The 57671-nt window shown below is 67.6% G+C and carries 50 protein-coding genes (1 of these 50 running past the window's edge); 32 read left to right on the forward strand and 18 right to left on the reverse strand.

The annotated features are described in order from the left end of the window. Positions 1-424 precede the first annotated feature (424 nt). Complete coding sequence (locus tag WT53_RS27225; protein WP_034207694.1) at positions 425-889, forward strand: GNAT family N-acetyltransferase; 465 nt, start codon at positions 425-427, stop codon at positions 887-889. 25 nt (positions 890-914) lie between these two features. Here WT53_RS27225 and WT53_RS27230 read toward each other — a convergent pair whose 3' ends face one another. Then, positions 915-1796 (reverse strand): helix-turn-helix domain-containing protein, encoded by an 882-nt coding sequence (locus WT53_RS27230; RefSeq protein ID WP_034207693.1) that lies wholly within the window; start codon positions 1794-1796, stop codon positions 915-917. A gap of 269 nt (positions 1797-2065) precedes the next feature. On the opposite strand from WT53_RS27230, the gene WT53_RS27235 reads away from it, so the two are divergent. Next, positions 2066-2479, forward strand: a complete 414-nt coding sequence (locus tag WT53_RS27235; RefSeq protein WP_034207692.1) for a gamma-glutamylcyclotransferase — start codon at positions 2066-2068, stop codon at positions 2477-2479. 127 nt (positions 2480-2606) lie between these two features. Here the strand turns inward: WT53_RS27235 and aceB are convergent, their stop codons facing one another. Together aceB and WT53_RS27245 are read right to left on the reverse strand one after the other, a co-directional pair. Then, positions 2607-4199, reverse strand: a complete 1593-nt coding sequence (gene aceB, locus WT53_RS27240) for a malate synthase A (RefSeq protein WP_060262378.1) — start codon at positions 4197-4199, stop codon at positions 2607-2609. A gap of 65 nt (positions 4200-4264) precedes the next feature. Then, positions 4265-5026, reverse strand: a complete 762-nt coding sequence (locus WT53_RS27245; RefSeq protein WP_060262369.1) for a haloacid dehalogenase type II — start codon at positions 5024-5026, stop codon at positions 4265-4267. A 155-nt stretch (positions 5027-5181) separates the two neighbouring features. Here WT53_RS27245 and WT53_RS27250 point away from each other — a divergent pair, with 155 nt between their 5' ends. Beyond that, positions 5182-6087, forward strand: a complete 906-nt coding sequence (locus WT53_RS27250) for a LysR family transcriptional regulator (protein WP_034207689.1) — start codon at positions 5182-5184, stop codon at positions 6085-6087. Between the two features lie 156 nt (positions 6088-6243). Next, on the forward strand, positions 6244-6678 hold the full coding sequence (locus WT53_RS27255; protein ID WP_034207688.1) for a universal stress protein: 435 nt from the start codon (positions 6244-6246) through the stop codon (positions 6676-6678). A gap of 210 nt (positions 6679-6888) precedes the next feature. Here the strand turns inward: WT53_RS27255 and aceA are convergent, their stop codons facing one another. The 3 genes from aceA to WT53_RS27270 form a co-directional block, all read right to left on the reverse strand. Beyond that, positions 6889-8196, reverse strand: a complete 1308-nt coding sequence (gene aceA, locus WT53_RS27260; RefSeq protein WP_012328776.1) for an isocitrate lyase — start codon at positions 8194-8196, stop codon at positions 6889-6891. 400 nt (positions 8197-8596) lie between these two features. Continuing rightward, positions 8597-10138, reverse strand: coding sequence for a DEAD/DEAH box helicase (locus tag WT53_RS27265; protein ID WP_034207687.1), 1542 nt, complete (start codon positions 10136-10138; stop codon positions 8597-8599). A 357-nt stretch (positions 10139-10495) separates the two neighbouring features. Further along, the gene (locus WT53_RS27270; RefSeq protein WP_034207686.1) at positions 10496-10765 is read right to left on the reverse strand and encodes an acyl-CoA-binding protein; all 270 of its coding nucleotides are present in this window, start codon (positions 10763-10765) and stop codon (positions 10496-10498) included. Positions 10766-10912: 147 nt separating this feature from the next. Here WT53_RS27270 and tsaB point away from each other — a divergent pair, with 147 nt between their 5' ends. From tsaB to WT53_RS27290, 4 genes are read left to right on the forward strand one after another with little or no spacing between them, the layout of a single operon-like run. Continuing rightward, positions 10913-11680: a tRNA (adenosine(37)-N6)-threonylcarbamoyltransferase complex dimerization subunit type 1 TsaB gene (gene tsaB, locus WT53_RS27275; RefSeq protein WP_034207685.1), complete on the forward strand. Its 768-nt coding sequence runs from the start codon at positions 10913-10915 to the stop codon at positions 11678-11680. Beyond that, positions 11677-12177: a ribosomal protein S18-alanine N-acetyltransferase gene (gene rimI, locus WT53_RS27280; protein WP_034207684.1), complete on the forward strand. Its 501-nt coding sequence runs from the start codon at positions 11677-11679 to the stop codon at positions 12175-12177. Before tsaB ends, rimI begins: the two co-directional genes overlap by 4 nt. Then, positions 12164-13189: a uracil-DNA glycosylase gene (locus WT53_RS27285; RefSeq protein WP_060262380.1), complete on the forward strand. Its 1026-nt coding sequence runs from the start codon at positions 12164-12166 to the stop codon at positions 13187-13189. The genes rimI and WT53_RS27285 overlap by 14 nt, the downstream gene beginning before the upstream one ends. Next, the gene (locus WT53_RS27290; protein WP_034207683.1) at positions 13186-14151 is read left to right on the forward strand and encodes a DUF1853 family protein; all 966 of its coding nucleotides are present in this window, start codon (positions 13186-13188) and stop codon (positions 14149-14151) included. Before WT53_RS27285 ends, WT53_RS27290 begins: the two co-directional genes overlap by 4 nt. Positions 14152-14169: 18 nt before the next feature. Here the strand turns inward: WT53_RS27290 and thiD are convergent, their stop codons facing one another. Then, positions 14170-14979: a bifunctional hydroxymethylpyrimidine kinase/phosphomethylpyrimidine kinase gene (gene thiD / locus WT53_RS27295; protein WP_034207682.1), complete on the reverse strand. Its 810-nt coding sequence runs from the start codon at positions 14977-14979 to the stop codon at positions 14170-14172. A 58-nt stretch (positions 14980-15037) separates the two neighbouring features. Continuing rightward, positions 15038-16345: a lysophospholipid transporter LplT gene (gene lplT, locus WT53_RS27300; protein ID WP_034207681.1), complete on the reverse strand. Its 1308-nt coding sequence runs from the start codon at positions 16343-16345 to the stop codon at positions 15038-15040. Positions 16346-16563: 218 nt separating this feature from the next. Between lplT and alr the strand changes: the two genes are divergently transcribed. From alr to WT53_RS27315, 3 genes are all read left to right on the forward strand, one after another. Continuing rightward, positions 16564-17634, forward strand: coding sequence for an alanine racemase (gene alr, locus WT53_RS27305; RefSeq protein ID WP_059780838.1), 1071 nt, complete (start codon positions 16564-16566; stop codon positions 17632-17634). Positions 17635-17645: 11 nt separating this feature from the next. Then, positions 17646-19022, forward strand: coding sequence for a DNA repair protein RadA (gene radA, locus WT53_RS27310; RefSeq protein ID WP_059823752.1), 1377 nt, complete (start codon positions 17646-17648; stop codon positions 19020-19022). A 160-nt stretch (positions 19023-19182) separates the two neighbouring features. Beyond that, complete coding sequence (locus tag WT53_RS27315) at positions 19183-19449, forward strand: DUF2866 domain-containing protein (RefSeq protein WP_034207678.1); 267 nt, start codon at positions 19183-19185, stop codon at positions 19447-19449. Between the two features lie 173 nt (positions 19450-19622). Here WT53_RS27315 and WT53_RS27320 read toward each other — a convergent pair whose 3' ends face one another. Continuing rightward, a complete protein-coding gene (locus tag WT53_RS27320) occupies positions 19623-21554 on the reverse strand; it encodes an ATP-binding cassette domain-containing protein (RefSeq protein ID WP_060262372.1) in 1932 nt (643 codons plus the stop codon). A 136-nt stretch (positions 21555-21690) separates the two neighbouring features. Between WT53_RS27320 and WT53_RS27325 the strand changes: the two genes are divergently transcribed. Further along, complete coding sequence (locus WT53_RS27325) at positions 21691-22170, forward strand: glutathione peroxidase (protein ID WP_011549528.1); 480 nt, start codon at positions 21691-21693, stop codon at positions 22168-22170. Between the two features lie 57 nt (positions 22171-22227). Here WT53_RS27325 and cls read toward each other — a convergent pair whose 3' ends face one another. The 6 genes from cls to dapC form a co-directional block, all read right to left on the reverse strand. After that, positions 22228-23667, reverse strand: coding sequence for a cardiolipin synthase (gene cls, locus WT53_RS27330; protein ID WP_034207676.1), 1440 nt, complete (start codon positions 23665-23667; stop codon positions 22228-22230). Positions 23668-23799: 132 nt separating this feature from the next. Then, entirely contained in the window at positions 23800-24708 is a 909-nt protein-coding gene (prmB, locus tag WT53_RS27335) for a 50S ribosomal protein L3 N(5)-glutamine methyltransferase (RefSeq protein ID WP_034207675.1), read from the reverse strand. Positions 24709-24719: 11 nt separating this feature from the next. Then, entirely contained in the window at positions 24720-25859 is a 1140-nt protein-coding gene (gene dapE, locus WT53_RS27340; RefSeq protein ID WP_034207674.1) for a succinyl-diaminopimelate desuccinylase, read from the reverse strand. Between the two features lie 90 nt (positions 25860-25949). Continuing rightward, positions 25950-26318 (reverse strand): ArsC family reductase, encoded by a 369-nt coding sequence (locus tag WT53_RS27345; RefSeq protein ID WP_034207673.1) that lies wholly within the window; start codon positions 26316-26318, stop codon positions 25950-25952. Beyond that, a complete protein-coding gene (gene dapD, locus WT53_RS27350; protein WP_006478479.1) occupies positions 26318-27145 on the reverse strand; it encodes a 2,3,4,5-tetrahydropyridine-2,6-dicarboxylate N-succinyltransferase in 828 nt (275 codons plus the stop codon). Before dapD ends, WT53_RS27345 begins: the two co-directional genes overlap by 1 nt. A 44-nt stretch (positions 27146-27189) precedes the next feature. Next, on the reverse strand, positions 27190-28422 hold the full coding sequence (gene dapC, locus WT53_RS27355; protein ID WP_060262374.1) for a succinyldiaminopimelate transaminase: 1233 nt from the start codon (positions 28420-28422) through the stop codon (positions 27190-27192). 159 nt (positions 28423-28581) lie between these two features. Between dapC and WT53_RS27360 the strand changes: the two genes are divergently transcribed. The 5 genes from WT53_RS27360 to def all read left to right on the forward strand — a co-directional run bounded on the left by WT53_RS27360 (position 28582) and on the right by def (position 37314). Then, positions 28582-29523, forward strand: coding sequence for a DMT family transporter (locus WT53_RS27360; protein ID WP_060262376.1), 942 nt, complete (start codon positions 28582-28584; stop codon positions 29521-29523). Positions 29524-29662: 139 nt separating this feature from the next. After that, entirely contained in the window at positions 29663-33175 is a 3513-nt protein-coding gene (gene smc / locus WT53_RS27365) for a chromosome segregation protein SMC (RefSeq protein ID WP_059823762.1), read from the forward strand. A gap of 85 nt (positions 33176-33260) precedes the next feature. Then, positions 33261-34544: a cell division protein ZipA C-terminal FtsZ-binding domain-containing protein gene (locus WT53_RS27370; protein ID WP_034207670.1), complete on the forward strand. Its 1284-nt coding sequence runs from the start codon at positions 33261-33263 to the stop codon at positions 34542-34544. A gap of 164 nt (positions 34545-34708) precedes the next feature. Further along, a complete protein-coding gene (gene ligA, locus WT53_RS27375; protein ID WP_034207669.1) occupies positions 34709-36784 on the forward strand; it encodes an NAD-dependent DNA ligase LigA in 2076 nt (691 codons plus the stop codon). Then, entirely contained in the window at positions 36781-37314 is a 534-nt protein-coding gene (def, locus tag WT53_RS27380; RefSeq protein WP_034207668.1) for a peptide deformylase, read from the forward strand. Before ligA ends, def begins: the two co-directional genes overlap by 4 nt. A 78-nt stretch (positions 37315-37392) precedes the next feature. Here def and WT53_RS33045 read toward each other — a convergent pair whose 3' ends face one another. Genes WT53_RS33045 through map form a run of 3 tightly spaced genes read right to left on the reverse strand, consistent with a single transcriptional unit; the run spans position 37393 to position 42590 of the window. Further along, entirely contained in the window at positions 37393-39138 is a 1746-nt protein-coding gene (locus WT53_RS33045) for a pseudouridine synthase (protein WP_080747788.1), read from the reverse strand. A gap of 16 nt (positions 39139-39154) precedes the next feature. After that, positions 39155-41731 carry a [protein-PII] uridylyltransferase gene (locus WT53_RS27390; protein WP_034207667.1) on the reverse strand — a complete coding sequence of 859 codons (2577 nt, stop codon included), beginning with the start codon at positions 41729-41731 and terminating at the stop codon, positions 39155-39157. Between the two features lie 43 nt (positions 41732-41774). After that, positions 41775-42590: a type I methionyl aminopeptidase gene (map, locus tag WT53_RS27395; protein WP_034207666.1), complete on the reverse strand. Its 816-nt coding sequence runs from the start codon at positions 42588-42590 to the stop codon at positions 41775-41777. Between the two features lie 377 nt (positions 42591-42967). Between map and rpsB the strand changes: the two genes are divergently transcribed. The 15 genes from rpsB to rnhB all read left to right on the forward strand — a co-directional run. Continuing rightward, positions 42968-43708 (forward strand): 30S ribosomal protein S2, encoded by a 741-nt coding sequence (gene rpsB / locus WT53_RS27400; protein WP_034207665.1) that lies wholly within the window; start codon positions 42968-42970, stop codon positions 43706-43708. 162 nt (positions 43709-43870) lie between these two features. Further along, on the forward strand, positions 43871-44752 hold the full coding sequence (gene tsf / locus WT53_RS27405; RefSeq protein WP_034207664.1) for a translation elongation factor Ts: 882 nt from the start codon (positions 43871-43873) through the stop codon (positions 44750-44752). A gap of 156 nt (positions 44753-44908) precedes the next feature. Beyond that, positions 44909-45622: a UMP kinase gene (gene pyrH / locus WT53_RS27410; RefSeq protein WP_006402648.1), complete on the forward strand. Its 714-nt coding sequence runs from the start codon at positions 44909-44911 to the stop codon at positions 45620-45622. 105 nt (positions 45623-45727) lie between these two features. Next, entirely contained in the window at positions 45728-46288 is a 561-nt protein-coding gene (frr, locus tag WT53_RS27415) for a ribosome recycling factor (protein ID WP_006483822.1), read from the forward strand. 49 nt (positions 46289-46337) lie between these two features. Beyond that, positions 46338-47120, forward strand: a complete 783-nt coding sequence (uppS, locus tag WT53_RS27420; protein ID WP_034207662.1) for a polyprenyl diphosphate synthase — start codon at positions 46338-46340, stop codon at positions 47118-47120. Continuing rightward, positions 47114-47935, forward strand: a complete 822-nt coding sequence (locus tag WT53_RS27425) for a phosphatidate cytidylyltransferase (RefSeq protein ID WP_034207661.1) — start codon at positions 47114-47116, stop codon at positions 47933-47935. The genes uppS and WT53_RS27425 overlap by 7 nt, the downstream gene beginning before the upstream one ends. Before the next feature lie 15 nt (positions 47936-47950). Then, positions 47951-49147: a 1-deoxy-D-xylulose-5-phosphate reductoisomerase gene (locus WT53_RS27430; protein ID WP_034207660.1), complete on the forward strand. Its 1197-nt coding sequence runs from the start codon at positions 47951-47953 to the stop codon at positions 49145-49147. Between the two features lie 11 nt (positions 49148-49158). Then, positions 49159-50532: an RIP metalloprotease RseP gene (gene rseP, locus WT53_RS27435; protein WP_034207659.1), complete on the forward strand. Its 1374-nt coding sequence runs from the start codon at positions 49159-49161 to the stop codon at positions 50530-50532. A 61-nt stretch (positions 50533-50593) separates the two neighbouring features. Continuing rightward, positions 50594-52903 (forward strand): outer membrane protein assembly factor BamA, encoded by a 2310-nt coding sequence (gene bamA / locus WT53_RS27440; protein ID WP_006478499.1) that lies wholly within the window; start codon positions 50594-50596, stop codon positions 52901-52903. Between the two features lie 64 nt (positions 52904-52967). Then, positions 52968-53465 carry an OmpH family outer membrane protein gene (locus WT53_RS27445; protein ID WP_034207658.1) on the forward strand — a complete coding sequence of 166 codons (498 nt, stop codon included), beginning with the start codon at positions 52968-52970 and terminating at the stop codon, positions 53463-53465. Between the two features lie 16 nt (positions 53466-53481). Continuing rightward, positions 53482-54561 (forward strand): UDP-3-O-(3-hydroxymyristoyl)glucosamine N-acyltransferase, encoded by a 1080-nt coding sequence (gene lpxD, locus WT53_RS27450; RefSeq protein WP_034207657.1) that lies wholly within the window; start codon positions 53482-53484, stop codon positions 54559-54561. A gap of 129 nt (positions 54562-54690) precedes the next feature. After that, a complete protein-coding gene (gene fabZ, locus WT53_RS27455; protein WP_006495559.1) occupies positions 54691-55158 on the forward strand; it encodes a 3-hydroxyacyl-ACP dehydratase FabZ in 468 nt (155 codons plus the stop codon). 67 nt (positions 55159-55225) lie between these two features. After that, complete coding sequence (lpxA, locus tag WT53_RS27460) at positions 55226-56014, forward strand: acyl-ACP--UDP-N-acetylglucosamine O-acyltransferase (RefSeq protein ID WP_034207656.1); 789 nt, start codon at positions 55226-55228, stop codon at positions 56012-56014. Between the two features lie 3 nt (positions 56015-56017). Beyond that, on the forward strand, positions 56018-57187 hold the full coding sequence (gene lpxB / locus WT53_RS27465) for a lipid-A-disaccharide synthase (RefSeq protein ID WP_034207655.1): 1170 nt from the start codon (positions 56018-56020) through the stop codon (positions 57185-57187). Beyond that, positions 57184-57671, forward strand: the 5' portion of a protein-coding gene (gene rnhB / locus WT53_RS27470; RefSeq protein WP_034207654.1) for a ribonuclease HII. Its footprint extends 157 nt past the window's final position; 488 of the gene's 645 nt are visible here — the first part of the coding sequence; its start codon is at positions 57184-57186; its stop codon lies beyond the right edge, outside the window. The genes lpxB and rnhB overlap by 4 nt, the downstream gene beginning before the upstream one ends.

Genomic DNA, 57671 nt, shown 5'->3' on the forward strand with positions numbered 1-57671 from the left:
GCGGTAGTTCAGTCGGTTAGAATACCGGCCTGTCACGCCGGGGGTCGCGGGTTCGAGTCCCGTCCGCTCCGCCAGAAAATGAAAAAGCCCGCCTTGTGCGGGCTTTTTCATTGGTATCGCTCGTCGTGCCCGCAAGCGGGCACGTGACTGCGGGGCGGAGGAAGCCGCCTGCGCGGCTTCCGGCGGGACTCGAAGGGCTGCGCTTGCAAGCGCAGCCGCGGCCTGCGGCAGGTAGGCGAGTCCCGTCCGCTCCGCCAGAAAATGAAAAAGCCCGCCTCGTGCGGGCTTTTTCGCTTGCACCTCCGAGCGCGCGTGCCGCCATGCCGCGTGCTGCATCGGATGTCGCGACCCTACGAGAAATTCGCGATTGCATCCGCATGCGACTGCGCTATCGTGGCGGGGATGTGTTTCCGACTCCTGCGCGATGCTCGATCCGACCGACCTGCGACTCCTGTATCAGCTCCGGCCCGCGGAGCCCGGCGATTTTCCGTATGCCGAAGCGTTGACGCACGGCAACATGGGCGGCTACTACAAGCGCCATGGGCTCGTGTGGCGCAGCGATCTGTTCTATGCGAGCTGGCGCGAATCCGAGAACTTCATCCTCGAGGCCGACGGCGAGCGCATCGGCGTGCTGCGCGTGACCGAGGAGGGCGATTCGCTGCATATCCGCGACGTGCAGATCGCGGCCGGCCATCGCGGGCAGGGCGCCGGCACCTACCTGCTCGAGATGTCGCATCGCTGGGCGCGTGCGCGCGGGCTGCACGAACTGCAGTTGCGCGTGTTCGTCGACAATCCCGCCGCGCATTTGTACCTGCGCATGGGCTACCGGGTCACCGGGCCGCGGCTCGCGCAACTCGGCTCGATCCGCCACATGGTGCGGCCGGTCTGACGGTCCGACGCGCCGGAGCGGGCGATCAGCGGGCCGTGTCGATCGCGCCGTCGTCGTCTGGCGTTTCGCTGTCCGCGGCGGCGCCGTCCGGGCCTCGATGCTCGTAGCCGCGCAGCATGAACGCGCGCGGGCTTTCGCCGAACGCACGACGGAACATGGCCGAGAACGCGCTCTGGCTCTGGTAGCCGAGCTCACGCGCGATATGCGACAGCGGGCGCCCTTGGTTCAGCAGCGGGATCGCCCGCGCGAGCAGCGCCTGCTGGCGCCACTGCGAAAAACTCACGCCCAGTTCCTGCTTGAAGAGCCGCGATATCGTGCGCGTGCTCGCGCCGACCTCGCTCGCCCAGTGCTCGAGCGACTCCGCGTGCGCGGGGTGCGCGAGTACCGATTCGCACAGCAGGCGCAGCCGTTTCTCGTCGGGCATCGGCACCGCGAGCGGCAACGGTTCGGCATGACTCAGCTCGTCGAGCACGAGCCCGCACAGCAGGCGCTCGCGCGCGGCGCTCAGGTCGCGCGCATCGAGTGCGACGATCAGCTCGCGCAGCAGCCCCGTCACCTCGACGACGCGGCATGCGTCGAGGCCGCCCGGCACGATCGACTCGTCGATATACAGCGTGCGCAAATAGGCTTCTTCGACGATCACGACCTCGTGCGTCACGTGCGGCGGCACCCAGATCGCACGGGACGGCGGCACCATCCAGGTCGTGCCGGTCGTCGCGACGCGCAGCACGCCGCGCGACGCGTACGCGAGCTGCGCCCATGCATGCGTGTGCAGCGGAATGCGGCGGCCGGCATCGACCTGCCGTGCGCGTACCCGCATCGGATGGACGGCCGTCGGCGCGAATTCCGGCGGGATGTCGATGACGTCGTACGGGTTCGATACGTCGGCTTGGGCGGGCGGATTCATGAACGGTTCGGGCGGCGCGGCGGCGATGCCGTTATTTTAGAAGGCGCCGCATAAGCGCATGCGGCGGTTTTTCGGGCCATCATGCCGGGTTCAAATGAACTTTGTGTGGGCACCGGCGAATCCGGGGCGACCGCCCGCGGTCGCGCGCCCCCGGCGGTTCGAACCATCGGGGCGGTATCGCGGTCTATCGATGCGTGCGCAATGGCACGCCAATCGCACACCGATCGCATGCGAACACGGCAACACACGAATCGAAGAGGAGAACCACGATGCGCCACGTATTCGTCTATGGCACCTTGAGAGCTGGACAGGCCAACGACATCGGTCAGGCGGCCGCCCGCCACGGAATCGCCGCGCCGACGCTGCTGGGCGCGGCCGCGCTGCCGGGCGAGCTGTACGATTTCGGCACCTACCCGGGCATGCTCGCCGGGCCGGCCGGCAAGTCGCTGGTCTGGGGCGACGTCTACGAGGTCGACGAGCAACTCGTCCCGGTGCTCGACGAGATCGAGCGCGTCTATCCGGGCGTCGACTCATTGTTCAAACCGGAAGAGGTGACCGTCGAGCTCGGCGGCCGGCAGTACGCGTGCCTGTATTATCCGGTTGCCGCGCATGCGGCGGCCGGGCGCCCGCGCATCGCGTCCGGCGACTGGGTTCAGTACCGGCGCGAGCAGGAAGCCGCCTGAGCTTGCCTGCGGGGGGCGGCGGGACAGCCGTAAAAAAGAAAGCGCCCCGCGGGGCGCTTTTTTCGTGCCGCCGTCGCATGCGACCGCCGGCACGGCGTGGCCGGCCGGCGACGCAACGGCGTCGTCGTCAGATTTCCTCGTACAGCGGCAGCGTCAGGAATTCGGTGAAGCCTTCCGACGTCGACATCTGCTCGAAGATCGCCGCCGCGCGCTCGTATGGCTGCGTGTTGCCGCCGACCGAGCGCTTCACGTTGTCGAGTTCGATTTTCGCGAATTCACGCACGAGTTCGGCCGTGACCTTGCGGCCGTCGTCGAGCATGCCCTTCGGCGAGCGGATCCATTGCCAGACCTGCGAGCGGGAAATCTCGGCCGTGGCCGCGTCTTCCATCAGGTTGTGGATCGGCACGCAGCCGTTGCCGTCGAGCCACGCGCCGAGGTAGTGGATCCCGACGTTGATGTTGTTGCGCAGGCCGGCTTCGGTGATCGGCGCTTCCGGCTGGAAGTCGAGCAGGTTCCGGCCTTCGACCTGCACGTCGTCGCGCTGCTTCGCGATCTGGTTCGGCTTGTCGCCGAGCACCTTGACGAACTCTTCCATCGCGATCGGCACGAGGCCCGGGTGCGCGACCCAGCCGCCGTCGTAGCCGTCGGTCGCGTCACGCTGCTTGTCCGAGCGCACGCCGCCCATCGCCTTGTCGTTCGCTTCCGGATCGTTCTTGATCGGGATCAGCGCGCTCATCCCGCCGATCGCCGGCGCGTTGCGCTTGTGGCAGGTCTTCAGCAGCAGCAGCGCGTACGCACGCATGAACGGCACCGTCATCGTGATCTTCGAACGGTCGGCCAGGCAGAAGTCGCGATCGTTCTTGAACTTCTTGATCGCCGAGAAGATGTAGTCCCAGCGGCCGGCGTTCAGGCCCGAGCTGTGTTCGCGCAGTTCGTACAGGATCTCGTCCATCTCGAACGCGGCGAGGATCGTCTCGATCAGCACCGTCGCGCGGATCGTGCCGCGCGGCACGCCGATCGCTTCCTGCGCGGCGACGAAGATGTCGTTCCACAGGCGCGCCTCGAGATGGCTTTCCATCTTCGGCAGGTAGAAGTACGGGCCCGAGCCGCGCGCGATCAGTTCCTTCGCGTTGTGGAACAGGAACAGCGCGAAATCGAAGATGCCGCCGGACACGCGCTGGCCGTCGACCGTCACGTGCTTCTCGTCGAGGTGCCAGCCGCGCGGACGCACGATCAGCGTCGCGACCTTGTCGTTCAGCTTGTACGACTTGCCGTTCTGTTCGAGCGAGATCGTGCGGCGCACCGCGTCCTTCAGGTTGATCTGACCGTCGATCTGGTTCGTCCAGCTCGGCGCGTTCGAATCCTCGAAGTCCGTCATGTACGAATCGGCGCCCGAGTTCAGCGCGTTGATGATCATCTTGCGCTCGACGGGGCCCGTGATCTCGACCCGCCGGCATTGCAGGTCGGCCGGCAGCGGCGCGACCGTCCAGTCGCCTTCGCGAATCGCCTTCGTCTCGGCCAGGAAGTCGGGGCGCTCGCCCGCGTCGAGGCGTTTCGTGCGCTCGACGCGGGCCTGCAGCAGCGCCTGGCGGCGCGATTCGAACGTACGGTGCAGCGCCGCGACGAGTGCCAGCGCGTCGGGCGTCAGGATGGCTTCGTAACCCGGCTTGATTTCGCCGGTGATCGTCATGCCTTGCGGCAGCGTGATCGAGGTGCTCATGAGTCTCATCTCCTTGGTCGGTCAGTTGCGGTTTCGGTGAAGGGGGAAGGCGGCAGCGGCGAACGTCATGCACCCGGGCCGGGGCGCGTGCGGTTTGCGGGTCTGCCGGACGGAGCCGGGGCGGCGAGGAAGGCGAGCAGGTCGGCCATGCCGGTGCCCGTGCCGTCGGGCGGCGCGCCGAGTTCCTCGGCAGGCGCGCCCGTGCGGTTGAGCCAGAACGTCGTGTAGCCGAACCAGGTGGCGCCGGCGACGTCCCATGCGTTCGACGACACGAACACAATGTCGCGCGGGTTCGGCCCGAACGCGGCGGTGCCGAGCGCGTAGGCGGCCGGGCTCGGCTTGTACGCGCGCACGGTGTCGGCCGACAGCACGCGATCGAACAGCCCGGACATGCCGGCGCTCTTGATCGCGATGTCGAGCATTTGCGGGGTGCCGTTCGACAGGATCGCGAGCGGCGGGCGCGGCTCGAGCGCGCGCAGCTTGCGCAGCGCGGGCACCGTGTCGGGATAGGTGGACAGGCACGCGTATTCGTCCATCAGCCGCTTCTCGGCCGCGCCGTTCAGCGCGAGCCCGAGCCGGCGCGCGGCGAACCGCAGCGCATCGAGCGTGATGTCCCGGAACGGGCGATAGCGGGCGCCGGCCGGGTCGGCGAGCGTGCGCAACTGCGAGTATTCGATCTGCTTGCGTCGCCACAGCTGCGACAGCCGCTCCCCGTGACCGGGAAACATCTGCTCTGCCGCGGCCAGCACGGCGCGCACGTCGAACAACGTGCCGAATGCGTCGAAGAGGATGGCGTCGGGAGAGGAGAGTGTCGTTGTGGCCGACATAGCCTTGCGCTCCAGTTTCAGAGGTCGGATCGATTCTATTCGTGATCGAAGGTGCTAAAAAAGACGCTAATCATCACTTGATCTTTTACTTTCATATACCTAATCTTGGCGGCTCAAGCTATTTGAAGGGCGGCGACGCCGCCCTCGCGAGAGTCATGGACCGGTTCAAACAGATCGAAACGTTCGCCGCGGTCGCGGCGAAAGGCAGCCTGTCGGCGGCCGCGCACGCGGAAGGCGTCGCGCCGGCGATCATCGGCCGCCGCCTCGACGCGCTCGAGGAGCGGCTCGGCGTGAAGCTCCTGGTGCGCACGACGCGCAAGCTCACGCTGACGTTCGAGGGTTCGGCGTTCCTGGAGGACTGCCAGCGCATCATCAACGACATGCAGAACGCGGAGGCGAGCGTGTCCGCCGGCGGCGTCAAGGCGAGCGGCCACCTGCGGATTTCCGCGCCGGCCGGCTTCGGCCGGCGCCATGTCGCGCCACTCGTGCCCGAATTCAGCGTCGGACACCCGGACGTGTCGGTCACGCTCGACCTGTCCGACCGGATGGTCGACCTCGTCAACGAGGGCTTCGATTGCGCGGTGCGGCTCGGCGAGCTGCCCGATTCGTCGCTGGTGTCGCTGAAACTCGGCGAGAACCGCCGCGTGTGCGTCGCGTCCCCCGCGTATCTCGCGCGGCGCGGCACGCCCGCCACGCTCGCGGAACTCGCTCGCCACAACTGCCTCGCGCTCGCGGCGAATGCGAACCAGCAGCGCGGCTGGTCGTTCCAGGAGGACGGCAAGGTCGTGTCGATCCGCGTGAACGGCACGATGGAGTGCTCGGACGGCGCGGTGCTGCACGAGTGGTGCCTCGCAGGCCACGGGCTCGCGTGGCGCTCGTGGTGGGAAGTCGGCGAGGACATCGCGGCCGGCCGGCTCGTCAGCGTGCTCGACGCGTTCGCCGCGCCGCCGATCGGCATCCATGCGGTGTTTCCGCAGCGCCGGCATCTGCCGCTGCGGGTGCGCCTGTTTCTCGATTACCTGAAGCACACGTACGAGCGGCCCGGCTATTGGGGCGAGTAGGCGACACCCGCCCGCGCGTTTCCGATATGAGGGCGAACCCGCTGACGATGCAGTGAGCGCGGTTTCGCACACTACAATCGGAAGAGGCATGCACGCCGTGTCGCGGCCGGCTCGGCTGGCGCCGCGGCGCGCGTGCGATTGACGAAGGAGGGCGCGATGTTCCGGCACATCCTCGTTCCAACCGACGGTTCCGAACTGTCGAAGAAGGCGATCGACGGTGCGATCGACCTGGCTCGTGCGGTCGGCGCGCGCGTGACGGCCTACGCGTGCCTGCCGCAATACCCGTACTCGCCGTTTTCCGAAGTGATCATCGAGCCGCCCGCCGATTTCCGCGCGCGCAGCGAGCGCGAGGCGCGTGCGCATCTCGAGGAGGTGGAAGCGGCCGCGAAGGCGGCCGGGGTCGCGTGCGACACGTGGACGAGCGTGCATCCGTCGCCGTATCTCGGCATCATCGAGGCGGCCGAGCGCGGCGGCTGCGACGTGATCTTCATGGCGTCCCACGGACGCCGCGGGCTCGGCAGCCTGCTGATCGGCAGCGAGACGCAGCGCGTGCTGACCCATACGAAAATTCCGGTGATCGTCTATCGGTAGGGCGGCGCCGGCCGTGGCCGGGCCGGCTGCACCGCCGAAAAAAGGGCGCGCCGGACGAAGCCGGCGCGCATCGTTGCTGGCGGCCCGCAGGCCGCGCGGCCGGTCGCGCAATGGGACTCGCGCGCCTGCCGTCTCCTCCCTGATTGTTGTCCGGTGGCCGATGCCGCGGCGTCGCGAGACGCGGCGGCATCGGCGTCACGCCCGCGCGTGTTATGCGACCTTCTTGCCGTCGAAGAACTGTTCGTCCTCGGTCGACCCATGCAGCGCGGTCGTCGACGCTTCGCGTTCGACCGTCTGCGTCACCGCGTCGAAGTAGCCGGTGCCGACCTCGCGCTGGTGCTTGACGGCCGTGAAGCCCTTGTCGGCTGCGGCGAATTCCGCCTGCTGCAGTTCGACGAACGCGCTCATCTGCGTGCGCGCATAGCCGTGCGCGAGGTTGAACATCGAGTAGTTCAGCGCATGGAAGCCGGCCAGCGTGATGAACTGGAACTTGTAGCCCATCGCGCCGAGCTCCTTCTGGAACTTCGCGATCGTCGCGTCGTCGAGGTTCTTCTTCCAGTTGAACGACGGCGAGCAGTTGTACGACAGCAGCTTGCCCGGGAACTGCTTGTGGATCGCTTCCGCGAACTTCTTCGCGTACTCGAGATCGGGCTTGCCCGTTTCGCACCAGATCAGGTCCGCGTACGGCGCGTACGCGAGGCCGCGCGAGACTGCCTGTTCGAGGCCCGGCTTCGTGCGGAAGAAGCCTTCCACCGTGCGCTCGCCCGTCAGGAACGGCTTGTCGTTGTCGTCGACGTCGGACGTGATCAGGTCGGCCGCTTCCGCGTCGGTGCGGGCCACCAGCACGGTCGGCGTACCCATCACGTCGGCCGCGAGACGCGCGGCCGACAGCTTCGCGACGGCTTCGCGCGTCGGCACGAGCACCTTGCCGCCCATGTGGCCGCACTTCTTCACCGACGCGAGCTGATCCTCGAAGTGGACGCCCGATGCGCCGGCCTCGATCATCGCCTTCATCAGTTCGAACGCATTGAGCACGCCGCCGAAACCGGCTTCCGCATCGGCGACGATCGGCGCGAAGAAATCGACGTAGCCTTCGTCGCCCGGGTTCTTGCCTTCCGACCATTGGATCTGGTCGGCGCGCGTCAGCGTGTTGTTGATGCGCTTCACGACGAGCGGCACCGAGTTGGCCGGGTACAGCGATTGGTCCGGGTACATTTCGCCCGCGACGTTCGCGTCGCCGGCCACTTGCCAGCCGGACAGGTAGATGGCCTTCAGGCCGGCTTTCACCTGCTGCATCGCCTGGTTGCCGGTCAGCGCGCCGAGTGCGTTGACGAACGGCTCGTTGTTGATGAGGCTCCACAGTTTTTCCGCGCCGCGCTTGGCCAGCGTGTGCTCGATCGGGATCGAGCCGCGCAGGCGGACGACGTCCTCAGCCAAGTAGCTGCGCTTGATACCCTTCCAGCGCGGATCGGTTTCCCATTGCTGCTGCAGTTCCTGTGCCTGTTGCTGACGCGACATGATGAGCTCCTTGATGCGGTATAGGCGTAACGGGCCGAATCTGACGGTGGTGATGCCGTTCGCGAAGCGGGGAAGCGGTGCATGCCGTTTCGCGAAGTCTTGTATAAGAGTCTAGGCAAATAGGCGGGAGCGAAACAGGGGCTGTCTCGGGAAGCGAGGAATTTTTTAGTTGTTTTTAATCAATAGCTTGCCAAGTTGATTTCGAGATAAGAAATGCGTTTTCCTATCCCGCAATCGTGCGGCTTGTGCCTTGCAGCATGATTTTTTACGACGCAAAAAAATTTTCCGCATCGTGAAATTGACGGCGAGACGAAAAAAAACCGGCGTGGACGCGCCGGTTGGCTGGACGGCCGGGTGGCCGATCCGCAGGGCGGCCGCCGGCCGCCCGTGTGTGCTTGTCTTACGAGGCCGAATTGCTGCGGCGCGGGCCGCCGCTGCGCTGACCGTCGCGACGCGGGCCGCCGTCGCGGCTGCCGCCCGGCTTGCCGCTCCAGCCGCCGCCATTGCCGCCGCCGTAGCTGCGGCCGTTGCCGTTGCCGCCATAACCGCCGCCCGGCTTGCCGCCGAAACGACGACCGCCGTTGCCGCCGCCCGGACGGCCGCGGCCGCCGTTGCCGCCGTTGCGCGGGGGAGCCTTGCGCGGCTCGAAACCTTCGATCACGTTGACTGGCAGCGGCGAGCGCACGAAGCGCTCGATGCGCTTGAGCGCGCCTTGCTCGGCATGATGCACGAGGCTCACCGCGATACCCGAACGGCCTGCGCGACCGGTACGGCCGATACGGTGCACGTAGTCTTCCGCGAACTTCGGCAGGTCGTAGTTGAACACGTGCGTGATGCCCGGGATGTCGATGCCGCGGGCCGCGACGTCGGTGGCCACCAGCACGCGCACGCGGCGCTCGCGCAGCGCACGGATCGTGCGGTTACGCGCGCCTTGCGGCAGGTCGCCGTGCAGCGCGGCCGATTCGAAGCCTGCGTCGGCCAGACGGCCGGCGAGCTGGTCGGCGTCGATCTTGGTCGCCGTGAAGATGATCGCCTGGTCGAGCGCGTCGTCGCGCAGCAGGTGATCGAGCAGGCGATCCTTGTGGTCGCGGTCGTCGACGTAATGGACGGTCTGCGCGATGTTCGCGCGCGATTCCAGGCGCTGCTGGATCTCGATGCGCTCCGGGTCCTTCAACAGGCGGCTCGTCAGCGAACCGATCTTGCCGTCGAGCGTGGCCGAGAACAGCATCGTCTGGCGCGATTCCGGCGTGGCGGCGACGATCGTTTCGATGTCCTCGATGAAGCCCATGTCGAGCATGCGGTCGGCTTCGTCAAGCACGAGCATCTTCAGTTCCGACAGGTCGATGCGGCCGCGCTCGAGGTGATCGAGCAGGCGGCCCGGCGTGGCGACCAGGATTTCCGGGTTCTTCGCGAGCAGCATCAACTGCTGGCCGTAGGCGACGCCGCCGAGGATGCTGACCGTGCGCAGGCGCTTCAGATGCTTGCCGTACGTCGATGCGGCCGTCGTGACCTGCATCGCGAGTTCGCGGGTCGGCGTCAGCACGAGCAGGCCCGGGCGCGCGACGGGTTGCGGGCGGCGCACGCGGCGGTCACCCTGGTTCGGTTCGCGCGGCGCGCGCGGCTGCTGCGCCTGCGTCTTCTGGAGCTGTGCGAAACGTTCGATCGCGGGCAGCATGAATGCGGCCGTCTTGCCCGAACCGGTCGGGCTCGACACCAGCAGGTCGCGGCCGGCGATGCCGGCCGGAATCGCGCGCTGCTGCACCGGCGTCGGCTTCACGTAGCCGGCGGCCTGCAGCGCGGAGACGATCTCCGGCGACAACCCGAGCGACGCGAAGCTCGGCTCGTCCGACGCCGGTTCGACTGCGGCCGGTGCGGCGGCGTCGAGACCGAGCGCCTGGTCGGCGATCGCGTTGAGCGGGCTGGAGTTGATGCTCGAAGTCATAACAATCCTTGAAACACAGTGGGTGAAACGTCGGCGCCAATCGCGCATACCCAAGTCGTCGGATTCAGCGAGCAAATCGGGAAACGGGTGCAATCCGCCGAACCGTCGGCGGATGAGGCATTAGAAGCTGTTTTGGGTGCGGCGCGCTTCAGGAGCGGGACCGCCAGCCTAGTTGACGACCGCAAGGGTCGAAGCAGGAGGGGACAGGTTCTAAACCGGATTGGAGCTTAACGCTACGAGGCGTCGGGCCGGAACGGCTTGCGAGCCGAGCGCGGAAGGTGACGCAGGCCGCATTATAGAGAAATTTGCTGCGCTGCGCCACTGATTTGATTGCCGATTGCGGCGCGGGCGATCCGATCAGGACGCCGTGCCGTTTTTCAGCGATTCGACGAGTTCGATGTACTGCTGCTTCGCCGCATCTTGCGACGTGCCCTTCAGTGCGTCCCACGCATCGTATTTGTATTTGCCGACGATGTCGGTGAAGCCGGGCTTGTCGCCGTGCGCATCGCCGTCGGTCGCCTGCTTGAAGAGCGCGTACAGGCGCAGCAGGGTCAGGTTGCCCGGCCGTTCCGTCAGTTGCTTGACGTCGATCTGGGCCTGGTCGAATCGGGCGGTGAGTTCGCTCATCGGGTGTCTCCGTAAGGGTTTCAGATCGGCCGATCTTAACAAGCGGGCCGTCGCGCGGGGTCGAGCGATCCTTCCAAACCGCGGCCGGCGCCGCGCGTGCGCACAGATCGGACCCGATCGCCCGTGGGAGCGGGGCGGCGCATTACAATGTCGGCCATGACGCAAACAGTGCTCCTCGCCATCGATACGTCGACCGAATACTGCTCGGTCGCGCTGCTGCGCTCGGCCCCGGCCGATGACGCCGTTTCCACCCCGCAAACCTGGGTCCGTCACGAGCCGACGGGCGCCGTGTCGAGCACGCGCGTGCTGCCGGCGATCCAGGAACTCTTCGCCGAATCCGGGCTGACGCTCGCCGATTGCGACGCGATCGCGTTCGGCGCGGGCCCCGGCTCGTTCACGGGCCTGCGGACCGCGACCGGCATTACCCAGGGCCTCGCATTCGGGAGCGGGCTGCCGGTCGTGCCGATCGGCACGCTGCTCGCGTGCGCCGAGCACGCGCGGCTGCGCGCGCCCGGCACGGCCCGCGTGCTCGCCGCGCTCGACGCGCGGATGGACGAAGCCTACTGGGCGGATTTCGCGTGGGACGACGGCGCCGGCGACTGGCGCACGGTGCATCCGGCGTCGCTCGACGCACCGGGTGCCGTCGGCGTACCCGACGCGCCGTTCGTCCTCGCCGGCAATGCGGCCGCGGCGTTCGGCGCGCAATTGCCGGCCGCCGCACGGGCCGCCGCGATCGACGGCGACGCGCTGCCGCATGCGCTGGCGGTCGCGCATGCCGCGCTGCGCGCGTTCCGCGCGGGGCGTGCGGTGCCGGCCGACCAGGCCGCGCCCGAATACGTGCGCGACAAGGTCGCGCAGACCACGGCCGAGCGCATCGCGGCACGGGCCGCGCAGACGGGCGGAGCGAACGGATGACGGGTGTCCTGTTGAGCGACCGCTATCTGGCGCCGATGACGGACGCCGATCTCGACGAGGTCGTCGCGATCGAGCGCGTCGCGTACGAATTCCCGTGGAGCCGCGGCAATTTCGAGGATTCGTTGCGCAACGGCTATCTGGGCGTGTGCCTGCGGCACGTGACCGGGTCGCTCGTCGGCTATTGCGTGCTGATGCCCGTGATCGACGAGATGCATTTGCTGAACCTGTGCGTCGCGCCGGCCGCGCAACATGCGGGCGCGGGCCTCGCGCTGCTGCGCGAGGCGGTGCGCATTTCGCGCGCGGAGCGGCTCGACGGCGTGCTGCTCGAGGTGCGGCCGTCCAATCCGCGCGCGATTCGTCTGTACGAGCGCTTCGGCTTCGTGACGATCGGCCGGCGCAAGAACTACTATCCGGCGAAGCATCGCAGCCGGGAGGACGCGATCGTGATGCGTCTGACGCTGAACAAGGACGAGGGGGATGCGCATGGCGTGGGCTGAAGCGGCGCTCGAGGAACTGGGCCTCGCGCAGATCTGGGTACGGCGCGGGCAACGCGCGGGCGAGGGCGCGGCAGCCGACGCGCCTGCCGTCGCGGCAACCGCGACGGCCGACGTCGGTTCCGTCGTCGCGGCCGATCGGCCGGCGCGTGCGCCGGAGCAGGACGACGCGCCAGCGGCCGTCGCGCGTGGCGCTGCCGGTGGCTTGCCGGCTCGCGAGTCGTGGGCGCCGGCGCACGGTGTCGTCGATGGCGATCGCCCGCCCGCGCAGGCTGTGCCGTCCGATTCGGCCGCATTGTCCGATACGGTGCCGCCGAAGGCTGATACGTCGCCCGCCGGGGACGACGATTTCGCATGGTTCGACGCGGCGCCGCAGGGCGATGGCGTGCCGCCCGCCGAATCGCGTCCCGCCGGCACACCGGTCGCCGCGCTCGACTGGGATGCCCTGGCCGCGCGCGTGGCGGACTGCACGCTGTGCCGTCTGTGCGAGAAGCGGACCAACACCGTGTTCGGCGTAGGCGACCGCGAAGCGGACTGGATGCTGATCGGCGAAGCGCCGGGCGAGAACGAGGACAAGCAGGGCGAGCCGTTCGTCGGCCAGGCCGGCAAGCTGCTCGACAACATGCTGCAGTCGCTGTCGCTCAAGCGCGGCGACAACGTGTACATCGCGAACGTGATCAAGTGCCGGCCGCCCGGCAACCGCAACCCGGAGCCGGACGAGGTCGCGAGCTGCGAGCCTTATCTGCAGCGCCAGGTCGCGCTCGTGAGACCGAAGCTGATCGTCGCGCTCGGCCGTTTTGCCGCGCAGACGCTGCTGAAGACGGACGCGAGCATCGCGTCGCTGCGCGGCCGCGTGCATGCGTACGAGGGCGTGCCGGTGATCGTCACTTACCACCCGGCCTACCTGTTGCGCAGCCTGCAGGACAAGTCCAAGGCGTGGGCCGACCTGTGCCTCGCGCGCGACACGTTCCGGCGTGCGGATGGTGTCGACGCGAACGGCCCGACCGGGCAATGACGACCGGCGCGGCGTGCGCGTTCGTCGATACGCTGCATGACGTCGCGGTGCGCGACCTGGGCTGGCTGCTGGCCAGCCCGAGCCTGCTCACCGCGGTGCCGGGCGCACCGCTCGCCCACCCATGGCCGGATGCGGCCGGGCAAGCGGCCGTCGAAGGGTGGCTCGCCGCGCTCGATGCGCGGCCCGAGCCGCTGCATCGCGCGCTCGACGGGTTTCGGCCCACCCGGCTCGGACGCTACGCCGAATGCCTGCTCGAGTATTTTCTGACGTACGGGCCGTCGCTGCGGCTCGTCGCGGCCAATCTGCCGCTGCGCAGCAACGGCCGCACGCTCGGCGAAGTCGACTTTCTCGTCGACGCGCCGGATGGCCGGCGCCTGCACTGGGAGCTCGCGGTGAAGTGCTATCTGTGCGCGCCGGTGCGCGACGGCGCGTCGCTCGCCGACTTCGTCGGCCCCAATCTCGTCGATCGGTTCGACCGCAAGCGCAGCCGGCTGCTCGATCACCAGTTGCGGCTCGGCGAACACGACGGCTTTGCCCGGCTCGGCTACGGCGCGCCGTCCGACGCGCAGATGTTCGTCAAGGGTTGGCTGTTCCATCCGTACGGCGCACCGGTCTCGCCGGTGTCCGCCGAAATCGCGCCGGATCACCCGCGCGGTTTCTGGTTGACGCACGCGCAGTGGCCGGCGTGGGCGGCCGCGCAGCGTGACGGCGCGGCATGGAGCGTGTTGCCGAGGCTGGCATGGCTGGCGCCGCGGCGTGCCGCCGCCGGCGCGGGTGTCCAGCCCGAGCCGCTGGCGAGCGCACTAGAACTGCCGCCCGTGCTGGCGGCGCGCCAGGCGCCCGACCTGATCTGTATCCATGAAAAGGGTGCCGACGGCACGTGGCGCGAGACGGCGCGCGGTTTCGTCGTGCCCGACGACTGGCCGGGGCGCGCGCAGGCGTTCGCGGCGCAGGATCGCTGACGCCGCGTCAGCCCGCGCTTACCACCAGCGATGAAAGTGATGGACCGGGCCGACGCCGTGGCCGACGTCGAGGTGGCCGCTCGCGGCGATCGCGCCGGTCAGGTAGGTCTTGGCGTCGCGTACCGCGCTTTCCAGATCGGGCTGCTGCGGCAGCAGCGCGGCGATCGCCGACGACAGCGTGCAGCCGGTGCCGTGCGTGTTGCCGACCGGCAAGCGCGCGCCTTCGAGCCGCACGGTGCGTGTCGCTTCGACGAGCCAGTCGGGGCTCGCGGACGCGTCGGGCAGGTGGCCGCCCTTCATCAACACGGCGCGCGCGCCCGTTTGCAGCAACGCCTGGCCTTGCCGGACCATGTCGTCTTCGGTGGACGCGGGCGCATCGTTCAATAGTGCGGCCGCTTCGGGCAGGTTCGGCGTGACGACCGTCGCGAGCGGCAGCAGCGTGTCGCGCAGCGCGTCGACGGCATCGGGCGCGAGCAGCGCGTGGGCGCTCTTCGAGATCATCACCGTGTCGAGCACGACGAAGCGCGGCGCATAACGGCGCAGCGCGTCGGCCACCGCGTGCACGATCGCCGCGTTGGCGAGCATCCCGATCTTGACCGCATCGATGCGGATGTCGTCGAACACCGCGTCGAGTTGCGCGGTCACGAAGGCGGCGTCCGGCGCATGCACGCCCGTCACGCCGCGCGTGTTCTGCGCGGTCAGCGCGGTGATCGCGCTCGCGCCGTACGCGCCGAGCGCGGAAAACGTCTTCAGGTCGGCCTGGATGCCTGCGCCGCCGCCCGAATCGGAGCCGGCGATCGTCAGGATGTTGGGTATCGGGTGCGTCATGAGGGCAACGTGCCGGTTCAAGGACCGGCGCCGGCGGACGAAAACGGAGAGTGTAGCGTCAGTGCCGCGATTCGCCGATCAGCGCGACCGAGTCGAACTGACGCTGGTTCGCCTGGTGGCGGCGCATCACGAGCCACATCGTCAGGCAGACGAACGTGCCGAACAGCACGATCACGACGCCGACCGGCACGTCGAGCCACACGAGCACCGCATACAGGCACAGCATCACGAGCACCGACAGGTTCTCGTTGAAGTTCTGCACCGCGATCGAATGGCCGGCCGACAGCAGCACGTGGCCGCGATGCTGCAGCAGCGCGTTCATCGGCACGACGAAGTAGCCGGACAGCGCGCCGACGCCGATCAGGAAGACGTAGGCGACGATCAGGTAGAACGGCAGGCGCAGGTGGCCGAAGTGCACGGCCCAGTGCGACGGGAACAGGTCGCGCGTGTAGAACGCCATCAGCATCACCGCGATGCCCATGACGATGCCGACGGGCAGCACGGTCAGCGACTTCTTCAGCGGAATCCGGGCGGCGGCGGCGATCGCGCCGCCCGCGACGCCGACCGCGACCACGGCCTGCAGGATCGCGCCTTCGGACAGCGACATGTTGAGCGACACCTCGGCCCATTTCAGCACGATGAACTGCAGCGTCGCGCCGGCCCCCCAGAACAGCGTGGTGACCGCGAGCGAAATCTGGCCGAGCTTGTCGCGCCAGAGCACCATGAAGCAGTCGGCGAAATCGGTGAGCAACTTGACCGGGCCGCGTTCCTGCTTCGGATAGCGGGCGCCCGTGTCGGGAATGCGCAGGTTGAACAGCGCGGCGATCACGTAGATCGCCATGATGATCGCCATCGCGGCTTCGGCGGGCGTGCCGATCCAGTCGGGCGTGTGCGCGATCACGTGCGATGCGATGTGCGGGCTGATCAGCGCGCCGCCGAGCACGGTGCCGAGGATGATCGAGCTGACGGTCGTGCCTTCGATCCAGCCGTTCGCGGCGACCAGCCGGTCGGCCGGCAGCAGTTCGGTGAGAATCCCGTACTTGGCGGGCGAGTAGGCCGCCGCGCCGAAGCCGACGATCCCGTATGCGATCAGCGGGTGGGCGCCGAACAGCATGATCATGCAGCCGACCACCTTGATCGAGTTGGTGATGAACATCACGCGGCCCTTCGGGCGCGAATCCGCGAACGCACCGACATACGCCGCCAACACCACGTACGACAACACGAAGAACAGCTTCAGCAGCGGTGTCATCCAGTTGGGGGCGTGGAGGTCTTTCAGCAGGGCGATGGCGGCGATGAGAAGCGCATTGTCGGCCAGCGACGAGAAAAACTGCGCGGCCATGATGGTGTAAAAACCTTTTTTCATCTGATGCGATGCTTTCGTCGCTGCGGCAGGGCCGCGTAGGCCGCCTGGTATGCGATCGGCTTATTCCGTTCGAAATGGGTTGTGCGCACGGCTTTATAACATGAAAATACGCGAATTCGGACTAGCAAGATTCCCCGATCGTTCCGCAAATTGCCGGCTTCGGTGCTCAAAAGGCGCGGTAAGCTGATGATTCGCAAGCGTCTTTACGTAAATTTCCCATGCCGCGCCCGATCTCCGCCACCATCCACACCGCCGCTCTCGCGAACAATCTCTCCGTCGTCCGCCGCTTTGCCGGCCCGTCCAAGGTCTGGGCGGTCGTCAAGGCCAATGCGTACGGCCACGGTCTCGCTCGCGCGTTTCCGGGCCTGCGCGGCACCGACGGCTTCGGCCTGCTCGACCTCGACGAGGCCGTGAAGCTGCGCGAGCTCGGCTGGGCCGGCCCGATCCTGCTGCTCGAAGGCTTCTTCCGCTCGACCGACATCGACGTGATCGACCGCTACAGCCTGACGACGACCGTCCACAACGACGAGCAGATGCGGATGCTGGAGACGGCGCGGCTGTCGAAGCCCGTCAACGTGCAGCTCAAGATGAACAGCGGGATGAACCGGCTCGGTTACGCGCCGGAGAAGTACCGTGCCGCGTGGGAGCGTGCGCGCGCGTGCCCGGGCATCGGCCAGATCACGTTGATGACCCATTTTTCGGACGCGGACAACGAGCGCGGCGTCGCCGAGCAGCTCGCGACGTTCGAGCGTGGCGCGGCAAACATCGCCGGCGCGCGCAGTCTCGCGAATTCGGCGGCCGTGTTGTGGCATCCGGACACGCACTTCGACTGGGTGCGGCCGGGGATCGTGCTGTACGGGGCGTCGCCGTCCGGGTTGTCGTCCGATATCGCCGACACGGGGTTGAAGCCCGCGATGACGCTCGCGTCCGAGCTGATCGCGGTGCAGACGATCGCGAAGGGCCAGGCGATCGGCTATGGCTCGACGTTCTCCGCGCAGGCGCCGATGCGAATCGGCGTCGTCGCGTGCGGCTACGCGGACGGTTATCCGCGCGTCGCGCCGGAAGGCACGCCCGTGATCGTCGACGGCATCCGCACGCGGATCGTCGGTCGCGTCTCGATGGACATGATCACCGTCGACCTGACGCCGTGCCCGCAGGCCGGCGTCGGCGCGCGCGTCGAGCTGTGGGGCAACGCGCTGCCGATCGACGACGTCGCGCGCCATTGCGGCACGATCGGCTACGAGCTGATGTGCGCGATCGCCGCGCGCGTGCCGGTGCGAGCGGAATAAGGGCGTCGCGCGTGGCCAAACAGAAAACCGTTTACGTCTGCAGCGAGTGCGGCGGACAGACCCCCAAGTGGCAGGGCCAGTGCCCGTCGTGCCAGGCCTGGAACACTCTCGTCGAATCGGTCGCCGAGTCGTCGGCTGCGCACCGTTTCCAGTCGCTCGCGAAGCGGGCGCCGGTGCAGCGTCTCGTCGACATCGAGGCCGCCGACGTGCCGCGCTTCTCGACCGGCATCGGCGAATTCGACCGCGTGCTGGGCGGCGGGCTGGTCCCCGGCGGCGTCGTGCTGATCGGCGGCGATCCGGGCATCGGCAAGTCGACGCTGCTGCTGCAGTCGCTCGCGGATATCGCGAGCGAGCGGCGCGCGCTCTATATCAGCGGCGAGGAATCGGCCGCGCAGATCGCGTTGCGCGCGCAACGGCTCGCGCTGCTCGACGGCGGCGCGCCGGCGGCCGAACTGAAGCTGCTCGCCGAGATCCAGCTCGAGAAGATCCAGGCCGCGATCGATGCGGAGCGGCCGGACGTGGCCGTCATCGACTCGATCCAGACCGTCTATTCGGACGCGCTCACGTCGGCGCCGGGCTCGGTCGCGCAGGTGCGCGAATGCGCGGCGCAGCTCACGCGCATCGCGAAACAGTCGGGCACCGCGATCATCATGGTCGGGCACGTGACGAAAGAGGGCAACCTGGCCGGCCCGCGCGTGCTCGAGCACATCGTCGACACGGTGCTGTATTTCGAGGGCGACACGCATTCGTCGTTCCGGCTCGTGCGTGCGTTCAAGAACCGCTTCGGCGCAGTCAACGAGCTCGGCGTGTTCGCGATGACCGAGCGCGGGCTGCGCGGCGTAGCCAACCCGTCCGCGCTGTTCCTGTCGCAGCACGAGCAGGTCGTGCCCGGTTCGTGCGTGCTCGTCACGCAGGAAGGCACGCGTCCGCTGCTCGTCGAAATCCAGGCGCTCGTCGATACGGCGCACGTGCCGAACCCGCGCCGGCTCGCGGTCGGCCTCGAGCAGAACCGGCTCGCGATGCTGCTCGCGGTGCTGCACCGGCACGCGGGCATCGCGTGCTTCGACCAGGACGTGTTCCTGAATGCGGTCGGCGGCGTGAAGATCACCGAACCGGCCGCCGACCTCGCGGTGCTGCTCGCGATTCACTCGTCGATGCGCAACAAGGCGCTGCCCAAAGGGCTGATCGTGTTCGGCGAAGTGGGGCTGGCCGGCGAGATCCGGCCGTCGCCGCGCGGGCAGGAACGGCTGCGCGAAGCGGCGAAGCTCGGTTTCACGTCCGCGCTGATTCCGAAGGCGAATGCGCCGAAACAGGCGATCGAAGGGCTGAACGTGATGGCCGTCGAGCGGCTCGAGCAGGCGATCGACCGCGTGCGCGATCTCGAATGAGCGATCTCGGATGAGCGATCCGGCGCGCGCGGGCTGGGCGTCGCCGGACGATCTGTCGCGTAATTCACCGTAAAGAATATGTAGGCTGCTGTAACCCGCCGGACATCGCTTTTCCCTATCCTTTGCCGGAATGTCGAACCGCGCAATGCGAAGGGAACCTATGTTGAAATCGTATGGGGAAGCGCCTGGCGGACGCCTTTACAACCTGCGCGGCTGCCGCGTGTCGGAGCCGATTCGCCAGCCGTGGGGCGGCGGATGCCGAATCGTCGAATGGATCGACGAAGAAGGGCGCCTGGCGCGCAAGGTCGTGTCCGAGGATGTGACGGAAGCGGAAGTCGTCGCGGCGATTCGCCGGCCGACCCAAGGGCGCCGATACCTGATGGGCGACGACGAGCAGATGCCGCGCGACACGCTGCCGCGCCGCTGAACGGATCACGCGGCGGGCCGACGCGGCCATGTCGACGCAGCAGTGACCGACGAGGCCGGGCCAGGTGCCCGGCCTCGTCGTTTTCGCGGCCGGGCCGTTTCGTCGGGCATGGACGCTCCGACGCACCGCGCCGCCGATGACGCGATCGTCGGCTGACGGCCCGGCGGCCGCGTTCAGCCGATCTGCTCGAGTTCTTCCTGCGCGGCGAGCCAGTCGGCCTCGACCGTCTCGAGCCGCGTGTTGACCTCGCCGAGCTTGCGGATCGCGTCGGTCAGCTCCGTCTTGCGCGCGGCCTCGTAGCTCGCCGGATCGGCGACGAACGCGTCGAGGCGCGCCTTCTCGGCGTGCAGCGTTTCCATTTCCTTTTCGAGCTTCGTGATGCGGGTCTGCAGCGGCTTCTTCAACTGCGACAGCCGCTGGCGTTCCTCGGCCGCCTGGCGCTTCTGATCCTTGCGGTTGACGCCCGGATCGGCGCCCGCGGCGGCCGCGCTGTCGGCCTTCGCGGCCGCGCGCTGCTCGGCCGCATGCTGCAGCAGCCAGTCGCGGTAGTCGTCGAGGTCGCCGTCGAACGGCTGCAGCCGGTGCTTCGCGACCAGCATGAACTGGTCGGTCGTCGCGCGCAGCAGGTGACGGTCGTGCGACACGAGGATCAGCGTGCCTTCGAACTGCGCGAGCGCCATCGTCAGCGCGTGGCGCGTCTCGAGGTCGAGGTGGTTCGTCGGTTCGTCGAGCAGCAGCAGGTTCGGCTTCTGCCAGATGATCAGGGCCAGCGCGAGGCGCGCTTTTTCGCCGCCCGAGAACGGCCCGACCGGGCTGGTCGCCATGTCGCCCGAGAAATTGAAGCCGCCGAGGAAGTCGCGCAGTTCCTGCTCGCGCGTGTCGGGCGCGAGCCGCGCCAGGTGCGCGAGCGGCGAATCGTCTTCGCGCAGCGTCTCGAGCTGGTGCTGCGCGAAATAGCCGATCGTCAGCCCTTTGCCGTCGCGCACGTGCCCCGACAGCGGCGCGAGCGTGCCGGCCAGCGTCTTGATCAGCGTCGACTTGCCCTGACCGTTCGCGCCCAGCAGGCCGATGCGCTGGCCGTTCTGGATCGACAGCGCGACGCGCTCGACGATCGGGATGTCCGCTCCGTCGTCGGCGCGGTAGCCGCAACGGACGTCCTCCATCACCATCATCGGGTTCGGTGCGGCATCGGGCGTGCGGAATTCGAACGTGAACGGCGACGCGATGTGCGCGGGCGCGATCAACTCCATCTTCTCGAGCGCCTTCATCCGGCTTTGCGCCTGCTTGGCCTTGGTCGCCTTGGCCTTGAAGCGGTCGACGAAGCTCTGCAGGTGCTCGATCGTCTTCTGCTGCTTTTCGTATGCGCTTTGCTGCAGCGCCAGTTGCTGCGCGCGCAGCACTTCGAACTGCGAGTAGTTGCCGCCGTAGCGCTTCACCTGGCGGTTTTCCAGATGCAGCGTGACGTTGCAGATCGAATCGAGGAATTCGCGGTCGTGCGAGATCACGACGAGCGTGCCGGGGTAGCGGTGCAACCAGTCTTCGAGCCACACGATCGCATCGAGATCGAGGTGGTTCGTCGGTTCGTCGAGCAGCAGCAGGTCGGAGCGGCACATCAGCGCCTGCGCGAGGTTCAGCCGCATGCGCCAGCCGCCGGAGAAGCTCGCGACGGATTCGCGCGTTTGCGCGAGCGTGAAGCCGAGGCCGAGCAGCAGCGCTTCGGCGCGGGCCGGCGCGGTGTAGCCGTCGGTATCGGCGAACGCCGCGTGCGCGTCGGCTTCGGCGGCGCCGTCATGTGCGGCCGACGCGGCGGCGATGCGGGCCTCGATCTCGCGCAGCGCGGCATCGCCGTCGAGCGTGTAGTCGAGCGCCGAGCGGTCGACCGCGGGCGTTTCCTGCGACACGTGGGCGATCCGCCACGACGGCGGCATCGAGAAATCGCCTCCGTCGGAATGCAGCTCGCCGCGCAGGACGGAAAACAGCGTCGACTTGCCGGCGCCGTTCGCGCCGATCAGGCCGGCTTTCTCGCCGGGATTGAGCACGAACGAGGTCGACTCGAACAGCGGCTTGGTGCCGCGCGCAAGGCTGAACTGATTGAAACGGATCACGGCGGAAATGACTGGCCAAAACCGCTATTCTAGACCGCGCGCCGATCGCGCCGGGCATCGGCCGCTCGGCCGATGCCGCAACGGCGCAATTTCGCCTAGACTCCACGTCGATCCGGTTTCATATAAGGAGTGCCCGATGTCCACCCTGTATTCGTTCAGCGCGGAGACGCTCGCCGGTGCGCCGGTCTCGCTCGATGCGTATCGCGGCAAGGTGCTGCTGATCGTCAATACCGCGAGCGAGTGCGGTTTCACGCCGCAGTACGCGGGTCTGCAGAAGCTGTACGACCAGTACGCGGCGCGCGGCTTCTTCGTGCTCGGCTTCCCGTGCAACCAGTTCGGCAAGCAGGAGCCGGGCGACGCCGCGCAGATCGGTGCGTTCTGCGAGCGCAACTACGGCGTCACGTTCCCGATGTTCGCGAAGATCGACGTGAAGGGCGACCATGCGCATCCGCTGTATCGCTACCTGACCGACGAGGCGCCCGGCATTCTCGGCCTCAAGGCGATCAAGTGGAATTTCACGAAATTCCTGATCGACCGCGAAGGGCGCATCGTCAAGCGCTACGCGCCGTCCACCAAGCCCGACGAGATCGCCGCGGACATCGACAAGCTGCTGTGACCGCGCAGCGCGGCGTGCGCCGCGCCGGTGCAGCGTGCGCGGCGCTCGTCAGGGCCGTTACAGGATCGGCGCGAACAGCCGCGCGACGTGCATCGCGATGCGCCGCCAGGCGGGCGACTGTCGGTATTCGTCCGCATCGACCTCGTACGCCAGCGCGAAGTCGGCATCGAGCATCGTCTCGACCTCGTCGGCGAACGCCGGGTCGACGGTCAGCACCATGACCTCGAAATTGAGGCGGAACGAGCGGTTGTCGAGATTCGCGCTGCCGATCGCCGCCGCGACGCGGTCGATCAGCACGACCTTCTGGTGCAGGAAGCCGGGCCGGTAGCGGAACACCTTCACGCCCGCATCGACGAGGTCGCGCGCGTAAAGCTTCGACGCTTCGAACACGACGTAGTGGTCGCGCCGGCTCGGGATCAGGATGCGTACGTCGACGCCGCGCATCACGGCGAGCTTCAGCGCGCACAGCACGGCTTCGTCGGGAACCAGGTACGGCGTGGTGATCCAGATCCGCTCGCGCGCGGCATTGATCGATTCGACGAAGAACAGCGAGCCGGTTTCCTGCTTGTCGGCCGGCCCCATCGGCACCGCGAGGCAATGCATGGCGTCGCCGGGCTGCGCGGGCGGCGGCAGCGCGATGGGCGGCAGCTTCTGCGTCGCCCAGTGCCAGTCTTCGGCGAACACGTACTGGATGCTCGCCACCACGGGGCCGCGTATCTCGATGTGGGTGTCGCGCCATGGCGACAGGCGCGGCTTCGCGCCGAGATATTCGACGCCGACGTTGTGACCGCCGACGAACGCGCGATTGCCGTCGACGACGACGATCTTGCGATGGTTGCGGAAGTTCAGCTGGAAGCGGTTGACGAATTTCCGGTTGGTCGCGAACGGGTGGACCTCGACGCCGCCCCGGCGCAATGCGTCGACGTAGCCGTGCGGCAGGTCGAAGCTGCCGATGCTGTCGTACAGCAGGCAACAGCGTACGCCGGCGGCCGCGCGCGCGAGCAGCGAGTCGCGCAGCATCCGGCCGAGCGCATCGTCGCGCACGATGAAGAACTGGACGAGCACGTAGTCGCGCGCGGCGTCGATCGCCGACAGGATGGCCGAGAACGTCGCGTCGCCGTTCACGAGCGTGCGCACCGAATTGCCGCCGAGGAACGGCATGCCGCCGAGCCGCGTGAGCGCGAGCACGGCGGCCTGGCCGAGCGCGTCGGCGGCCGGCCCGTCGGTCGCGTCGGTGGTGCGCCACGGCGCGCGCGGTGTGTGCGTGCGCAACATGTCCAGCTCGTGGCGCCGAGCGTCGACGTAGCCGGAGAATTTGCTGCGGCCGAGGAACAGGTACGGAACGAGCGTCAGGTACGGCATGGCCGTGAGCGAGACGGCCCACGCGATCGCGCCTTGCGACGTGCGCGTGTTCATGATTGCGTGGCACGCCGCGACGATCCCGAGCACGTGGATGGTCAGGATCAGGGTGCCGAGATGTAGCCAGTCGAGGGTCATGGGCGCGTAAAGGACTCCCGAGGGGACTCCGGAGTCGATTCCGGAGGTCGTGCGGCCGGGTGGCCGCCTCCGCGCATCTTACCCAACCGTGCGGCGCAACGGGGCACCGCACGGCGGGCGGGCCGGAAACGCTCAGGCCTTGCGCGGCAGGTCCGACGCCTGGATCAGGAACACGGCGTCGTCGCCCGCGCTGGTGGGCAGCCACGTGAGCTCGAGACCGCCGAACGCCGCTTCGACGTGCTCGCGCTCGTTGCCGATCTCGACGACGAGCACGCCGTCGTCATGCAGCCAGCGGTGCGCTTCGGCGACGATGCGCCGCACGATGTCCATCCCGTCGTCGCCGCCGGCGAGCGCCATCTCCGGCTCGTGCCGGTATTCGGGCGGCAGCGCGGCCATCGACGCGGCGTTCACGTACGGCGGATTCGTCAGGATCACGTCGTAGCGCGAGTCGGGATCGGTGCGGAACGCGGGCAGCGGGGCATAGAGGTCGCCGCGGTGCAGCCCGATGCGGTCTTCGAGACCGTAGTCGCGCACGTTGATCTCCGCGACTTCGAGCGCCTTGTCCGACAGGTCGACCGCGTCGATCTCGGCGTTCGGGAACGCGCTCGCCGCGAGGATCGCGAGGCAGCCGGAGCCGGTGCACAGTTCGAGCACCGCGTCGACCTGCTCGGGATCGGCGACATACGGCTGCAGCCCGTCGTCGAGCAGCTCGCCGATGAACGAGCGCGGCACGATCACGCGTTCGTCGACGTAGAAGCGGTGGCCGTGCATCCACGCTTCGTGCGTGAGGTAGGCGGCCGGCACGCGGTCGGTCGCGCGTCGTTCGATCACCGCGAGCACGGCCGCGATTTCGTCGGGCAGCAGGCGCGCGTCGAGGAACGGCTCGAGCGTGTCGAGCGGCAGGTCGAGCGTATGCAGCACGAGGTAGGCCGCTTCGTCGTACGCATTGTCGGAGCCGTGGCCGAACGCGAGCTTCGCTTTCGAGAAGCGCGTGACCGCGTAGCGCAGCAGGTCGCGGATGGTGGCGAAAGGTGTCGTCATGCGAGGCTCCGTCAGGCGATCAGTTGTTCGAGCACGCGTCGGTACACGTTCTTCAGCGGGTCGACGAAGCGCACCTCGATATGCTCGTCGATCTTGTGGATGCTGCCGTTCGGCGGGCCGAACTCGATCACCTGCGGGCAGATGCGCGCGATGAAGCGGCCGTCCGACGTGCCGCCCGTCGTCGACAGCTCGGTCGTGATGCCGGTCTCGGCGCGGATCGCGTTTTCCAGCGCGCCCGAGAGTTCGCCGCGCGGCGTGAGGAACGGCAGGCCGCTCACCGACCACTTCAGCGTGTATTCGAGGCCGTGCTTGTCGAGGATCGCGTGCACGCGGGCCTGCAGGCCCTCGACCGTGCTCGCGGTCGAGAAGCGGAAGTTGAACAGCAAGTCGGCGTGGCCGGGGATCACGTTGGTCGCGCCGGTGCCGGCGTGCAGGTTCGACACCTGCCAGGTGGTCGGCGGGAAGTATTCGTTGCCTGCGTCCCACTGTTCGGCCGCGAGCTCGGCGAGCGCCGGTGCGAGCAGGTGGATCGGGTTCTTCGCGAGGTGCGGATACGCGATGTGGCCTTGCACGCCCTTGACGACGAGTTCGCCGGACATCGATCCGCGGCGGCCGTTCTTGACGACGTCGCCGAGCTCGGCGCTCGACGTCGGCTCGCCGACGATGCAGTAGTCGAGCCGCTCGCCGCGCTCCTGCAGCAGTTCGACGACCTTCACGGTGCCGTCGGTGGCCGGGCCTTCCTCGTCGCTCGTGATCAGGAACGCGATCGCGCCGCGGTGGCCGGGATGGGCCGCGACGAATTCCTCGGATGCGACGACGAATGCCGCGAGCGACGTCTTCATGTCGGCCGCGCCGCGGCCGTACAGCTTGCCGTCGCGATGGGCGGGGATGAACGGCGGCGAGGTCCACTGTTCGAGCGGGCCGGTCGGCACGACGTCGGTGTGGCCCGCGAACGCGAGCAGCTTGCCGTCGCGGCCGTCGGCGCCGCGCTTGACGGCCCACAGGTTGGTCACGCCGTGCGACGCGATGGTCTCGCATTCGAAGCCGAGCGCGGCGAGGCGCTCGGTCATGATCTGCTGGCAATGCTGGTCGTCGGGCGTCACGGACGCGCGGGCGATCAGTTGTTCGGTAAGGGCTAGGGTGGCGGACATGGTTCGGACCACTTTCGATAAAAAATGCCGGCGCGGTGGCCGGCAGCGACAGGGCGTCGGGCGGCGCCCGCGAGCGCCGCGCGGGTGGCCCTATGCGGCAAACAGCGCCGCGTATTGATCGGCCGCGAAGCCGAGCGATTTCACGCGACCGTTGACGACGAGCACGGGGCGCTTGATGACCGACGGCTTGTGGATCATCAGCGCGACCGCGCCGGTCTTCGTTTCGGCGGCGGCCTTCATCGCGTCGTCCAGGCCGCGCCACGTGGTGCCGCGCTTGTTCACGAGCGCGTCGAGCGACACGTCCTTCAGCCAGTCTTCGATCAGCGGCGCGCTGACCCCGAGCTTCTTGAAATCGTGGAACTCGAATTCGACGCCGTGATCGTCGAGCCACACACGGGCCTTCTTCACGGTGTCGCAGTTCGGAATGCCGTAGACGACCACGGTGTGCGGCTTCGCCATCAGTCGCCTCGCAGCAGCTCGTTCAGGCCGACCTTCGCACGCGTCTTCGCGTCGACCTTCTTCACGATCACCGCGCAGTACAGGCTGTGCGAGCCGTCCTTCGACGGCAGGTTGCCGGCGACGACGACCGAGCCGGCCGGGATGCGGCCGTAGCTCACTTCGCCCGTCTCGCGGTCGTAGATCTTCGTGCTCTGGCCGAGGTACACGCCCATCGAGATCACCGAGTTTTCCTCGACGATCACGCCTTCGACGACTTCCGAGCGCGCGCCGATGAAGCAGTTGTCTTCGATGATGACCGGGTTCGCCTGCAGCGGCTCGAGCACGCCGCCGATGCCGACGCCGCCCGACAGGTGCACGTTCTTGCCGATCTGCGCGCACGAACCGACCGTCGCCCACGTGTCGACCATCGTGCCTTCGTCGACGTAGGCGCCGATGTTGGTGTACGACGGCATCAGCACGACGTTCTTCGCGATGAACGAGCCGCGGCGCGCAATCGCCGGCGGGACGACGCGGAAGCCGCCCGCGGCGAAATCTTCGGCCGTGTAGTTCGCGAACTTCGACGGCACCTTGTCGTAGAACTGCGAATAGCCGCCGGCCGGCATCGGCGCGTTGTCCTCCAGGCGGAACGACAGCAGCACGGCCTTCTTCAGCCACTGGTGCACGGTCCAGTTGCCGTCGATTTTCTCGGCGACGCGCAGTGCGCCCTTGTCGAGCTGCTCGATCGCGTGAGCGACGGCTTCGCGGACGTCGGCGGGCGCGGCCTTCGGCGACAGCTCGGCGCGGTTTTCCCAGGCGGTATCGATGATTTGCTGAAGTTGTTGCGACATGTTCGTTTTCGCAGGAGATGGATGGAATTGATCGGGATGGACGATTACCGCGCGAGGGAGCGGCAGAAATCGACGATGCGTTGCGCGCCCTCGACGCATTCGGGGGTGCCCGCGACGAGCGCGATCCGGATGAAATCGCGGCCCGGGTTGGTGCCGTGCGCATCGCGCGCCAGGTACGAGCCGGGCAGAACCGTCACATTATAGTCGGCGTACAGGCGGCGGGCGAACTCGGTGTCCGACAGGCCGGTGCGCGCGACGTTGGCCCACAGGTAGAACGCGGCGTCGGGCAGCTTCACGTCGATCACGTCGGCGAGCATCGGCGTGACCGTATCGAACTTCTGCAGGTACAGCGCGCGGTTCTCGCGCACGTGCGCCTCGTCGTTCCACGCGGCGATGCTCGCGTGCTGCCAGACCGGCGACAGCGCGGCGCCGTGGTACGTGCGGTACAGCAGGAATTGCTTCAGCAGCGCGGCGTCGCCGGCGACGAAGCCCGAGCGCATGCCCGGCACGTTCGAGCGCTTCGACAGGCTCGACAGCATCACGAGCCGCTCGAAGCCGCGCCCGAGGCGGTGCGCGGCCTCGAGGCCGCCGAGCGGCGGGGCCGCTTCGTCGAAATAGATTTCCGAATAGCACTCGTCGGACGCGATCACGAAGCCGTGGCGGTCCGACAGCGCGAACAGCTCGCGCCAGTCGTCGAGCGTCAGCACGGCGCCCGTCGGGTTGCCGGGCGAGCACACGTACAGGAGCTGCGTACGCGCCCACACGTCGTCGGGCACGGCCGCGTAGTCGCACGCGAAGTTGCGCGCCGGGTCGCTGTTCGCGAAATAGGGTTCGGCACCGGCCAGGAGGGCCGCGCCTTCGTAAATTTGATAGAAGGGATTCGGACAGAGTACGATCGCTTTCTTGCCGTCCGCGCGCGGGCTTGCGTCGATCACGGTCTGCGCGAGCGAGAACAGCGCCTCGCGCGAGCCCGACACCGGCAGCACCTGCGTGGCCGGATCGATCGCCGGCAGCCCGTAGCGGCGCTCGAGCCAGCGCGCGATCGACGTGCGCAGCGCGTCCGAGCCGGCCGTGGCCGGGTACGACGCGAGGCCGTCGAGCGCGGCCACCACGGCTTCGCGGATCAGCGCCGGCGTCGCGTGTTTGGGCTCGCCGATGCCGAAGCTGATGGGTTTGAGGTCGCCGGAAGGCGTCACGTCCTTGAACAGGGCGCGCAGCTTTTCGAAGGGATAGGGCTGGAGCGAGTCGAGTCGAGGGTTCACGGGCGAAGCGGCCATCGCGGCCGGTTGGAGCGAAAGAAGCGGCGGGCGCGCCGCGCGGCTGCGAACGGGCGCGGCGGGCGCGCGGGTCGCAGCGGACGATTATAACGTGACGAAATGCGGTCACGGCCTGCCGGCGCGGCGGCCGGGCCGGTCGAATAAAGGGTATCGAATCAAATGAACAACGCGGTACGCGGCAGCCTGCCGACGCTGGCCATCCTGATCGGCGCGTCGGTATGGGGCCTGATCTGGTATCCGCTGCGGATCCTCGCGTCGCTCGGCGTGACGGGCACGCTCGCGAGCGCGCTGACGAGCCTCGTCGCGTTCCTGTTCGTGATCGTCGCGCGGCACCGCACGATCGCGACGCTGCGCTGGCACTGGGTGCTGCCGGGCATCGCGGTGACGGCCGGCGTGACGAACCTCGGGTTCGTATGGGGCACGATTCACGGCGAGGTGTTGCGCGTGATGCTGCTGTTCTACCTGACGCCGGCCTGGACCGCGATCTACGCGCACTTCCTGCTGCGCGAACGGCTGACCTGGGCGGGCGCAGGGCTGGCTGCGCTGTCGATCGGCGGCGCGATGCTGATGCTGTGGTCGCCGGCGCTCGGCTTGCCGCTGCCGGCCAACCCGGCCGAATGGGCGGGTCTCGCGGCCGGGCTGAGCTTCGCGATGAGCAACGTGCTGGTGATCAAGGCGAGCCGCGAGCTGCCCGACATGCGCGCCGAAATGCGCACCGCGACGCTGTTCGGCGGCGCGGCCGTGTTCGGCGCGATCGCGTCGCTGTTCGAAGGGTTGCCGGCCGCGCCGGCGAGCGCTCAGCTGGGCGTGGCCGCGCTGATCGTCGCGGCGATCGGCGTGACGATGGCGTCGAACAACCTGCTCGTCCAGTACGGCCTCGCGCGCGTGCCGGCGAACCGCGCGTCGATCATCATGCTGTTCGAGATCGTGATTACCGCGCTGTCGGCGTGGGTGTTCGCGAACGAGCTGCCGAGCGCGCGCGAGTGGGCGGGCGGCGCGTGCATCGTGCTGGCGACGCTGCTGTCGAGCCGGGTCCATCGTGCCGCGCCGGTACCGGACAAACCCGGCGACGGTCGGGACGGCGCACGCGCGATGGTATGATGGAAGCCGTTTGCGGGGCCCAACGCTGGATGCGCGCGGCCCCGTTTTTGAATTCCGGGGCGCGTGGCGCGCAGGGGCTCTCCGGCCCCGCGCCGGGCGGCCCCGTCCGTTTCACACCTTCTTCACATCCGATACCGCCGTGCGTCTGAGCTCGATCAAACTCGCTGGCTTCAAATCCTTCGTCGATCCCACGCATTTCCAGGTTCCGGGCCAGCTCGTCGGCGTGGTCGGCCCGAACGGATGCGGCAAGTCCAACATCATCGATGCCGTGCGCTGGGTGCTCGGCGAGTCGCGCGCGTCCGAGCTGCGCGGCGAATCGATGCAGGACGTGATCTTCAACGGTTCGACCGCCCGCAAGCCCGGCAGCCGGGCCAGCGTCGAACTGATCTTCGACAACTCCGACGGCCGCGCGGCCGGGCAGTGGGGCCAGTACGGCGAGATCGCCGTCAAGCGCGTGCTGACGCGCGACGGCACGTCGAGCTACTACATCAACAACCTGCCGGCGCGCCGCCGCGACATCCAGGACATCTTCCTCGGCACCGGCCTCGGGCCGCGTGCGTACGCGATCATCGGGCAGGGCATGATCGCGCGGATCATCGAGGCGAAGCCGGAAGAGCTGCGCGTGTTCCTCGAGGAAGCCGCCGGCGTGTCGAAGTACAAGGAACGCCGCCGCGAAACCGAGAACCGCCTGCACGACACGCGCGAGAACCTGACGCGCGTCGAGGACATCGTGCGCGAACTCGGCGCGAACCTCGAGAAGCTCGAGGCGCAGGCGGTGGTCGCGACCAAGTACAAGGAACTCGTCGCCGACGGCGAGGAGAAGCAGCGCCTGCTGTGGCTGCTGCGCAAGAACGAGGCCGCCGGCGAGCAGCAGAAGCAGCAGCGCGCGATCGAACAGGCGCAGATCGACCTCGAAGCACAGACGGCGAAGCTGCGCGAAGTCGAGGCGCAGCTCGAGACGCTGCGCGTCGCGCACTACTCGGCGAGCGACGCGATGCAGGGCGCGCAGGGCGCGCTCTACGAAGCGAACGCCGAGGTGAGCCGCCTCGAAGCCGAGATCAAGTTCATCGTCGAATCGCGCAATCGCGTGCAGGCGCAGATCGCCGCGCTGAATGCGCAGCGCGAGCAGTGGCGCGCGCAGGCCGAGAAGTCGCAGGACGAACTCGAGGAAGCCGAAGAGGCGCGCGCGATGGCCGACGAGAAGGCCGCGCTCGCCGAAGACAACGCGGCCGCGAAGCACGATGCGCTGCCGGCGCTCGAAGCGAAGTGGCGCGACGCGCAGGCGCAGCTCAACGACGAGCGCGCGCGGATCGCGCAGACCGAGCAGTCGCTGAAGCTCGAAGCCGCGCACCAGCGCAACGCCGACCAGCAGCTCCAGCAGCTTCAGCAGCGCCACGAGCGCCTGAAGGCCGAGGCGGGCGGGCTGGATGCGCCCGATGAAGCACAGCTCGAGGAGTTGCGCATGCAGCTTGCCGAGCAGGAAGAGATCCTCGCGCAAGCGCAGGCACGTCTGAGCGATGCGCAGGAGGCGCTGCCGCGCCTCGACGGCGAGCGCCGTGCCGCGCAGGAGCGCGTGCAGGCCGAGAGCGCGCAGATCCACCAGCTCGAGGCGCGGCTCGCCGCGCTCAAGCAGCTGCAGGAGAACGTGCAGACCGAAGGCAAGATCCAGCCGTGGCTCGACAAGCACGAGCTCGGCGCGCTGCCGCGTCTGTGGAAGAAGCTGCACGTCGAGGCCGGCTGGGAAGCGGCGCTCGAGGCCGTGCTGCGCGAGCGTCTCGCCGCGCTCGAAGTATCGAATCTCGACTGGGTGAAGGCATTCGCGACCGATGCGCCGCCCGCGAAGCTCGCGTTCTACGCGCCGCCCGCGGCCGGCGAGCCGCCCGCCGCAGTGGCCGGGCTGCGGCCGGTGCTGTCGCTCGTGCGCATCGACGACGCGGGCATCCGCGCGGTGCTGAACGACTGGCTCGGCAACGTCTATGTCGCCGACGACGTCGCGCAGGCGCTCGCGACGCGCGCGCAGCTGCCGGCAGGCGGCGCGTTCGTCGTCAAGGCCGGCCATATCGTCACGCGCGTCGGCGTGCAGTTGTACGCCGCCGATTCGGAGCAGGCCGGGATGCTGGCCCGCCAGCAGGAAATCGAAAACCTGGCGCGCCAGGTGCGTGCGCAGGCGCTGCTCGCCGACGAGGCGCGCACGGCTGCCGTGCGTGCGGAAGCCGCGCACACGCAGGCCACGCAGGCGCTCGGCGACGTGCGCGCGCAGGCCGAGCGTGCGACGCAGCGCGTGCATGCGCTGCAGATGGACGTGCTGAAGCTCGCGCAGGCGCACGAACGCTATACGCAGCGCAGCACGCAGATTCGCGAGGAACTCGAGGAAATCGGCGCGCAAATCGAAGAGCAGCGTGCGCTGCGTGCCGAGTCGGAAGCGAATTTCGAGCGCTTCGACGGCGAGCTCGCGGAACTGCAGGCGCGTTTCGAGGACAATCAGCTCGCATTCGAGTCGCTCGACGAATCGCTGACGCAGGCGCGTCAGGAAGCGCGCGACCTAGAGCGCGGCGCGAACGACGCGCGCTTCGCCGCACGCAACGCGGTGACGCGGATCGACGAACTCAAGCGCACGATCCAGGTGGCGCACGAGCAGAGCGAGCGCGTCGCCGCGTCGCTGGAAGACGCGCGCGCCGAACTCGAGACGATCAACGAGCAGACCGCGCACACCGGCCTGCAGGACGCGCTCGAGATTCGTGCGGTGAAGGAAGAGGCGCTGCAGGCCGCGCGGATCGAGCTCGACGACCTGACCGCGAAGCTGCGTGCGTCGGACGAGCAGCGGCTCGTCGCCGAGCGTTCGCTGCAGCCGCTGCGCGACCGCATCACCGAGCTGCAGTTGAAGGAGCAGGCCGCGCGCCTGTCCGTCGAGCAGTTCGCCGAACAGCTCGCGGCCGCCGAGGTCGACGAGGCCGCGCTGGCCGCGAAGCTGACGCCGGACCTGAAGCCGTCGTACCTGCAGGGCGAAGTCACGCGCCTGAACAACGCGATCAATGCGCTCGGCCCGGTCAACATGGCCGCGCTCGACGAGCTGAAGGCCGCGAGCGAGCGCAAGGTGTTCCTCGATGCGCAATCGGCCGACCTGATCGACGCGATCACGACGCTCGAGGACGCGATCCACAAGATCGACCAGGAAACCCGCACGCTGCTGCAGGGCACCTTCGACGAGGTCAACCGTCATTTCAGCGACCTGTTCCCGCGCCTGTTCGGCGGCGGCCAGGCGAAGCTGATCATGACGGGCGACGAGATTCTCGATGCCGGCGTGCAGGTGATGGCGCAGCCGCCCGGCAAGAAGAACGCGACGATTCACCTGCTGTCGGGCGGCGAGAAGGCGCTGACCGCGACCGCGCTGGTGTTCGCGATGTTCCAGCTGAACCCGGCGCCGTTCTGTCTGCTCGACGAGGTCGACGCGCCGCTGGACGACGCGAACACCGAGCGTTTCGCGAATCTCGTGCGCGCGATGTCCGACAAGACGCAGTTCCTGTTCATTTCGCACAACAAGATCGCGATGGAAATGGCGCAGCAACTGATCGGCGTGACGATGCAGGAGCAGGGCGTGTCGCGGATCGTTGCGGTGGACATGGAAACCGCCGCGGGTTTTGCCCAGAATTGACGTTTGACGAAACCGGACCGCGTTCGCGCGGCGCATGGGCGCCCGTTCGCGGTCCCGACGAAAAAGAATTGCTGATGGAGCGTGCATGGACGAGTTGACACTCGGTTTGATCGGCGCGGGCGCCGCCGTGGTGGGCGGCGTCGTGGTCTACAACGCATGGCAGGGCGCGAAAGTGCGGCGCAGGATGCCGCGCCCGATGCCGGAGGAAGCGACCGAGGCGATGAACCGCCCCGAGCGCGACGAAGAGTTGCCGTTCATCGAACCGGTGCGTCAGTCGGTGCGCCGCGAACCCGCGGCACCGATCGCGACGGCGACCGCGGCCGACGCCGCGCGCGTCGAGCCGACGTTCGGCGGGGCCGCCGGCGGTGCGGCGCCGGCCGATATGCCGGCCGACCTGCAGGCCGAGGCGACGGGCGTCGACACGTCGTCCGAATCGACCGAACCGGCTGCCGGTGAAGAAGCCGTGCCCGCCGCCGCACGCGAAGCGGCGGCCGAATCGGCCGAGCCGACCGAACCGGTGATGCCGGCCGCGACGACGGTCTCGTCGGCGCCGCCCGCGATCGTCGACCGCCGGATCGACTGCATCGTGCCGATCCGCCTCACCGGTCCGCTGCCGGGCGACAAGATCCTGCCGGCCGCGCAGCGGTTGCGCCGCGCGGGCAGCAAGCCCGTGCATATCGAAGGCAAGCCGGAAGGCGGCCAGTGGGAGCTGTTGCAGAACGGCGTGCGCTATGAAGAGCTGCGTGCGGCCGCGCAGCTCGCGAACCGCAGCGGCGCGCTGAACGAGCTCGAATTTTCCGAATTCGTGACGGGCGTCCAGCAGTTCGCCGACGCGATCGACGGCGCGCCGGAATTCCCGGACATGATGGAAACGGTCGCGATGGCGCGCGAGCTCGACGCGTTTGCCGCGCAGTGCGACGCACAGCTGTCGATCAACGTGATGTCGGACGGCGCGCCGTGGTCCGCGAACTACGTGCAGGCGGTCGCTTCCCAGGACGGGCTGCTGCTGTCGCGCGACGGCACGCGCTTCGTGAAGCTCGACGCGAAGCAGAACCCGGTGTTCATGCTGCAGTTCGGCGATACGAACTTCCTGCGCGACGACCTGACGTACAAGGGCGGCAACATGATCACGCTGGTGCTCGACGTGCCGGTGGCCGAAGAGGACATCCTGCCGTTCCGGCTGATGTGCGATTACGCGAAATCGCTGTCCGAGCGGATCGGCGCACGCGTCGTCGACGATTCGCGCCGGCCGCTGCCCGAGTCGACGCTGCTCGCGATCGAGCAGCAACTGATGAAGCTGTACGCGAAGCTCGAGGAAGCCGGCATCCCGGCCGGTTCGCCGGTCACGCGGCGCCTCTTCAGCCAGTAACGCGACGGCGCGGACGGCGAGCTGCGGCGCCGTCGTTCGCCGCTGCGGCGCACACCGTTTCGTGTGCGCCGCAGCACGTCATCCGGCCCGCATTGCGTGCCCCGCCGCGGCGTCAAACTGAGATAATCGGGTATCCGATTTTTCAGAACGAATCTGCCGCCAGCATGGCCCGAACCCAAGCCGAACCGCCAGCCAGCCAGCCCGATGCGCGTGCCGCGTGGCTGCGCGACCAACTCGAGCGGGCGAACTACGCCTATTACGTGCTCGACCAGCCGGATCTGCCCGACGCCGAATACGACCGGCTGTTCCGCGAGCTGCAGCAGCTCGAGACCGACCATCCCGAACTCGTGACGCCCGATTCGCCGACGCAGCGCGTCGGCGGCGAAGCGGCCGGCGGCTTCAGGCCGGTCGTGCACGATGCGCCGATGCTGTCGCTGAACAACGGTTTCGCCGACGAGGACATCGTCGCGTTCGACAAGCGCGTCGCCGACGCGCTGGCCAAGACGACCGATCTCGCCGGCTCGGTGACGGACCCCGTCGAATACGCGTGCGAACTGAAGTTCGACGGCCTCGCGATTTCGCTGCGCTACGAGCGCGGCGTGTTCGTGCAGGCATCGACGCGCGGCGACGGGACGACGGGCGAGGACGTGACCGAGAACGTGCGCACGATCCGCTCGATTCCGCTGAAGCTGAAGGGCAAGCACGTGCCGGCCGTGCTCGACGTGCGCGGCGAGGTGCTGATGTTCAAGCGCGATTTCGCACGCCTGAACGAACGTCAACGCGCGGCCGAGCAGCGCGAATTCGCGAACCCGCGCAACGCGGCGGCGGGCAGCCTGCGTCAGCTCGACCCGAAGATCACCGCGCAGCGTCCGCTGTCGTTCTTCGCGTACGGGATCGGCGTGCTCGACGGCATGCCGATGCCCGATACGCACAGCGCGCTGCTCGACTGGTACGAGGCGTTCGGCCTGCCGGTGAACCGCGAGCGCGCGGTCGTGCACGGCGCCGATGGCCTGCTCGGTTTCTTCCGCAAGGTCGGCGAGAAGCGCGATGCGCTGCCGTACGACATCGACGGCGTCGTCTACAAGGTCAACCGGCGCGACGAGCAGGAGCGGCTCGGCTTCGTGTCGCGTGCGCCGCGCTTCGCGCTCGCCCACAAGTTTCCCGCGCAGGAAGCGCTGACGAAGCTCGTCGCGATCGACGTGCAGGTCGGCCGTACCGGCGCGATCACGCCGGTCGCGCGTCTCGAGCCGGTGTTCGTCGGCGGCGCGACCGTGACCAACGCGACGCTGCACAACGAGGACGAAGTGCGCCGCAAGGACATCCGGATCGGCGACACCGTGATCGTGCGCCGCGCGGGCGACGTGATTCCGGAAGTCGTCGGCGCGCTGCTCGACCGGCGCCCGGCGGATGCGGCCGAGTTCGTGATGCCGACCGAATGCCCGGTGTGCGGCTCGAAGATCGAGCGCCTGCCGGACGAGGCGATCGCGCGCTGCACGGGCGGGCTGTTCTGCCCGGCGCAGCGCAAGCAGGCGCTGTGGCATTTCGCGCAGCGCCGCGCGCTCGATATCGACGGCCTCGGCGAGAAGATCATCGACCAGCTCGTCGAGCTGAATCTGGTGCGTACGCCGGCCGACCTGTTCAATCTCGGCTTCGCGACGCTGGCCGAACTCGACCGGTTCGCCGAGAAGTCCGCGCAGAACCTGCTCGACTCGCTCGAGAAGGCGAAGCATACAACGCTCGCGCGCTTCATCTACGGGCTCGGCATTCGCCATGTCGGCGAATCGACCGCGAAGGATCTCGCGAAGCATTTCGGCTCGCTGACGCCGATCATGGACGCGTCGATCGAGGAACTGCTCGAAGTCAACGACGTCGGGCCGATCGTCGCCGAGTCGATTCACCAGTTCTTCGCGGAAGAGCACAACCGCACGGTGATCGAGCAACTGCGCGCGCCCGGCAAGGTCACGTGGCCGGAAGGGCCGCCCGCGCCGAAGGCGCCGCAGGGCGTGCTCGCCGGCAAGACCGTCGTGTTGACGGGCACGCTGCCGAATCTCACGCGCGATGCGGCGAAGGAGATGCTCGAAGCGGCGGGCGCCAAGGTGGCCGGTTCGGTATCGAAGAAGACGGACTACGTGGTCGCGGGCGCCGAAGCCGGCAGCAAGCTCGCGAAGGCCGAGGAACTCGGCATCCCCGTGCTGGACGAAGACGGTCTGCACCAACTCCTGGAGGGCAATACGCCATGATTCGCGAGATCCTGAAGATGGGCGATCCGCGCCTGCTCGAAATCGCGCAGCCGGTCGAGCGGTTCGATACGGCCGAACTGCACGAGATCGTCGCGGACATGTTCGAGACGATGCACCATGCGAACGGCGCCGGGCTGGCCGCGCCGCAGATCGGCATCGGGCTGCAGATCATCATCTTCGGCTTCGGCAACAACAACCGCTACCCGGATGCGCCGCCGGTGCCCGAGACCGTGCTGATCAACCCGAAGATCGAGTACATGCCGCCGGACATGGAAGAGGGCTGGGAAGGCTGTCTGTCGGTGCCGGGCATGCGCGGCGTCGTCAGTCGCTACGCGAAGGTGCGCTACAGCGGCTTCGACCAGTTCGGCGAGAAGATCGATCGTGTCGCCGAGGGGTTCCACGCGCGCGTGGTCCAGCACGAATACGATCACCTGATCGGCAAGCTGTATCCGATGCGGATTACCGACTTCACGCGCTTCGGCTTCACCGAGGTGTTGTTCCCGGGGCTCGATCCGGCCGACGACGACTGATCGGCGGCGCTGCCGCGGAAAAGAAAAAACCCGCGCGAGCGGGTTTTTTCTTGGCGGGCGTACGTTACGTGCCCGAGGTCAGAACGTCTCGTCGGCGGACAGGTAGCGCCATTGGCCTTGCGGAAGCGCGCCGAGCATCACGCGGCCCATCCGCACGCGCTTCAGGCCGATCACGTCGAGGCCGACCAGTTCGCACATGCGGCGAATCTGGCGCTTCTTGCCTTCGCGCAGCACGAACCGCAACTGCTCGCCGTTCTGCCAGCTCACCTGCGCGGGCTTCAGCGCGACGCCGTCGAGCTCGAGACCGTGGCGCAACTTCGCGAGCGATTCCGCGGGGAAGTGCTGGTCGATGTCGATCAGTCGTTCGCCGAAGCGCACGCGCACCAGGTATTCCTTGTCGATGTCCGACTGCTCGCCGATCAGCTGCTTCGCGATCACGCCGTTCTGCGTCAGCACGAGCAGGCCGGTGGAGTCGATGTCGAGACGGCCGGCCGGTGCGAGCGCATGCAGGTGCTGCGGCGAGAAGCGCACCGGCGAATGATCGCCGCTCCAGCGGTTCGCGCGCGTGATCAGCACGGCCGCCGGCTCGTAGCCGTCTTCCGCCTGGCCCGACACGTAGCCGACCGGCTTGTGCAGCAGGATCGTCACTTGCGCGGCCTGTGCCGCGCTCGCGCGCTCGTCGATTTCGATCTTCTGGTCGGCGCGCACCTTGGTGCCGAGCGTGTCGATGCGTTCGCCGTCGACGAGCACCCAGCCCTTTTCGATCCATTCGTCGGCTTCGCGGCGCGAGCACATGCCGAGTTCCGACATCCGCTTCGACAGGCGCATCAGGCCCGTTTCGTCGCCGTAGTCGACGTCGGCCGCCGCGCGCTTGACGGGTTGCGCGGTCTTCACCGCGCCGAACGAACGGCGCTCGCCGTCGCGCGCGGGGCGGGTCGGGCGGTCGCCGAAGCTGCGTTTCGCGCCTTCGCCGGCCGCCTTGTCGCGATAGGACGGACGTTTGTTGTCGTCAGCGCCTGCTGCGCGGCGGGGACGCGCATCGTCGTAGCTGCGGCGCGGCGGACGATCCGACGACGTGCGACGGTCGCCGAAGCTGCGCTTCGCGCCTTCGCCGGCCGCGTTGTCGCGGTAGGACGGGCGTTTGCCTTCGTCGCTGCCGGCACGGCGCGGCCGTGCAGCGTCGTCGCTGCGGCGCGGCGGGCGATCGGACGACGTGCGACGGTCGCCGAAGCTGCGCTTCGCGCCTTCGCCGGCCGCGTTGTCGCGGTAGGACGGGCGTTTGCCTTCGTCGGCACCCGCACGACGCGGCCGTGCATCGTCGTCGCTGCGGCGCGGCGGGCGATCGGACGACGTGCGGCGGTCGCCGAAACTGCGCTTCGCGCCTTCGCCGGCCGCCTTGTTGCGGTAGGACGGTCGCTTGTTTTCGTCGGCACCCGCACGACGCGGCCGTGCATCGTCGTCGCTGCGGCGCGGCGGGCGATCGGACGACGTGCGACGGTCGCCGAAACTGCGCTTCGCGCCTTCGCCGGCTGCGTTGTCGCGATAGGGGGCGCCGCGCGGGCCGCGTTCGGCACCGCCGTCACGCGGCGCACGCTGGGCCGGTGCGCGATCCGCACCCGCGCGTTCGGCGCCTGTGGCGCCGCGCGGCTTGAACGAGCGTTCGCCGGCGGCTGCCGCAGGCGCCTTCTTCGGGCGGGCCGGCTTGTCTGCGGCGGGCGGCGCAGCGGGGCGCACCGCCTTGCGGGCGACGAGGCTGCCGGAGCGGACAGGGGCGCGAGTCGGCGACGCCGGCTTCGGATTCTTGACGGTTAATTTGGTGCGCATAAACGCTGGGATTCATTCAGACTGCGATCGCGCGCAGCAATTCGGTTTCGAGCTGGATCTGCAGGCGATTGTCGGACAGGCCGGCGCCCGCGAGCAGGAAGATGTCTTCGACGCGCTCGCCGAGCGTATTGATCCGCGCCGCATGGACGCCGATCCGATGTTCGGCGAGTACGCGCGCGATCGAATAGAGAAGGCCCGGCCGGTCGTTGGCCGACACGGACAGGATGTAGTACTGACCGCGCTCGTCGGCCCGCAGGTCGACGCGCGGCGTGATCGGAAACGTCCGGGACAGCCTCGACAGGCGACCCTTCGACGGCTCCGGCAGCGGTGCGGTTTCGGCGAGCCGCGTCGCGAGCTGCTGTTCGACGAGATTCGCGATGTCGCGATAGCGCACGTCGCGTTCGGTCTGCGTGACGATGAAGTTGTCGAGCGCATAGCCGTGCCGCGTCGTGCTGACGCGCGCATCGAGCACCGACAGCCCGTTGCGGTCGAAATACGCGCAAATGCCCGCGAACAGGTCGGGGCGGTCCTTCACGTACACGAGCACCTGCAGCGCGTCGCCGATCGGCGACGGCCGCGCGCGGACGATCGCGGTTTCGGCGTTCACGTGCCGGTACAGCACGCGCGTCTGCCATGCGATGTCGGCCGCGTCGTGACGCAGGAAGAAGCCGACGTCGAGCTGATCCCACAAGGCGCGGTGCGCATCCTCGGGCACGGTTTCCAGGCGCAGCAGCGCGAGCGCCTGCTCCTGCCGCGACTTCAGCTCCGAATGCGCGTCGGGATTCGCGCCGCCGAGCACCGCGAGCGTGATGCGGTAGAGATCCTCGAGCAGCTTGCCCTTCCACGTGTTCCACACCTTCGGGCTCGTGCCGCGGATATCGGCGACGGTCAGCAGGTACAGCGCGGTGAGATACCGTTCGTTGCCGACGACCTCGGCGAAGCGCTTGATGACGTCGGGGTCGCTCGTGTCCTGTTTTTGCGCGACCTGGCTCATCGTCAGGTGATGCTGGACGAGCCACACGATCAGCGCGGCATCGTCGCCGGCGATGCCGTGCTCGCGGCAGAAGCGCCGCGCGTCGGCCATTCCGAGTGTCGAGTGATCGCCGCCGCGGCCTTTCGCGATGTCGTGGAACAGCGCCGCGACATACAGCACCCACGGGCGCTCGAAGTTGCCGATCAGCTGGCTGCAGAACGGATATTCGTGCGCATGCTCGGCCACCGCGAAGCGGCGGATGTTGCGCAGCACCATCAGGATGTGCTGGTCGACCGTGTACACGTGGTACAGGTCGTGCTGCATCTGCCCGACGATGCGGCGGAAATTCAGCAGGTAGCGGCCGAGCACGCTCGTCTGGTTCATCAGCCGGAACGCGTGCGTGATCCCTTCGGGTTGCTGCAGGATCCGCATGAACGTGGCGCGGTTCCGCGGATCGCGGCGCCACGTGTTGTTCATGATTTCGCGCGAGTTGTACAGCGCACGCAACGTGCGGGCGGACAGGCCCTTCACGCCGCGCGTCGTTTCGTACAGCAGGAACGCTTCGAGGATCGCGTCGGGATGGCGTTCGAACACGCCGTCGTCGACGATCTCGAGCATCCCCTGTTTCTCGACGAAGCGATCGGCCGACAGCACGCGCGTGATGCCGCTCGTCGCCGGGAAGAGCTGCGCCTCGATGTTCTGGATCAGGATCGTCGCGAGCTGCGTGACTGCTTTCGCGGACCAGTAGTAGCGGCGCATCAGCTGCTCGCTCGCGCGCTTGGCCTGCGTCGGCTGGTAGCCGAAGCTTTCGGCGGCTTGCGTCTGCAGGTCGAACACGAGCATGTCCTGACGGCGCCCGGCGATCACGTGCAGCCGCGCGCGCAACGTCTTCAGGAAGCCTTCGTTGCGGCGCAGCTCGCGCGCTTCGCGGTCGGTGATGAGGCCGCGCGTGTCGAGTTCGCGCCAGCTGCTGCCGAAGCCGGCCGCGCGCGCGATCCACAGGATGGTCTGCAGGTCGCGCAGCCCGCCGGGGCTTTCCTTCACGTTCGGTTCGAGGCTGTACGGCGTGTCCTGGAACTTCGCGTGGCGCTGACGCATCTCGAGCACCTTCGCGGTGAAGAACGCGCGTGCGTCGAGCGCTTCGTGATAGCGCACGGTGAAGCGCTCGAACAGCGCGGTGCTGCCGACGATGCGGCGCGCTTCCAGCAGCGAGGTCTGCACCGTGACGTCCTGCGACGCCTCTTCGATGCACTGCGCGACCGTCCGGACGCTGCTGCCGATCTCGAGGCCGAGATCCCACGCCATTCCGATGAAGCGCTCGATGCGCGCGTCGAGCGCCGGGTCGTGCGCATCGGGCAGCAGCACGAGGATGTCGACATCGGAATAGGGCGCGAGCTCGCCGCGCCCGTAGCCGCCGACGGCGACGAGCGCGAGCGACGCGGGCAGCCCGCATTCGTCCCACACGCGCTTCAATGCATCGTCGGTGAGTTTCGACAGCGCGTGCATCAGCGACGCAACGTTCGCCGCGCGGCGAAAGCGCTCGAGCAGCTCCGTCTTGGCGGCCTTGAATTCGGCGCGCCGCGACAGCGCTTCGGGCGAGGGGGCAGCGTGAGCGCTCATGGGCGGCCGTTCGGGTGCGGAGGCGGGGCGGGCGCGACGGCGCTCAGACGGCGGCGGCCGGTTGCGCGAACACGGGGCGCGCCGGCGTGCCGGCCGACACGGTCAGCACTTCGTAGCCGGTGTCGGTGACGAGCACCGTGTGCTCCCATTGCGCGGACAGGCTGCGGTCGCGCGTCTTGACCGTCCACTGGTCGGGCATCGTGCGGATGTCGCGCTTGCCGGCGTTGATCATCGGCTCGATCGTGAAGATCATCCCGGCCTTCAGCTCGATGCCGGTGCCCGGACGGCCGTAGTGGACGACCTGCGGATCCTCGTGGAACACCGTGCCGATGCCGTGGCCGCAGTATTCGCGCACGACGCTGTAGCCCTGCGCTTCCGCGTGCTTCTGGATCGCGTAGCCGATGTCGCCGAGGTGCGCGCCGGGCTTGACCTGGTCGATGCCCAGCCACATGCATTCGTAGGTGGTCTGCACGAGGCGCTTCGCGAGGATCGAACCCTCGCCGACGATGAACATCCGGCTGGTGTCGCCGAAATAGCCGTTCTTGATCACGGTGACGTCGATGTTCAGCGCGTCGCCGTTCTTGATCACCTTCTCGCCGGGAATGCCGTGGCAGATCACGTCGTTGACCGAAATGCAGGTGGCCTTCGGGTACGGCGGATAGCCGGGCGGCTGGTAGTTCAGCGGCGCGGGGATCGTGCCTTGCTCGTTGATCATGAACTCGTGGCAGAGCCGGTCGAGTTCGGCGGTCGTGACGCCCGCGACGACGTGCGGCGTGATGAAGTCGAGCACTTCGCTCGCGAGACGGCAGGCAACGCGCATCTCCGCGATATCGTGTTCGTTTTTGAGCGTAATAGCCATCGAGGTATGCCTGGAATGCGGTGAATTGACGGATTATCGCACCTTATGGCGGGCCTCGCAGCCCCTGCGGGCCGCCCGGATGCGGGTTTTCGCGGATTGTCCGGCCCGCTGCCGCGCGGCAAGCGAAAGTGCCGCGCGACTTGAGAGCCGACAAATCCGCGTGCTATACTCTTTGGCTAAGTCGATATCCAAATGCCGAACTTTCCCCATTTTGGGGCGGCATCGCGGTGAAAGGCTTGCGGCACGGGCGTTTTGCACGTGCCGAATCGCAAGCCGGCGCAACCAGGGTGCCGGCCGCGCGGAGTTCGCGCCCTTCGGGCGGGTTCGCGCGGCGGTACGGCGGCCGGCTTAAGACCCAACCCTCGTGGAGAATTTACATGGCAGTCACGATGCGCCAAATGCTGGAAGCGGGTGTCCACTTCGGTCACCAGACGCGCTTCTGGAACCCGAAGATGGCTCCGTTCATTTTCGGTCACCGCAACAAGATTCACATCATCAACCTCGAAAAGACGCTGCCGATGTTCACGGACGCACAGAAGTACGTGCGCCAGCTGGCAGCGAACCGCGGCACGATCCTGTTCGTCGGCACGAAGCGCCAGTCGCGTGACACGATCGCCCAGGAAGCGCAACGTGCGGGCATGCCGTACGTCAACGCACGCTGGCTCGGCGGCATGATGACCAACTTCAAGACGCTGAAGGTGTCGATCAAGCGCCTGAAGGACATGGAAGCGGCCGTCGAGGCGGGCGAAACCGAGAAGATGAGCAAGAAGGAAGCGCTGCTGTTCGAGCGTGAAATCGCCAAGCTGCAGAAGTCGATCGGCGGCGTGAAGGACATGGGCGGCATTCCGGACGCGATCTTCGTCATCGACGTCGGCTACCACAAGATCGCCGTCACGGAAGCGAACAAGCTGGGCGTGCCGGTCATCGCCGTGGTCGACACGAACCACTCGCCGGAAGGTGTGGACTACGTGATCCCGGGTAACGACGACTCGAGCAAGGCAGTCGCGCTGTACGCTCAAGGCGTGGCCGATGCGATCCTCGAAGGCCGTGCGAACGCGGTCAACGAAGTGGTCCAGGCAGCGCGCGGCGACGACGAGTACGTCGAGGAAAACGCGTAACTGGCCCCGAGCCGGCGCAAAAAGGGGGCTCTCAACAGGCCCCCTTTTTTTAAGCTTGTGCGCCGGACCTGATCGCGCCGAATCGGCGCGGGTCCGGAAACGAATCCCGGCCGTTCGCGTCCAAGCGGGCGGCGTTGTGAATACAGACTCAAGGAGCGAATGATGGCGGCAATTACCGCAAGCATGGTGGCAGAACTGCGCGCAAAGACCGACGCACCGATGATGGAGTGCAAGAAGGCGCTGACGGAAGCCGACGGCGATCTGGCCAAGGCTGAAGAGCTGCTGCGCGTCAAGCTCGGCAACAAGGCGAGCAAGGCCGCATCGCGCGTGACGGCCGAAGGCGTCGTCGCATCGTTCGTCGGCGGCAACGCGGGCGCGCTGGTCGAACTGAACTGCGAAACCGACTTCGTCGCGAAGAACGACGACTTCCTCGCATTCTCGAAGACGGTCGCGGAACTCGTCGCGACGAAGAACCCGGCCGACGTGGCAGCACTGTCGGCGCTGCCGCTCGACGGCAAGACGGTCGACGAAGTGCGTCTGGCGCTGGTCGGCAAGATCGGCGAGAACATCTCGATCCGCCGTTTCGTCCGTTTCGAAACCGCGAACAAGATCGCCACGTACCTGCACGGCGCGCGTATCGGCGTGATCGTCGAGTACACGGGCGCGGAAGAGCAGGTCGGCAAGGACGTCGCGATGCACATCGCCGCGATGAAGCCGGTCGCGCTGTCGTCGGCCGACGTGCCGGCGGAACTGATCGAGACGGAGCGCCGCGTGGCCGAGCAGAAGGCTGCCGAATCGGGCAAGCCGGCCGAAATCGTCGCGAAGATGGTCGACGGCAGCGTCCAGAAGTACCTGAAGGAAGTGTCGCTGCTGAACCAGACGTTCGTGAAGAACGACAAGCAGACGATCGAGCAGATGCTGAAGGCAGCGAATGCCGCAGTGCAGAAGTTCGCGCTGTTCGTCGTCGGCGAAGGCATCGAGAAGCGCCAGGACGACTTCGCCGCCGAAGTGGCCGCGCAAGTCGCAGCAGCAAAGCAGCAGTAAGCAGTCAGGCAGTATCCGCGGCGGGCGTCCGCTCCGCCGCGGCCGGCGGCGCCGCCGGCCGGCCGGGAACCCCGGTCCGGTCGTCGGCGCTTGCCCGAATCAGTATTTCGCCCCTACAGTTCGTGGTTGTCATCCTCTCGTCGCTCGGAAGCCCCTATGTCCAATGCCTATAAACGCGTCCTCCTCAAACTCTCCGGCGAAGCGCTGATGGGCGACGATGCCTTCGGCATCAATCGCGCGACGATCGAACGGATGGTGGCCGATATCGCGGAAGTCGTGCGTCTCGGTACGCAGCTCGCGGTCGTGATCGGTGGCGGTAATATTTTCCGCGGCGTCGCGGGCGGCGCGGCCGGCATGGACCGCGCGACGGCCGACTACATGGGGATGCTCGCGACGATGATGAACGCGCTGGCGCTGCAGGACGCGATGCGCCACGCCGGCATCGAGGCGCGCGTGCAGTCCGCGCTGCGCATGGACCAGGTCGTCGAGCCGTACATCCGGCCCCGCGCGATCCGTCAGCTCGAGGAAGGCCGCGTCGTGATCTTCGCGGCCGGCACCGGCAACCCGTTCTTCACGACCGATACCGCCGCCGCGCTGCGCGGCTCGGAAGTGGGCGCCGAAGTCGTGCTGAAGGCGACCAAGGTCGATGGCGTATATTCTGCCGATCCGAAGAAGGATCCGTCGGCCACGCGCTATACGACGATCAGCTTCGACGAGGCGATCAGCCGCAACCTGCAGGTGATGGACGCGACGGCGTTTGCGCTGTGCCGCGACCAGAAGCTGCCGATTCGCGTGTTTTCGATCAACAAGCCGGGCGCACTCAAGCGCATCGTGCTGGGCGAGGACGAAGGTACGCTCGTCCACGTGTAAACTCCCGCGGACGCGGGCGATCGGCGCGGGTTGCCGGCCGCGGCGCGCGACACGCGCCGGGCGGGGCTCGCGTTCTTTTGAAGGTTTGAAGGTTCGGAGGTTGAAATGAGTGTCGCTGATGTCAAGAAGGGCGTCGAGCAAAAGATGCAGCGCTCGATCGAAGCGTTCAAGAACGATCTGGCCAAGATCCGTACGGGCCGTGCACACACCGGCCTGCTCGATCACGTGCAGGTCGACTACTACGGCTCGATGGTGCCGATCTCGCAGGTCGCGAACCTGACGCTCGTCGACGCACGCACGATCGGCGTGCAGCCGTGGGAAAAGAACATGGTCGCGAAGGTCGAGAAGGCCATCCGCGAAGCCGATCTGGGCCTGAATCCGGCGACGGCCGGCGATCTGATCCGCGTGCCGATGCCCGCGCTGACGGAAGAGCGCCGCCGCGAGCTGACCAAGGTCGTGAAGAGCGAAGGCGAAACGGCCAAGGTCGCGATCCGCAACCTGCGCCGCGACGCGAACGAAGCGCTGAAGAAGCTCGTCAAGGACAAGGAAATCTCGGAAGACGACGAGCGCCGTGCGAGCGACGACGTGCAGAAGCTGACCGACAAGCACGTCGCCGAAGTCGACAAGCTCGTGCAGACCAAGGAAGCCGAGATCATGACGGTCTGACGACCGTCCTCGCGCGCCGCCTTCCTCCCGCATTACTGTCTCAACGGCCATGACCTATACCAGCTCTACCGTTCGCGTGCCTGACGTCGGTGTCGTGCCGCGTCACATCGCGATCATCATGGACGGCAACGGCCGTTGGGCGACCGAACGCCGCTTGCCGCGCGTCGCGGGGCATACCCGCGGCGTCGATGCCGTGCGGGCGGTGGTCGAAGGCTGCGCGCGCGCCGGCGTCGAATACCTGACGCTGTTCGCGTTCAGTTCGGAAAACTGGCGCCGGCCGAACGACGAAGTGTCGTTCCTGATGCGGCTGTTCATCACCGCGCTCGAGCGCGAAGTGGGCAAGCTGCATGCGAACGGGATCCGCCTGCGTGTCGTCGGCGATCTCGAGCGTTTCGAGCCGCGCATCCGCGAACTGATTCGCCGCGCCGAAACCAAGACGGCGCGCAATACCCGTCTGACGCTCACTATCGCGGCCAACTACGGCGGCCGGTGGGACATCCTGCAGGCGACGAAGAAGCTCGTCGAGCAGGCCGTGCGCGAAGGTCGCGAGGTCGAAGTGACCGAGGACGCATTCGCGCCGCACCTGGCAATGGCTTACGCGCCGGAGCCCGATCTCTTCATCCGCACCGGCGGCGAGCAGCGCGTCAGCAACTTCCTGCTGTGGCAGCTCGCGTACGCCGAATTCTATTTCACCGACAAGTACTGGCCGGATTTCGACGGCGCGGCACTGGCCGACGCGATGGCGTCGTATACCGAGCGCGAGCGCCGTTTCGGGCGCACGAGTGCGCAGCTCGAACCGCAATCGCAGAACGCCGACTCCCTTTCATGCTGAAAACCCGTGTGATCACGGCAATCGCGATGCTGGCGGTGCTGCTGCCGGTGACGCTGTTCGCGCCGCTCGACGGGTTCGGCGCGCTGATCGGCGTCGTGCTCGTGTTCGCCGCGTGGGAGTGGGCGCGCCTGCTGAAGCTCGGCGGCGCCAGCCCCGTCGTCTACGCGGTCGTCGCGGCGCTCGCGCTCGCGGCCACCGTGCCGCTCGGCGTCGATGCGGCTTCGTCCCGTCCCCTTTTCATGGCGGCCGGCGTGTTCTGGCTGCTGGTCGGTCCGTTCGCGCTGCGACGCAAGCCCGAACTCGCGGGCGGCGTCTGGCGGCCGTTCCTGCTGGCCGCCGGCCTCGTCGTATTCGCCGCCTGCTGGCACGCGCTCGTCGCAGCTCGCGCGCAGGGCGTGCCGTTCGTGCTGTCGCTGCTTCTGGTCGTCTGGCTGGCCGATATCGGCGCATACTTCGCAGGCAAGGCCTTCGGAAAGCGTAAACTGGCCGTCACGATCAGCCCCGGCAAGAGCTGGGAAGGCGCGATCGGCGGCTGGTTCGCAGTCGTGGTCGTCGCCGGTGTCGCGATGGCCGTGCACGCATTCGAACCGACCCTGTTTTCTGCATTCGCCGCGCGGTACGGCATGCCCGGCGCGTGGGCCGCGCTGACGCTGCTGGTCGCGTACAGCGTGATCGGCGACCTGTTCGAGTCGCTGCTGAAGCGGCAGGCGGGTGTGAAGGATTCGAGCGGACTGCTGCCGGGCCACGGCGGCGTGCTCGATCGTGTCGACGCGCTGCTGCCGGTGCTGCCGCTCGCGATGCTGCTGCTTGGTTAAACCATTATTTCTGTTATGCAAAAACGTCTGACATTGCTCGGTTCCACGGGCTCGATCGGAGACAGCACGCTCGATGTGGTCGCGCGCCATCCCGAGCGCTTCTCGGTCTATGCGCTGACCGCGCACCGCAACGGCGACAAGCTCGTCGAGCAGTGTCTGCGCTTCGCGCCTGAAGTGGCGGTGGTCGGCGATGCCGCGACGGCCGCGCACGTCGACGCGAAACTGCGCGCGGCGGGCAGCAAGACGATCGTGCTGCACGGGCCGCAGGCGCTCGTCGACGTGTCGAAGAGCGACGGTTGCGACACGGTGGTCGCGGCGATCGTCGGCGCGGCCGGCCTCGCGCCGAGCCTGGCGGCCGCACGCGCCGGCAAGCGGATCCTGCTCGCGAACAAGGAAGCGCTCGTGATGTCGGGCGCGATCTTCATGGATGCCGTGCGCGACCATGGCGCGATCCTGCTGCCGGTCGACAGCGAACACAACGCGATCTTCCAGTGCATGCCGCGCGATGCGGCCGAACACGGCGGGATCTCGAAGATCATCCTGACCGCGTCGGGCGGCCCGTTCCGCACGCGCGAGCCGGCCACGCTCGTCGACGTGACGCCGGACGAGGCGTGCAAGCACCCGAACTGGGTGATGGGCCGCAAGATCTCGGTCGATTCCGCGACGATGATGAACAAGGGCCTCGAGGTGATCGAGGCGCACTGGATCTTCGGGCTGCCGGGCGACCGGATCGACGTGCTGATCCATCCGCAGAGCGTGATCCATTCGCTCGTGTCGTACCGCGACGGCTCGGTGCTCGCGCAGCTCGGCAACCCCGACATGCGCACGCCGATCGCACACGCGCTCGCCTTCCCCGAGCGCGTCGACGCGGGCGTCGACCAGCTCGACCTCGCGCAGATCGCCCAGTTGTCGTTCGAGAAGCCCGATTACGCGCGCTTCCCGTGCCTCGCGCTCGCGCTGAAGGCACTCGAGGAAGGCGGTATCGCGAGCGCCGCATTGAACGCGGCGAACGAAGTGGCGGTCGAAGCATTTCTCGAGCGCCGGATCGGCTTCATGGCGATCGCGGCGACGGTCGACGCGGTGCTCAACGCGCTGCCGAACCGCGCGCCCGACGGGCTCGACGACGTCCTCGCGGCGGATGCCGAGGCCCGCCGCCTCGCGGCCGCGATCATTGCAAAAGCGCCTGCGCCACGCGTGGAGCGTACGGTCTGAATGAGGTGCTCATGAACGTGCTGGTCGAACTGGTCGCGTTTGCGGTGGCGATCGGGGTGCTGGTCGTCGTGCATGAGTACGGACATTATCGCGTCGCGCGCTGGTGCGGCGTGAAGGTGCTGCGTTTCTCGATCGGCTTCGGCCAGCCCGTCGCGCGCTGGGTCGGCCGCAGGACGGGCACCGAGTGGACGCTGTCCGCGCTGCCGCTCGGCGGCTACGTGAAGATGCTCGACGAGCGCGATCCGGGCCCGGGCGGCATTCCGCCCGACGAGCTCGGCCAGGCATTCAATCGCCAGTCGGTCTACAAGCGCATCGCGATCGTCGCGGCCGGGCCGATTGCGAACTTCCTGCTGGCAATCGCGCTGTTCTCCTCCGTATTCGCCACCGGCGTGACCGAGCCGGCCGCGATCGTCGCGCCGCCCGCCGCCGGCACGGCGGCGGCCCGCGCGGGCTTCGACGGCAGCGAGACGGTCGTGTCGATCCGCAACGCGCAGGGCGGCGAGTCCGAACCGGTGCGATCGTGGTCGGACCTGCGCTGGAAGCTGTTGTCGGCCGCGTTCGACCATCGCGAGGTCGTGCTCGGCGCGCGCGACGGCAACGCAACGTTCGATTTCCGCGTCGACCTGCGCAACGTGCCCGACAGCCAGCTCGACGACGACTTCATGGCTCATCTGGGCTTCGAGGCCGGCGGCGGCACGTTGTCGGTCGCGTCGGTGCAGCCGGGTAGCGCGGCGGAGCAGGCCGGCCTGAAGGTCGGCGACAAGCTGGTCGCGCTCGACGGCAAGCCGCTCGGCGGCGCGGCGCGCTTCATCGATACGGTGAAGCACCACGCGGGCCAGCCGCTCGACCTGCAGATCGAGCGCAACGGCGCCGCGCAGACGGTGTCGATCGTGCCGCAGATGCAGCGCGACGACGAATCCGGGCAGCAGGTCGGCCGGATCGGCGCGGCGCTGTCGATGCACGCGCCGTCGGTGGACGTGCGCTACGGGCCGATCGAGAGCCTGCGGCTCGGCGCGCACCGCACGTGGGACATCTCCGTGTATTCGCTGAAGATGTTCGGGCGGATGATCACGGGTAACGCGTCGCTGAAGAACCTGTCCGGCCCGGTGACGATCGCCGACTACGCAGGCAAGAGCGCGCGGCTCGGCCCGTCGGCGTTCCTGTCGTTCCTCGCCCTTGTCAGCATTAGCCTTGGCGTCCTGAACTTGTTGCCGATTCCCGTTTTGGACGGGGGGCATCTGTTATATTATGCGGTTGAAGCCGCGACCGGGAAAGCCGTCTCGGAGCGTTGGCAGCTGATTCTGCAAAGAGCCGGGTTGATCTGCATCGTCGCATTGTCGGCGATCGCGCTGTTCAACGATTTGGCTCGGTTAATCCATTTCTGAAGCGTCAGGCGGCGGCCGCGGGTCAGCCGCCCGATTTGATGCAGCTAAATATTGGGGATGCATGTTGTTCAAACCTCATCGCTTTGTACCTAAGACAGTTGCAGCGGCCGCGCTCGCCGCGCACGGCCTCGCGGCGCATGCAGCGGCACCGTTCGTGGTGCAAGACATCAAGATCGAGGGGCTGCAGCGCGTCGAAGCGGGTTCGGTGTTCGCCTATCTGCCGATCAAGCAGGGCGATACCTTCACGGACGACAAGGCATCCGAAGCAATCCGCGCGTTGTACGCGACGGGCTTTTTCAACGACGTTCGCATCGCCACGCAAGGCAACGTCGTGATCGTGCAGGTGCAGGAGCGGCCGGCCATCGCGTCGATCGACTTCACCGGCACGAAGGAATTCGACAAGGACAACCTGACGAAGGCGCTGCGCGCGGTCGGCCTCGCCGACGGCCGCTACTACGACAAGGCGCTCGTCGACAAGGCGGAGCAGGAGCTCAAGCGCCAGTACCTGACGCGCGGCTTCTATGCGGCCGAGGTCAAGACGACGATCACGCCGGTCGACGCGAACCGCGTGTCGATCCTGTTCGCGGTCGCCGAAGGCCCGAGCGCCAAGATTCGCCAGATCAACTTCATCGGCAACAAGGCGTTCAGCACCAGCACGCTGCGCGACGAGATGCAGCTGTCGACGCCGAACTGGTTCTCCTGGTACACGAAGAACGACCTGTACTCGAAGGAAAAGCTCACGGGCGACCTCGAGGCCGTGCGCTCGTACTACCTGAACCGCGGCTACCTCGAGTTCAACATCGAGTCGACCCAGGTATCGATCTCGCCGGACAAGAAGGACATGTACCTGACGGTCACGCTGCACGAAGGCGAGCCGTACACGGTGTCGGGCATCAAGCTGTCGGGCAACCTGCTCGATCGCGAGGCCGAGCTCAACAAGCTGATCAAGATCAAGCCGGGCGACCGCTTCTCCGCCGAAAAGCTGCAGCAGACCACCAAGTCGATCGTCGACAAGCTCGGCGAATACGGCTACGCATTCGCGACCGTCAATGCGCAGCCGGACATCGACCAGGCGAACCACAAGGTGAACCTGAACCTCGTCGTCGACCCGAGCCGCCGCGTGTACGTGCGCCGCATCAACGTGGTCGGCAACACGCGCACGCGCGACGAAGTGGTGCGCCGCGAAATGCGCCAGCTCGAAAGCTCGTGGTTCGACTCGAACCGCCTCGCGCTGTCGAAGGACCGCGTGAACCGTCTCGGCTACTTCACCAACGTCGACGTGACGACGGTGCCGGTGGAAGGCACGAACGACCAGGTCGACGTGAACGTGAAGGTCGACGAAAAGCCGACCGGCGCGATCACGCTGGGCGCCGGCTTCTCGTCGACGGACAAGGTCGTGCTGTCGGCCGGTGTGTCGCAGGACAACGTGTTCGGTTCGGGCACGAGCCTGTCGGTGAACGTCAACACCGCGAAGAGCTACCGTACGCTGACCGTCACGCAGGTCGACCCGTACTTCACGGTCGACGGCATCAAGCGGATCACGGACGTCTTCTACCGCACGTACCAGCCGCTCTACTATTCGACGAGCTCGAGCTTCCGGATCATCAGCGCGGGCGGCAACCTGAAGTTCGGCATTCCGTTCTCGGAAGTCGATACCGTCTACTTCGGCGCGGGCTTCGAGCAGAACCGCCTCGACGTCGATTCGAACACGCCGCAGAGCTACCAGGATTACGTGAACGAGTTCGGCCGCGTGTCGAACACGGTGCCGCTGACGGTGGCGTGGTCGCGCGATGCGCGCGACAGCGCGCTGATTCCGAGCCGCGGCTACTTCACGCAGGCGAACATGGAGTACGGCGTGCCGGTCGGCAAGATCCAGTACTACAAGGCCGACCTGCAAGCGCAATACTACTATTCGTTCTCGCGCGGCTTCATCCTGGGCCTGAACCTGCAGGGCGGTTACGGTAACGGTATCGGCAACCCGTACCCGATCTTCAAGAACTACTACGCGGGCGGTATCGGCTCCGTGCGCGGCTACGAGCCGAGCTCGCTGGGCCCGCGCGACACGAAGACGAACGACCCGATCGGCGGTTCGAAGATGCTGGTCGGCAACATCGAGCTGACGTTCCCGCTGCCGGGCACGGGTTACGACCGCACGCTGCGCGTGTTCACGTTCCTCGACGGCGGTAACGTGTGGGGCAATGCGCCGGGCGGTACGAGTACGGGCGCCAACGGCCTGCGCTACGGCTACGGCGTGGGTCTCGCGTGGATCTCGCCGATCGGCCCGCTGAAGCTGAGCCTCGGCTTCCCGCTGCAGAAGCATGAAGGCGACCAGTACCAGAAATTCCAGTTCCAGATCGGGACGGCGTTCTGACCGAACGCATGACAACAGCAACGAGAGGGTAATTTTGCTAACCGGTAAGTTTTCGAAACGAGTGATGTGCGCGCTGACCGTTGCGCTGGCCCTGGGCGCGGCGACGGTGCACGCACAGGACGTCGCCCGCATCGCGGCGGTCAATTCGGATCGGATCCTGCGCGAGTCGGCGCCCGCCAAGGCGGCGCAGACGAAGCTCGAAGCCGAGTTCGCGAAGCGTGACAAGGATCTGCAGGATCTGGCGGCACGTCTGAAGTCGATGTCCGATTCGCTCGACAAGAACGGCACGTCGTTGTCGGCGGCCGATCGCGCGCAGAAGCAGCGCGATCTCGCGCAGCTCGACACCGACTTCCAGCGCAAGCAGCGCGAGTTCCGCGAAGACCTGAACCAGCGTCGCAACGAAGAGCTGGCTGCCGTGCTGGAAAAGGCGAACAAGGTCATCAAGCAGATCGCCGAGCAGCAGAATTACGACCTGATCGTGCAGGAAGCCGTGTACGTCAGCCCGCGCATCGACATCACCGACAAGGTGCTCAAGGCGCTCGCGTCCGGCTCGGCGAACTGAACGGAGCAGACGACGAATGGCATTGACGCTCGAGGAACTCGTAAAGCGGTTCGGCGGCGAGATCGCCGGCGACGCACAGTGCACGGTCGGCGGCCTCGCGCCGCTCGACCAGGCAGGCCCTCAGCAACTCGCGTTTCTCGCGAACCCGAAGTACCTGTCGCAGGTCGAGACGACCCGCGCCGGCGCGGTGCTGATCGCGCCGAAGGATCTTGAAAAGCTGGGCGCGGCCGCCACCGGTCGCAACTTCATCGTGACGCCGAATCCGTACGCGTACTTCGCGCGCGTCGCGCAGATGTTCATCGATCTCGCCACGCCGCCGCGTGCGGCCGGCGTGCATCCGAGCGCGACGATCGATCCGGCCGCGAAGGTCGCCGCGACCGCGGTGATCGGCCCGCACGTGACGGTCGAAGCCGGCGCGGTGATCGAAGACGGCGTGCAGCTCGACGCGAACGTGTTCGTCGGTCGCGGCACGACGATCGGCGCCGGCTCGCATATCTATCCGAACGCATCGGTGTACCACGGCTGCAGGATCGGCCCGCGCGCGATCATCCATGCGGGCGCCGTGATCGGCTCGGACGGCTTCGGCTTCGCGCCGGACTTCGTCGGCGACGGCGACGCGCGCACCGGCAGCTGGGTCAAGATCCCGCAGGTCGGCGGCGTGACGATCGGCGCGGACGTCGAAATCGGCGCGAACACGACGATCGACCGCGGCGCGATGGCGGATACCGTCATCGAGGAATGCGTGAAGATCGACAACCAGGTGCAGATCGGCCACAACTGCCGGATCGGCGCGTACACGGTGATCGCCGGCAGCGCCGGCATCGCGGGCAGCACGACGATCGGCCGCCACTGCATGATCGGCGGCGCGGCGGGGATCGCCGGCCACGTGACGCTCGGCGACTATGTCATCATCACCGCGAAGTCGGGCGTATCGAAATCGCTGCCGAAGGCCGGCATCTACACCAGCGCATTCCCGGCCGTCGACCACGGCGAATGGAACAAGAGCGCCGCGCTCGTGCGCAACCTCGACAAGCTGCGCGAGCGCATCAAGGCGCTCGAAGCCGCGCTCGCCGCCCAGGGCGGCGCCCACGCCTGAGCCCATCATGCGAGACCACGAACCGGGCACGGCCAGCGCAACCGGCCCGGTTCGTCAGACTGGGCCGCACGGCGGCCCGCTTCAGCCTTTGCATCACCACCGCGCAGCCTCTGCGTGAGACGAACCATCATGAGCACTGAAAAAATCAATCTCGACATCCACAAGATCCTCACGCTGCTGCCGCATCGCTACCCGATTCTGCTCGTCGACCGCGTGCTCGAACTCGAACCGCACAAAGGGATCAAAGCGCTGAAGAACGTGTCGATCAACGAGCCGTTCTTCCAGGGGCACTTCCCGAAGCGGCCGGTGATGCCGGGCGTGCTGATCCTCGAGGCGCTCGCCCAGGCCGCGGCGCTGCTGACGTTCGCGGAAGAGCAGCCGAAGGATCCGGAGAACACGCTGTATTACTTCGTCGGGATCGACGGTGCCCGCTTCAAGCGCGTGGTCGAACCGGGCGACCAGCTGATCCTGAACGTGACGTTCGAGCGCTACATCCGCGGCATCTGGAAATTCAAGGCGGTGGCGGAAGTGGACGGCAAGGTGGCGGCGGAAGCCGAACTGATGTGCACGGTCAAGACGGCCGACGCGGCGCCCTGAGCGACGCGGCACGCATGGATAACGTAACGCGAGCAACGCGACACATCATATCGAGAGGCAACGGCGCATGACCAGGATTCATCCTACCGCGATCGTCGAGCCGGGCGCGCAGATCGACGAATCGGTCGAGATCGGCCCGTACGCGATCGTCGGCCCGCACGTCACGATCGGCGCGCGCACGACGATCGGCTCGCACAGCGTGATCGAAGGCCATACGACGCTCGGCGAGGACAACCGCATCGGCCATTACGCGTCGGTCGGCGGCCGGCCGCAGGACATGAAGTACAAGGACGAGCCGACGAAGCTCGTGATCGGCAACCGCAACACGATCCGCGAATTCACGACGATCCACACGGGCACCGTGCAGGACGTCGGCGTGACGACGCTCGGCGACGACAACTGGATCATGGCCTATGTGCACATCGGCCACGACTGCCGCGTCGGCAACAACGTGATCCTGTCGAGCAACGCGCAGATGGCCGGCCACGTCGAGATCGGCGACTTCGCGATCGTCGGCGGCATGTCGGGCGTGCACCAGTTCGTGCGCATCGGCGCGCATTCGATGCTGGGCGGCGCATCGGCGCTCGTGCAGGACATTCCGCCGTTCGTGATCGCGGCGGGCAACAAGGCCGAGCCGCACGGGATCAACGTCGAAGGGCTGCGCCGGCGCGGTTTCTCGGCCGACGCGATCTCGGCGCTGCGCAGCGCGTACCGCGTGCTGTACAAGAACAGCCTGTCGCTGGAGGAAGCGAAAGTGCAACTGCGCGAACTCGCGCAAGCGGGTGGCGACGGCGATGCGCCGGTGAAGGCGCTCGTCGAGTTCATCGACGCGTCGCAACGCGGCATCATCCGCTAAGCGATGCCGCTCCCGACCAATCAGCTGCGGCTCGCGATGGTGGCCGGCGAGCCGTCGGGCGACCTGCTCGCGGCGTCGCTGCTCGGCGGCCTGCGCGAGCGGCTGCCCGAATCGGCCCAGTATTACGGGATCGGCGGGCAGCGCATGATCGCGCACGGCTTCGACTCGCACTGGCAGATGGACAAGCTGACCGTGCGCGGCTACGTCGAGGCGCTGGGTCAGATTCCCGAGATCCTGCGGATTCGCGGCGAACTGAAGCGCCAGTTGCTCGCCGAACGGCCGGATGCGTTCATCGGCGTCGACGCGCCCGATTTCAACTTCAACGTCGAGCAGGCCGCGCGCGACGCGGGCATCCCGTCGATCCACTTCGTGTGCCCGTCGATCTGGGCGTGGCGCGGCGGCCGGATCAAGAAGATCGCGAAGTCCGTCGACCACATGCTGTGCCTGTTCCCGTTCGAGCCGGCGATTCTCGACAAGGCCGGCGTCGCATCGACCTACGTCGGCCATCCGCTCGCCGACGACATTCCGCTCGAACCCGACACGCACGGCGCGCGCATCGCGCTGGGTCTGCCGGCCGACGGCCCGGTGATCGCGGTGCTGCCGGGCAGCCGGCGCTCGGAGATCGCGCTGATCGGCCCGACGTTCTTCGCGGCGATGGCGCTGATGCAGCAGCGCGAGCCCGGCGTGCGGTTCGTGATGCCGGCGGCGACGCCCGCGCTGCGCGAGCTGCTGCAGCCGCTCGTCGACGCGCACCCGCAGCTCGCGCTGACGATCACCGACGGCCGCTCGCAGGTCGCGATGACGGCCGCCGACGCGATCCTCGTGAAAAGCGGCACCGTCACGCTGGAAGCCTCGCTGCTGAAGAAGCCGATGGTGATCTCGTACAAGGTGCCCTGGCTGACCGGGCAGATCATGCGCCGGCAGGGCTACCTGCCGTATGTCGGCTTGCCGAACATCCTGGCGGGGCGTTTCGTCGTGCCCGAGCTGCTGCAGCATTTCGCGACGCCCGAGGCGCTTGCCGACGCGACGCTCACGCAGCTGCGCGACGATGCGAACCGCCGCACGCTGACCGAAGTGTTTACCGAAATGCATCTTTCGCTGCGGCAGAACACGGCCGCGAAGGCGGCCGAGGCCGTCGTGCGCGTGATCGAGCAACGCAAGGGGCGCGCATGACCGCCGTCCGTGCACCGCGCCGCCGCGCGTCGAGCGACGTGCAGGGCGGTTTCGATTTCAGCCGCCCGGACGAGATCGTCTGCGGCGTCGACGAAGCCGGCCGCGGCCCGCTCGCGGGGCCGGTGGTGGCTGCCGCGGTGATTCTCGATCCGGCGCGGCCGATCGACGGGCTCGACGATTCGAAAGTGCTGTCCGCGAAGAAGCGCGACATGCTGTACGACCTGATCGTCGAGCGTTCGCACGCATACTGCGTCGCGTCGGCGAGCGTCGACGAAATCGATACGCTGAACATCCTGCACGCGACGATGCTCGCGATGAAGCGGGCCGTCGAAGGGCTGTCGGTGCTGCCGACGCTCGCGCAGATCGACGGCAACCGTTGCCCGACGCTGAACGTGCGCGCCGAGGCGATCGTCAGCGGCGACGCGCTCGTACCGAGCATCTCGGCCGCGTCGATCCTCGCGAAGGTCACGCGCGACCGGATGCT

It is taken from the genome of Burkholderia sp. MSMB2157WGS (assembly GCF_001532755.1).
Taxonomy (GTDB): domain Bacteria; phylum Pseudomonadota; class Gammaproteobacteria; order Burkholderiales; family Burkholderiaceae; genus Burkholderia.

Excerpts from the sequence above, each read along its gene's own strand:
- WT53_RS27235 (WP_034207692.1), top strand. The coding sequence starts at position 2,066 with ATGCGCCACGTATTCGTCTATGGCACCTTGAGAGCTGGACAGGCCAAC.
- WT53_RS27230 (WP_034207693.1), bottom strand. The coding sequence starts at position 1,796 with ATGAATCCGCCCGCCCAAGCCGACGTATCGAACCCGTACGACGTCATC.
- lplT (WP_034207681.1), bottom strand. The coding sequence starts at position 16,345 with ATGAAAAAAGGTTTTTACACCATCATGGCCGCGCAGTTTTTCTCGTCG.
- WT53_RS27345 (WP_034207673.1), bottom strand. The coding sequence starts at position 26,318 with ATGGCGAAGCCGCACACCGTGGTCGTCTACGGCATTCCGAACTGCGAC.
- fabZ (WP_006495559.1), top strand. The coding sequence starts at position 54,691 with ATGAGCACTGAAAAAATCAATCTCGACATCCACAAGATCCTCACGCTG.
- rpsB (WP_034207665.1), top strand. The coding sequence starts at position 42,968 with ATGGCAGTCACGATGCGCCAAATGCTGGAAGCGGGTGTCCACTTCGGT.
- WT53_RS33045 (WP_080747788.1), bottom strand. The coding sequence starts at position 39,138 with ATGCGCACCAAATTAACCGTCAAGAATCCGAAGCCGGCGTCGCCGACT.
- WT53_RS27325 (WP_011549528.1), top strand. The coding sequence starts at position 21,691 with ATGTCCACCCTGTATTCGTTCAGCGCGGAGACGCTCGCCGGTGCGCCG.
- thiD (WP_034207682.1), bottom strand. The coding sequence starts at position 14,979 with ATGACGCACCCGATACCCAACATCCTGACGATCGCCGGCTCCGATTCG.
- ligA (WP_034207669.1), top strand. The coding sequence starts at position 34,709 with ATGGCCCGAACCCAAGCCGAACCGCCAGCCAGCCAGCCCGATGCGCGT.
- WT53_RS27285 (WP_060262380.1), top strand. The coding sequence starts at position 12,164 with ATGGCGTGGGCTGAAGCGGCGCTCGAGGAACTGGGCCTCGCGCAGATC.
- pyrH (WP_006402648.1), top strand. The coding sequence starts at position 44,909 with ATGTCCAATGCCTATAAACGCGTCCTCCTCAAACTCTCCGGCGAAGCG.
- lpxA (WP_034207656.1), top strand. The coding sequence starts at position 55,226 with ATGACCAGGATTCATCCTACCGCGATCGTCGAGCCGGGCGCGCAGATC.
- frr (WP_006483822.1), top strand. The coding sequence starts at position 45,728 with ATGAGTGTCGCTGATGTCAAGAAGGGCGTCGAGCAAAAGATGCAGCGC.
- WT53_RS27245 (WP_060262369.1), bottom strand. The coding sequence starts at position 5,026 with ATGTCGGCCACAACGACACTCTCCTCTCCCGACGCCATCCTCTTCGAC.
- alr (WP_059780838.1), top strand. The coding sequence starts at position 16,564 with ATGCCGCGCCCGATCTCCGCCACCATCCACACCGCCGCTCTCGCGAAC.
- uppS (WP_034207662.1), top strand. The coding sequence starts at position 46,338 with ATGACCTATACCAGCTCTACCGTTCGCGTGCCTGACGTCGGTGTCGTG.
- WT53_RS27225 (WP_034207694.1), top strand. The coding sequence starts at position 425 with ATGCTCGATCCGACCGACCTGCGACTCCTGTATCAGCTCCGGCCCGCG.
- WT53_RS27290 (WP_034207683.1), top strand. The coding sequence starts at position 13,186 with ATGACGACCGGCGCGGCGTGCGCGTTCGTCGATACGCTGCATGACGTC.
- dapD (WP_006478479.1), bottom strand. The coding sequence starts at position 27,145 with ATGTCGCAACAACTTCAGCAAATCATCGATACCGCCTGGGAAAACCGC.
- WT53_RS27315 (WP_034207678.1), top strand. The coding sequence starts at position 19,183 with ATGTTGAAATCGTATGGGGAAGCGCCTGGCGGACGCCTTTACAACCTG.
- WT53_RS27255 (WP_034207688.1), top strand. The coding sequence starts at position 6,244 with ATGTTCCGGCACATCCTCGTTCCAACCGACGGTTCCGAACTGTCGAAG.
- WT53_RS27270 (WP_034207686.1), bottom strand. The coding sequence starts at position 10,765 with ATGAGCGAACTCACCGCCCGATTCGACCAGGCCCAGATCGACGTCAAG.
- WT53_RS27425 (WP_034207661.1), top strand. The coding sequence starts at position 47,114 with ATGCTGAAAACCCGTGTGATCACGGCAATCGCGATGCTGGCGGTGCTG.
- dapE (WP_034207674.1), bottom strand. The coding sequence starts at position 25,859 with ATGTCCGCCACCCTAGCCCTTACCGAACAACTGATCGCCCGCGCGTCC.
- rseP (WP_034207659.1), top strand. The coding sequence starts at position 49,159 with ATGAACGTGCTGGTCGAACTGGTCGCGTTTGCGGTGGCGATCGGGGTG.
- dapC (WP_060262374.1), bottom strand. The coding sequence starts at position 28,422 with ATGGCCGCTTCGCCCGTGAACCCTCGACTCGACTCGCTCCAGCCCTAT.
- map (WP_034207666.1), bottom strand. The coding sequence starts at position 42,590 with ATGGCTATTACGCTCAAAAACGAACACGATATCGCGGAGATGCGCGTT.
- WT53_RS27360 (WP_060262376.1), top strand. The coding sequence starts at position 28,582 with ATGAACAACGCGGTACGCGGCAGCCTGCCGACGCTGGCCATCCTGATC.
- WT53_RS27370 (WP_034207670.1), top strand. The coding sequence starts at position 33,261 with ATGGACGAGTTGACACTCGGTTTGATCGGCGCGGGCGCCGCCGTGGTG.
- rimI (WP_034207684.1), top strand. The coding sequence starts at position 11,677 with ATGACGGGTGTCCTGTTGAGCGACCGCTATCTGGCGCCGATGACGGAC.
- bamA (WP_006478499.1), top strand. The coding sequence starts at position 50,594 with ATGTTGTTCAAACCTCATCGCTTTGTACCTAAGACAGTTGCAGCGGCC.
- WT53_RS27390 (WP_034207667.1), bottom strand. The coding sequence starts at position 41,731 with ATGAGCGCTCACGCTGCCCCCTCGCCCGAAGCGCTGTCGCGGCGCGCC.
- WT53_RS27250 (WP_034207689.1), top strand. The coding sequence starts at position 5,182 with ATGGACCGGTTCAAACAGATCGAAACGTTCGCCGCGGTCGCGGCGAAA.
- lpxB (WP_034207655.1), top strand. The coding sequence starts at position 56,018 with ATGCCGCTCCCGACCAATCAGCTGCGGCTCGCGATGGTGGCCGGCGAG.
- aceA (WP_012328776.1), bottom strand. The coding sequence starts at position 8,196 with ATGTCGCGTCAGCAACAGGCACAGGAACTGCAGCAGCAATGGGAAACC.
- WT53_RS27445 (WP_034207658.1), top strand. The coding sequence starts at position 52,968 with ATGTGCGCGCTGACCGTTGCGCTGGCCCTGGGCGCGGCGACGGTGCAC.
- WT53_RS27265 (WP_034207687.1), bottom strand. The coding sequence starts at position 10,138 with ATGACTTCGAGCATCAACTCCAGCCCGCTCAACGCGATCGCCGACCAG.
- aceB (WP_060262378.1), bottom strand. The coding sequence starts at position 4,199 with ATGAGCACCTCGATCACGCTGCCGCAAGGCATGACGATCACCGGCGAA.
- prmB (WP_034207675.1), bottom strand. The coding sequence starts at position 24,708 with ATGACGACACCTTTCGCCACCATCCGCGACCTGCTGCGCTACGCGGTC.
- def (WP_034207668.1), top strand. The coding sequence starts at position 36,781 with ATGATTCGCGAGATCCTGAAGATGGGCGATCCGCGCCTGCTCGAAATC.
- tsf (WP_034207664.1), top strand. The coding sequence starts at position 43,871 with ATGGCGGCAATTACCGCAAGCATGGTGGCAGAACTGCGCGCAAAGACC.
- lpxD (WP_034207657.1), top strand. The coding sequence starts at position 53,482 with ATGGCATTGACGCTCGAGGAACTCGTAAAGCGGTTCGGCGGCGAGATC.
- WT53_RS27430 (WP_034207660.1), top strand. The coding sequence starts at position 47,951 with ATGCAAAAACGTCTGACATTGCTCGGTTCCACGGGCTCGATCGGAGAC.
- cls (WP_034207676.1), bottom strand. The coding sequence starts at position 23,667 with ATGACCCTCGACTGGCTACATCTCGGCACCCTGATCCTGACCATCCAC.
- tsaB (WP_034207685.1), top strand. The coding sequence starts at position 10,913 with ATGTCGGCCATGACGCAAACAGTGCTCCTCGCCATCGATACGTCGACC.